This is a genomic window from Curtobacterium sp. 9128 (assembly GCF_007673775.1).
GTDB lineage: Bacteria > Actinomycetota > Actinomycetes > Actinomycetales > Microbacteriaceae > Curtobacterium.
The window spans coordinates 285,919-342,488 of record NZ_VEAF01000001.1; the positions used below are offsets into that span (position 1 = coordinate 285,919).

A 56,570-nucleotide genomic window follows, 5' to 3' on the forward strand; every position below is an offset into this window, starting at 1 on the left:
GGTCGTGGCGAGGACCGCTCCCGTCAGCGACCGAGTCCGGGGTGACCGAACAGCCCTGGGACCCCGCCCGTGTGCACGAAGACGACGCGGTCGTCCGGCGCGAAGTCCCCGCTGCGGTAGTGGTCCAGGAGCGCCGCAGCCGCACGGCCGGCGTACGTGACCTCCAGGACGATCCCCTCCGACCGGAGGAACTGCCGCACGGCGTCGAGGACCGACGGCTGCGGGTGCTCGTACCCGGACCCGACCTGGACGCGATCCAGCCGCAGCTCGACGCCTTCGTCGCCGAGCAGGTGTCGGAGCACCGCCTCCGGGTCGTCCACCGCCCCGGTGTCGACCGCGAGTACCCGCTCCGGCCCGAGCGCCCGGACGAGACCGGCTGCCGTCGCGCCTGACCCGGCCGCCACCGGATGCGCATGGAGACCCGGACGGCAGCTCACGGCGCCGCACCGATCTGCTCGATGTACTCGAGCACCGCGCCGTCCGGATGGCGTGCGATCACACGACGCCCGTTCGGGCCGGCCATCGGGCCGTCCAGGATCGTCCCGCCTGCTGCCCGCAGGGTCGACAGGACCGCGTCGACGTCCCGCACGATGATCGTCGCCGAACGGGCACGCACCGCGGCGTCCGCTCCTTCGAGCAGCAGGAACGGTCCGATCCACGCCAGGTGGACGGCCCCGAACGTGAAGGAGCGGACCTCGGACGTGCCCGCCAGCCTCTGGTACAGCGGCCGCGCGACCTCGATGCTCTCCACGGGGATGCGCGCGAGGACGGCGACGATGTTCCGGAACGGCTCGGCAGTGCTGGTCACCACTCCGGAGTACACGGACTGGAGGCTCGGTGCCGGACCCACACCGAGCCTCCAGGTGAGTCATCGCGCCGGTCCACGAGCGGTGGTCGCGCCGAGCGCGACGGCCGCGGTCGCTGCGAGGACCGCCAGGACGACCGGACCGTCGTCCGCGACGGAGGAGAGCAGTCCGCCCGCTCCCGTCCCGATCGCGGCACCGCCGACGCCAGCGGTGACGACGAACCCGTACGTGCTGGCGAGGAACGACGACGGGACCACGTCGTCGAGGACCGTGGAGAGGACGATCGCCGCCGGGCTGGACACCATCCCGATCCCGAACACGACGACGGTCAGCAGCACCGGGTCGGCGGTGAACCCGAGCACCGCGTCACCGATCGCGATCAACGTCAGGGCCACGAGGAGACGCCGCCGCGGCGACCTCGGCGATCGGACCGCGCCGACGACCAGCGCGCCCACGGCTTCACCGACCGCCAGCGCACCGAGCACCGCTCCGGACACACCGACCACGCCGGCGTGCCGCAGCGTCGTCGGGACGATGACCGTCAGCGAACCGGACGCAACGCCGAGCGCCGCCGCGATCGCGACGACACGGACGAACGCCGGGACGTCCAGTCGACCGACGCGTCCGGGGTGCGCCCCCTCGACCACGACCGGCAGGCGCATCGACGCGACGAGCAGCACGCCTGCTGCGGCGAGGAGACCCGCTGCCACGACGAGCGCGACGGGGCGCAGGTCGGACACCGCGATCGCACCCGCTGCGACCGGCCCCGTCGCCAGTCCGGCCTGGAACGCGACCGACAGCAACGCGTAGGCGCCCGGCCGGTCCGCCGGCCGTCGGAACGCCACCGGGACGGCGGCACGGACCGCCGCGGCACCGGCCGGGAACGTCAACCCCGCTCCTGTGAGCAGGGCCACCCTCACGCCACCAGCGGGGACGACCGCAACCGCGGCGAGGAGGGTGCAGCTCGCCACCGTGCTCGCGAGCAGGACGAGGCGCGTCGGGAACCGCGCGATGAGCAGCCCCTGCGACGGGACACCGAGCGCGTTCCCGATCCCGAAGGCGGCGGCGAGGACGGCCCCGTCAGCGAGCCGACGGCCCGGCGACCCCAGGACCAGTGTCAGCGGGACCATCCCGAGCACGACGGCGGAGACGGCGACGGCGACGATGCCGACGGAGAAGGACGGATCGCCGAGGAGACGGCGGTAGCCGACGGCCATGAGGGCTCCACGAGGGGAGCCCACCCACCCGGGAGCCACACTCCCCATCGAGCCGACGGGATCGCCGCTCGGGTCGATCGTACGATCACGGCGACGCGCTGTCGATGCCGATCTCTGCCGCTGAGCGCCCCGGTTCACCGGGGCCGGCGGCACTCAGCGAGACGACGAATCGAGCCAGTGTGCGGGCACCCCGAGGTGGCGCGGCACCGCGGTCACCGCGTCGCCGCGGGCCGCGTTCACCTGTCCCTGCGTGAGGAACACCGCCCGACCGAGGTCGGCGGACTCGAGCCGCGCATCGCGGAGGTCCGCGCCGAGGAGGTCGACGCCGGACAGGTCGCTCCCCCGCAGGTCCGCGCCGATCAGCGACGCTCCGCGGAGCTCGGCACCGCAGAGTCGCCGTGCCGACAGGTCCCGCCCGGCCAGGTCGGCACCGGGTCGGAGATCGACGTCGACCGGAGCGCCGTAGCCGCCGCGGACCTCGGCGCTGACGTCGACGAGCAGAGCCCGGACCTCGGCGTGGAGCGCCCGCACGTCGAGCTCGAGGATCTCGTCCGCGGAACGCCCGAGTCCGTCGACGATGCGGCGTTCCAGGCGCGCGGCGCTCGCCGCGGAGTCCGGGTCGAACGTCCGCTCGCGCGCCTCGACGAGGTACCAGCGGAACTCGTGCAGCTGCTTCGTCACGTCGAACACCGCGAACATCCCGGATCGGGTCGCGGGACGTGCGCGCCAACTGACGCCTGTGAACACCTCCTGCGCGACGAACTGTCCGGCACCGAAGCAGTCGAAGACCGTGCACCCCCGGTACCCGCGTCCGCGGAGGCTGGCGTGGATCGTGCAGGAGAAGTCGTCGTCGAGGTTCGGGCAGGGTGTGCCGGCGGCTTTGTCGACCGGGAAGTCGGCCGAGCGCTCGAAGCCGAGCGCGGTACAGCAGAGGGCGAAGCAGTCACGGCACGCGGGGCGGAGTGCGTGGCGAGGGTCGGCCGGGCACGAGGGTTCGGTCAGGGACGAGGGTTCGTTCGGGGAGGTCATGACGTTGGGGGCTTCCTGCTGGGGTCGACGAGGGACGCAGGTCGGGGAACTCCGCGGGAGTTCCCGGACGCGGGCAGGACAGATCGTCGCCGATCGTCGGAGGCGGCGCGGAGGTGGTCCGAGGTGCCCTGCGTCACAGAGCGGGAAGGCGTGTCACTGTCCCTCAGGCTCGCTCGTCACGAACTCGTGCAGCACCTCGAGACGCATCCCTCCGTCCCGCGGCCGGTACGCGACGAGCGCCAGTCGTCCGGGCGCGAGCACACCGAGGTGCCGTGACCTGCCATGCTCGTGGATCGATGGACATCGCAGATTCACCGATCGACGACGCGGCGGGTTCGACCCGCGACGACGCGGCGGGTTCGGCCCGTGACGACAGCGTCGACGTCGTACGACGTCGACCACGTCGTTCCGAGTCCGCGGCCTCCCCAGGTGAGCTCACCGATCGCACCCGACGCCGCCCCGACGTCACGACCGTCGACGTCATCGGCGGCCCCGAGGCGATCACCGTTCCCCTCCGCGAGGCCGACCCCGCGTGGCCGGAGCGCTACCGCGAGCACGAGGCGCGCATCCGCGGCGTCCTGCCGGAGCCGCGGGTCGGCGTCGAGCACATCGGGTCCACCGCCGTGCCGGGCCTGGCGGCGAAGCCGATCATCGACGTCCTGGTCACGGTCGACGACGTCACGGCCGAGGAGGAGTACCTCGACCAGCTCCTCGCCGCCGGCTACGGGCTCCGCGTCCGCGAGCCCGGACACCGGCTCGTGCGGACTCCGGAGCGGGACGTCCACGTGCACGTCTACGAGCACGACGCCCCGGCCGTCGACGCGTACCGGGTGCTGCGGGACCACCTCCGCACCGACGAGGACGACCGGGTGCTGTACGAGGAGACCAAGCGGGCCCTCCTCGCGCAGCAGTGGGACGACATGAACGACTACGCCGACGCCAAGACCGAGGTCATCACGGCCATCCTGGCCAGGGCACGCGCCGCTCAGGACCGCTGAGGTCGACCCGCAACGACCGTGTCGATGTCGTACGACAGCGATCACGTCGTTCCGGGTCGGGACACGCGGGGAACCGGGGGGCGGCACGCAGCACACGCCGCGCCGCTCACCCGAACGAGCGCAACGCCCCCGCGTAGGCGTCCGCGTCGGCCCGGGTGGCCTCCGTCACCAGCAGCGCGTGCGCCCCGACGCGTCGGGTGAAGGACCCGCGGCACGGGATCTCGATGATCGTCGTCAGACCGGCCCGCCACGCCGGCACCAGCTGCTCGAGCCGCTCCCACTCGGGGTTGCTGCGCAACACACGGGAGGACGTCCGATCGTCGAACCGCGCCGAGGTCCAGGTCTGGTGGCGCTCGGTGAAGGCCTCGTCACCGAACTCCTCGGACCACCACGGCCCCGAGACCTGCTCGAGCAGCTCCTCCCGCTCGGCCTGCGGGATGGTCGGGTCGCCCAGGCGTTCGAACACCTCCGGCCCCGGGCGGGACCCGACCGTCGTGAGGCTCGCGTGCCACATCCGCGGCCACGCTGCCGTCCACGCCGACCGGTCGACGTCGTTCCTCCCCGCCTCGAGCGATGGGGTGTCGACGAGCAGTGGCGGCAGGTCGTCACCGATCGGCTCGAGGGCCCAGGCCTCGCGGACCCAGAGCAGTTCGAGCAGCGTCTGCGCGTCGTTCTCGACGACGATCCGCATGTCGTGCGGCCACGGGTTCCCCGGGTCCGGTGTGGTCGAGATCATCAGTCCCCCTCAGATGGTGCTCTCAGCGAACCACCCCGGCGGACACCACACAAGACTCGCCGACCATCTGTGGTCGCGACCACGCGACGGACGGGAGGCGGTGCTCACGCTGGCACCGTGCCTCCCGTCCGTCGGCCGGCGGCCTCACTCGGTGGTGGACACCCAGTCGATGAGGAGGTGGCCGGACGACCCCCAGTTGCCGACCTGGAACATGTACCGGTGCGGCGTGGTCGGGACGTCGTGGGTCTCGGTGTCGAGGACCTTGCCGTCGACGCTGTAGGTGACCGACTGGCCGGGCACCCAGTCCACCGTGTACGTGTGCCAGTCACGCCACGAGACGCCGGAGCCGATCTGCACGCGCGAGGCCTCGTCGCCGGGGGTCATCGAGTGCTGGAACGCGGACGGGCTGTCCTCGAAGTTGCCCTCGGGGAAGTCGATCTCCCCGTCGGACCAGGTGCCCGACGTCGGCCAGAGCATGAAGGCCGCACCGTTGCCGTCGCCGCCGGTGGCCTTCGCGCGGACGGAGAACGATCCTCCGACGTGGCCCCATGCGTTCGTCGCGGACCCGAAGGTCCCCGCGGTGCCGTCGCCACCGAGGGCGACGTCCATCACGCCGTCGTGCACGGAGACCGTCCGGCTCGGGGCGTAGATCCCCGAGGTCCCGTCCGGGTAGGGCTGCCAGGCGTCGGGGTAGGCGGCGGCGACGAGGCCGGTCGGCACCGCGGTGGCGAAGTCCTCGACGAACGAGGCGTCGGGGATCGCGCCGGCCGCTGCTGGGTCGTCGGACGGAGCCTGGTCGTCGGACGGCGCTCCGGCGTCCGGGTCCGTCGGCGTGGCGTCGTCGCTCGGGGTCGGGGTGGGCGTCGGGGTGACGTGGTGCCGGTGCCCGTACCCGTCCCACCACGAGCGGGCGGAGGCGGCGGTCGGCATGCCGAGCACGAGGGCGGCGGCGGTGGCGGCCGCGAGGACCGCCTTGGTCGGGGTCGTCGAGCGGGCGGGCCGGTCGAGCTGGCGGGCGAGTCGGTTCGTCTGGCGCCGGAACGATGTCGGGCGCGGGGTTCGGGTGGCGATGACGGGCTCCTCGGGTGGGGCTCGGGGTCGGGTGACGGCGCGGACAGGGTGCTGCGCCACGCACATCATGCATCATCTGTGCCCCGTTCGGGGGGCATCGTGGTGAACTCCGCCGCCGAGTGCGGTGATCGGACGCGCCGAGGACAGCCGTCCTGCCGGAGGGAACCCGGTCCCGGTGGTCGTCACGTGCCTCCCGGAACCACTCCGGGAGGCACGTGCCGACCTCCTCAGACCACCCGGAACGGCGCGACGAGCAGGCGCTCCACGCGCGAGGTCGGTCCGACCAGCAGCTCGAACTCCCCCGGCTCGACCAGCCGGACACCGTCGGCGTCGACGATCGAGCACGCCGACACCGGCAGCTCGAGACGGACGGTCACCGACTGCCCCGGGCGCACCTCCACCTGCCGGTGGCCCTTGAGCTCCTGGTCCGCCCAGCTCACACTCGTGACGACGTCTCGCACGTAGACCTGCACCGTCTCGAGGCTCGGACGGTCCCCGGTGTTGCGGAGCGTGACCTCGGCCACGACCGTGTCGTCGACGCCGACTTCGGTGCGTTCCAGGTGCAGGTCCGAGTACGCGACCGTCGTGTACGACAGCCCGTCGCCGAACACCCACGCCGGCGTCTGCACGAGGTCGGCGTACCGGTCACCGTGCTGCCCGCGGATCTGGTTGTAGTACGTCGGCTGCTGTCCGACGTGCCGTGCGAACGAGATGGGGAGCCGTCCGGAGGGTTCGATCCGCCCGGCGAGGAGCTCCGCGATCGCCTGGCCGCCCGCCATGCCGGGGTTCGCGGCCCAGATCACCGCCGCCGCCTCGCTGACGGAGGCCGGCAGGACCAGCGGCTTCGAGGCGAGCAGCACCACGACGACGGGCTTCCCGGTGGCGATCACGGCGTCGAGCAGGGCGTTCTGCGCGCCGATCAGTTCGAGCGTCGCGGTCGACCGACCCTCGCCGACGAGTTCGATGCGGTCCCCGACCACGGCGACGACGACGTCCGACGCCTCGGCCACGGCGACGGCCTCGCCGAGGAGCTCCGGGTCCGGTGCACTCGGGACCACGATGCGGGGCCGGGGCTGCCCGTCCGGGAAGTGCTGTCCGCGGGGGTCGTCCTCGAGCGTGAGGACGTCGGCACCCCTGGCGTGCTGCACGGACCAGCCGTCGATCGCGCCGAGACCGTCGAGGACCGTGGTGATCATCTCGCGCGGCTGACCGTCCAGCCACCCGGCCTGCCCGGAACCGCCGGCCCAGTCGCCGAGCTGCGTCTGTGCGTCGTCGGCGAGCGGCCCGACGAGCGCGATGCGGAGCGGCGTCCGTTCGTCGACCGCCCGCTCGTCGAGCGGCAGGTGCACGTCGACCGCCCGCTCGTCGAGCGGCAGGTGCTCGTCGTCCGCAGCTCGCGCGCCGAGCGGCAGCGTGCCGTCGTTCTCGAGCAGCACGAGCGACCGGCGCGCGATCTCGAGGTTGAGCACCGCGTGCTCCGCGGTGCCGATCACAACGTCGAGGTCCGCGACGGGGAGCCGCGGGTCCTCGAAGAGCCCGAGGTCGAACTTCAGGGTCAGGATCCGTCGGACGGCGTCGTCGAACGCGTCCTCCGTCAGGAGTCCCTGCGCGACCGCCTCGAGCGCTCCCTCGAAGAACTGCGGCGTCGTCATCACCATGTCGTTGCCGGCGCGCACGGCAGCAGCAGCCGCGTGCACGTGGTCAGGCTGGACCCGCTGCTCCCACACCATCCGGCCGACGTTGTCCCAGTCGGTGATGAGCGTGCCGGTGTAGCCCCACTCCCCGCGGAGCACGTCGCTGAGCAGCCAGTCGTTGACGGTGATCGGGACACCGTCGGTGCTCTGGTAACCGAGCATGAACGTCCGGCACCCCTCGCGCGCGACCCGTTCGAAGGGTGGCAGGAACCAGCTGCGGAGCTTCCGGCGGGAGATGTCGGCCTCGCTCGCGTCCCGACCGCCCTGCGTCTCCGAGTACCCGGCGAAGTGCTTCGCCGTCGCGAGGACCGCGGTCGGGTCGGACAGCCCGGCGCCCTGGTAGCCGCGGACCATCGCACTGGCCAGTTCCCCGAGGAGGTACGGGTCCTCCCCGAAGGTCTCGCTGATCCGGCCCCACCGCAGGTCCCTGGCGATGCAGAGCACCGGCGAGAACGTCCAGTGCACCCCGGTGGCGGCGACCTCCTCGGCCGTCGCCCTGGCGACCCGCGCCACCAGGTCGGGGTCCCAGCTCGCCGCCATCCCGAGCTGTGTCGGGTAGATCGTGGCGCCGGGCCAGAACGAGTGTCCGTGGATGCAGTCCTCGCCCACGAGCAGCGGGATCCGCAGCCGGGTCTCGGCGGTCAGGCGGTTCGCCTCGGTGATCCGGTCAGGCGAGGTGTGCAGGACGGAGCCGACGTGTCGCCGCAGCACGTGGTCGCGGAGGTCGTCGCGGGCGTCGAGCTGCAGCATCTGCCCGACCTTCTCCTCGACGCGCATCCGCCCGAGCAGGTCCTCGACCCGTGCCGCCGTCGACAGCGTCGCGTCCTGGTAGGGCAGGGTCCGGTCGGTCGACGTGAGCACGGTCGTCATGCGCCGTCGCCCTCCTCCGGCGACGCGGCTCCCGGGACCGACCGGACCTGCGTGACCGCGGCGTTGACGTTCATGCCCTTCTTCTTCATCAGGCGCGCGCGCTCACCGGCGGACCGGAGTCGCGGGTTGACGTACTCGTCGATGCCGAAGTTGATCAGTGACAGCGCCACGCCGAGCAGCGCGATGCAGAGGCCGGCGGGGACGTACCACCACCAGTAGTCGGGGAACGCGTTGTTCTGCTGCGCCCAGAACAGGATCGTGCCCCAGTTCAGGTTCGACACCGGGATGACACCGATGAACGCGAGCGTCGTCAGGCCGAGCACCGCGGCGGTCATGGTGCCGACGAAGCTCGACGCGATGATCGCCATGAGGTTCGGGAGCATCTCGACCAGGATGATCCGGTGCAGCGGCTCGCCGTTCGCCCGGGCCGCCTGGATGAAGTCGCGGTTCCGCAGGGACATCGTCTGCGCGCGGAGCACCCTGGCCCCCCATGCCCACCCGGTGAAGCCGAGCACGGCGGCGATGATCCAGAGCGGCGGGTCCTGGAACTGCGACGCGACGATGATCATCAGCGGCAGACCCGGGATGACGAGGAACACGTTCGACAGCGCCGACAGCGACTCGCTCTTCCACCCGCGCAGGTAGCCGGCGGTGACGCCGACCGCGATGGCGACGACGGTCGCCATGATCGTGGCGAGGAACCCGACGACGAGCACCCCGCGGGTGCCGTAGACGAGCTGGCTGAAGACGTCCTGCCCGATGTGCGTGGTGCCCAGGAGGTGCTGGAACGACGGCGGCTGCAGCGTCTCGCTGAGGTTCTGCGCGTTCGGGTCGGTCGGCGCGATGAGCGGTGCGAACACGGCGACCAGGATGAACACCCCGAGGATGACGAGTCCGGTCGCGGACTTCGGGTTGCTGAACATCGCCATGGAGGCTCGGAGTTGCGACCAGAACGTCGGCTCGCCGCGCGACGTGGTGCGGCTGTCCGGGCCGTCGGTCAGGACGGCCGCCGTCTCCGGCGCGCCGGCGCCCACGGGGTGGACGATGACCGTGGTCTTCTCGGCTGGCGTGGTCATGATCAGGCCTCCGTCTGGCGGGTGCGGGGATCGAGGATGGCGTAGGCGATGTCGGCGATGACGTTCGCGATGAGGACGGCGAGCACCAGCACGAGGAAGATCCCCTGCATGAGCGCGTAGTCCTTGGCGTTCGTGGCGTTGAGCAGCAGCAGGCCGATCCCCGGGTACGAGAAGACCATCTCCATGACGAGCGTGCCGCCGACGATGAACCCGATGGCGAGCGCGAAGCTCTGGATCTGCGGGAGCACCGCGTTGCGGGCGGCGTACTTCCAGAGCACCCGACGGTTCGGCATGCCCTTCGCCTGGGCGACGGTGATGTAGTCCTCGTCGAGCACTGTGAGCATCATGTTGCGCATGCCCAGCACCCAGCCGCCGAGCGAGACGATCACGATGGTGATCACGGGCAGCACCGCGTGCGAGACGACGTTGCTGATGAAGGGGCCGTTCCAACCCGGCTCCACGCCGATCTCGTAGGCGTGTCCGGCGGGGAACCAGCCGAGCGCCGTCGAGAACACCGCGATGAAGATGAGTCCGAGCCAGAAGTACGGGACCGTGCCCAGGAAGGTCGTCATCGGGACGAACGCGTCGAGGCGGCTCCCCCGGCGCCAGCCGATCACCGCGCCGAGGGCGGTGCCGATGAGGAACGAGATGATCGTCGCCACCCCGACCAGGCCGAGCGTCCACGGCAGCGCGGAGGCGATGGCCTCGCCGACCGGCGCCAGGCCGGTGGAGATGGAGATGCCGAGGTTGCCGTGCGCCAGCATGTTCCAGTAGTTGAGGTACTGCTCCCAGAGCGGCACCGACTTGTCGAGGCCGAAGAGCGCGCGGAGGGCCTGCTCGGCCTCCGGCGTGATCTGCCCGCGGCTCCGCGCCATGAACGCCTGCACCGCATCGCCCTTGAGCATGCGGGGCAGGAAGAAGTTCAGCGTGATCGCGGCCCACAGCGTGAAGAGGTAGAACACCACGCGGCCGCCGATGAAGCGCCACGGGATGCGGCTCCGGGGTCCGTCCGCGGTGGCTGCGGTGGTCCCGACGAGCGTCGGGTCGACCGGGGTCTGGTCGACGGGTGTCTGGACGTCGGCGCTCATCGCGCACCTCCTGGGTTCTGCGCGGCGAGCTCGGCGAAGTGCTTCTCCGGGTCCGGCGAGGCGGAGCGCAGTTCGCGCGTGTAGGGGTCCTGCGGGTGCAGGATGACGTCGTCCGCGGTGCCGCGTTCGACGACGCGGCCCTGGTTGAGCACCATGATCTCGTCGCTGAAGTGCCGTGCCGTGGCGAGGTCGTGCGTGATGTAGAGGACGCCGAGGCCCTCCTCACGCTGCAGCTCCGAGAGCAGACCGAGGACGCCGAGACGGATCGACACGTCGAGCATCGACACGGGTTCGTCCGCGACGAGGATCGACGGCCGCGACGCCAGCGCCCTGGCGATCGCGACGCGCTGCCGCTGCCCGCCGGAGAGCTCGTGCGGGCGACGGTCGATCACGGCGTCGGCGTCGAGGCGCACGCGCTCGAGGAGCCGGCGCACCTCGGCGTCGACCTCCTTCGCCGGCACGACGTGGTCCAGGCGCAGCGGCCGCTCGACGTGGTGTCGGATCGAGTGGTACGGGTTCAGCGAGGCGAACGGGTCCTGGAACACCATGCGCAGTTGCTGCCGGTACTTCCGCAGGCCCTTGCCGAACGTCGGGATCGGCTTGCCGTCGAGGAGCACGGTGCCGCTGCTCGGTCGTTCGAGCTGGGTGAGGATCTTGGCGATCGTGGACTTGCCGCTGCCGGACTGCCCGACGAGGCCGATCGTCTGGTGCGAGGACAGCGTGAAGCTGACGTCGTCGAGGGCCTTCAACTGGCCGGATCCCCGGACGTTGTAGACCTTCGTGACGTCCTGGAACTCGAGGGTCGTCATCGCGCGACCACCCCTTTCTCTCCGGTGAGGCGTGGGAACGAGGCGAGGAGCCGCTGTGTGTACTCGTGCTGCGGGCGGTTCCAGATCTGCTCGGCCGTGGCGAGTTCGACGATCTCCCCCGCACGCATGATCGCGATCCGGTCGCTGATCTCGAGCAGCAGCGGGAGGTCGTGCGTGATGAACACGACGGAGAAGCCGAACTCGTGGCGGAGCTGCGAGATCTGCCGCAGGATCTCGCGCTGCACGAGCACGTCGAGTGCGGTCGTCGGCTCGTCCATCACCATGAGCTGGGGCCGGAGCGCCAGGGCCATCGCGATCATCACGCGCTGCCGCATGCCCCCGGAGAGCTCGTGCGGGTACGAGCGACGCCGCTGGCCGCCGACCTTGACGATCTCGAGCAGTTCGACCGCGGCCCGGCGTCGCTCCGCGCGGCCGAGGTCGGGCCGGTGCACCTCGAAGACGTCCTCGAGCTGGGACCCGATCGTGGCGACCGGGTTGAGCGCGTTCATCGCGCCCTGGAACACCATCGAGATCTTGTCCCAGCGGAACCGGCGCATGCGCTCGGCGTCGAGCGCGTTGAGGTCGACGTCGGTGCCGTCCCGGTCGTGGAACGTGACGCTGCCGCTGGTGATGACGGCCGGCGGGCGGAGCAGGCGCTGGACGCCGTAGGCGAGCGTCGTCTTGCCGCAGCCGCTCTCACCGGCGAGCCCGACGATCTCGCCACGGCCGATGTCGAGCGTGACGTTCGTCACCGCCTGCACGGGCGGGTCGACGTCGTACACGACCGAGAAGTCGCGCACGGAGAGCAGGGTGTCTGTCATGGGTGATGTCGCTTTCGTGCTGGACCTGGAGGGGCGGCGCCGAGGACCTCGGCGCCGCCCCGAGTGGACGTGACGGTTACTTCACGGGCTTCAGGTTCATCAGCACCTGCACCGCCCAGGGCTGCGTCGGGTCCGCCGTCGCGTACTGGTTGTCCTCGCCGGGCCACCCGGTGAACTTCCGGGTGTTGTACTCACCGAGCTGCGGGTGCGTCCCGATCGGGATCGCCGGGACCTCGTCGACGAAGATCGTCTGGATCTGGTCGAGCAGCGACTTCCGGGTCGCGTCGTCCGACGCCGCGGCGTACTCCTGCAGGAGCTTGGTCGCCTCCGGGTTGTCGTACCGACCGAAGTTGTCGGCGACCTGCCCGTCGTTGGCCTGGTCGAGGTAGGCGCCGTTCATGGTGTCGTCGTAGATGTGCCACGGGTTCGAGCCGGAGCCCGTCCAGTGCAGCGCGGCGTCGAAGTTGCCCGTCGCGATGTTCGAGGTCCAGGTGTCCGCGTCCGGCGTCGCGACCTTGACGTCCGCGCCGAGGGTCTTCTTCACCTGCGTGGCGATGAGCTGGATGCCCGTGACGTAGTCGTTCCATCCCTGCGGGTTCGAGAGCGTGAACGACACCGCCTTGCCGGACGGGTCCATCAGGGCGCCGTCCTTCCAGGTGTACCCGGCGTCCTCGAGCACCTTCTTGGCGCCCGCGACGTCGATGGAGAACTCCTGGTCCTTGTACTTGTCGGCGATGTACTGGTCACCGGTCGGCTGCGGGATGCCGGTCACGTTCTTCAGCTCGGGGCCGGCGTTGCTCCGTGCCTTCTCGGCCTGCGCCTTGCGGTCCACGACCATGTTGACGGCTTTGCGGAAGGCGACGTCGTTGAACGGCGCCTTGGTGGTGTTCACCGTGATCATGTCCGGGCTGAGGATGTTCGCCGGCCAGAAGACGTTGTGCTTCTCGTCCTTGTCGACGTAGTTCTTCTCGAAGTCCGTGATGAAGATCTGCGCCCAGTCGGTCTGACCGTTCTGGAGGCTGCGGAGCAGACCGGTGTTGTCGTTGAACTCGAGGTACTTCAGCTGGTCGACCGGGACCTTGCCGCCCCAGTAGTCGGTGCGCGACTTCAGCACGACGCCCTGCGACGAGAAGGTCGAGATCGTGTACGGACCGGTCCCGACGGCGTCCTTGACGGCGTTCTTCGTCGGGTCCTTGATGTCCTTCCACTGGTGCTCCGGCACGATGCCGACCTGCAGCACGTCACCCTGCTTGACGAACTTCGACTCGCTGAAGCTCAGGACGACGTTCCCGCCCTCCTTCTTGACCTCGGAGAGCTTCATGCCGGCGAGGTCGAGCGCCGGGTTGTCCTTGATGAGCTCGTACGTGTAGACGATGTCGTCGGCCGTGAAGGCCTTGCCGTCGCTCCACTTCACCCCGGAGCGCGGCGTGACCGTGAGCTGGGTGTAGTCCTGGTTCCACTGCACCTTCGACGCGAGCCACGGCGTGGTCTCGTTCTTGCCGACGGGGTTGACCATCGCGAGGGGTTCGTAGATCATCCGGTCGTACCCGAGCGACATCCCGGAGCCGGTGCTGATGAACGGGTTGTTGATCTGCGTGGCGAGGACGGCGGCTCCGTCCGGCTTGGCGATCGTCAGGGACGACTCGCCTGAGCCGCTCGAGCCGCCCTGGCCGTTGCCGGCGCAGCCGGTCAGCACGAGCGCACTCATCGCCACGACGGCACCCGCAGTGATCAGGTGTTTCTTGAGCATCATTGCTTCCTTCTCGGGAACGACGTTGTTTCCGCAACCTGCCGAACAGGTGACTTCGCCAGACCGTAGCCGACTTACTGACCAGAAAGCAAGCCTCAACTTACTCACGAGAAAGCACATCGTTCAAGGGTGGTATCTTCAGGCAGATCGAGCAGGAGACCGGAGCACGATGACGACGGCGAACAGCATCAGCCCGCGTCCCGAGACCGAACGCCGACGGCAGGACATCCTCGCCGCGGCGGTCGAGACCTTCGGCGCGAAGGGGTCGACGAACGGCACCCTCGCCGACATCGCCGAGCAGGTCGGCATGACCAGGGCCGGGGTCCTGCACCACTTCGGCTCGAAGGAGGCCCTCCTCCGCGCCGTCCTGGAGTACCGGGACCGCGACGACGTGGCACACCTCGACGGTCAGCAGATGCCAGGCGGGCCGGCGATGTTCGCGCACCTGGTGGCGACGAGCCTGCAGAACAGCCTCCGGCCCGGGATCGTGCAGGTCTACACGGTGCTCTCAGCGGAGTCGGTCACCGACGACCACCCGGCGCGGGCGTACTTCGAGCGGCGGTACCGCACGCTCCGTTCCGACATCGCCGCGGCGTTCCGCGAGCTCTGCGCGCAGGAGCACGTGACGGACGAGCGGAGGATCGACACCGGCGCCGCGTCGATCCTCGCCGTGATGGACGGCCTGCAGCTGCAGTGGCTCCTCGACCCCGGAGCGGTCGACCTCGCTGCAGCGAGCGAGTTCGCGATCCAGGCCGTCGTGCACGCGGTCCTGCACCCGACAGTGCCGGTCGCCTCCTACGCCGAGGGCGTCTGAGGCGGAACGCTCCGGACGGACCTCAGTAGACGACCCAGCACCACGTCACGGCAGCAGCAACGAGCGCTCCGACGGTGACCGTGGAGAAGGTGACGGCTGCGGCGCGTTCGCTCATCGTCACCCGGATGGGCAGCAGCATGCCGAGTCCCGCGGCCAGCGGCACGAAGAGCGGGAGCCAGTAGCGGCCTTGCACGCCGTTCGCGTCCGCCGCGCCGACCGTCGAGAACGTCAGGTACAGGGTCGTGATGATGGCGATGACCGACACCGCAGCCACGGCCACGTGCACCAGGCCGGCGACGGGCGCGCGCCCGTCGCCCCGCAGGGCGGCGAGCACGAGCACCACGATGAGCGCCACCGCGACCGGCTGCGGGACGAACACCGAGTTCGTGCCGAGCATCGTGATCGACCCCTCCACCCATGACGACCCGTACTGCACGAAGGTCCGACCGATCACCCCGACGAGGTGGAACGGGTCGGCGATGATCCCCTGCAGCTGCAGATGGCGGTCGACGCTCGGCCAGTCGGGCACCTGCGTGCGGATGGCGTCGGCGATGTCCGATGCACCGGCCGACAGTGCGGCGCCGATGCCCGCGACGACGACGAACGCGACCGCCTCGACGGCGAGTGCCCACCACCGCCGGAGTCCGAGCGCGACCCCCGGGACGGTGAAGAGCAGTGGGAGCAGGAGGATGTAGGTCGGTTTCGCCGCGACGACCCCGAGGGCTGCGACCACGGTCAACGCCAGCAGGGGCCACCCGGCGCGAGCGGTCCGGTTCCGGAGCGCCAGCACCCCGGCGACGAACAGCAGCGCCGTCCCGTTCGACAGCGTGTCAGCGGTGATGATCGACGCCTGGAAGACGCTCTGCGGCAGGAGGGCGACGATGGCCACCAGCCAGCGCCACCGGCTCCCGCGGAGGACGAAAGCGGCGGCGGAGACCAGCAGCACGTACACCAGTCCGGACATCGCCTTGCCGAGCAGCACGATCCCGGCGACGTCGAGGCCGAGCACCGTCCCGATGCGCATGCCGAGGGCGGCGGGTGCGTAGGCGACGAAGCTCGACGCACCTGCGTTCGTGAAGTCCTCCAGCTTCGTCGGACTCCCGGCGGTGAGGTGGACCGCACCGTAGCGCTCCAGGTCCGGACCCAGAGCGACGTCGTGTCGCTGCCAGTACTGACCGCTGGTCCGTCCGGCGTTCGAGGCGTCCGTGCCCTCCAGCTCGTAGTCCGCCAGCGCCGTCGGGATCTGACCCCCGTACTGCAGCTTCGGCGTGATCGTGTCCACCTCGAGCTGCCCGCGCGACACCTGCCACGCCCGGAACGTGTGGTGCATCTCGTCGAGCCCGAAGCCCGCCGGGACGACGGCGACGAAGACCCCGACGAACACCGTCGCGATGAGCGAGAACACCAGCGGGAAGGACACCAGCGCCCGGACCACCCGGTTCGGCCGCCGCGTCACGACCGACCGGCGGTCGCGCTCGATCCGGCCGTCGACCTGATCGCGCTCGACTCGGTCGTCCGTCGCCGGGTCCGTCTCGGCGGCTGCATCCGTCCGGGGCTGAACGTGAGTCCCTGTTTCGTCCACCGGAACACTCTACGGGTCGGGACGGCTCCGACCGCTGACACGGCACGCCTGGCGCGTGACCGTCGTCTCAGGAGCCGTCGCGGAGGTCGTGGAGCGTCGCTCCGTCGTACCGGATCGTGTCGAAGACCGCCGTGCAGCCCTCGCCCAGCGGGGACTGCGCCAGGAACCCGACGGACCACGGCGACGGCGTGACGGGCAGCCGGAACGTCCGGACGAAGTCCCACTGCGACCCGTCGTCCGACGAGTGGAACGCGATGGACGGGCCGGATCGTGCCACCCGCAGGAACACCGCGGGTGCGCTCAGCAGAGGGCCGTTGCAGTCGTCAGAGAACCGGTCGGTGACGACGCTGACGACCATGGCGGCGCCCTGCGGCGAGTACTCGTTGCAGAGCTTCGCCCAGTGGTCCTGATCGGACCAGAGCGCCAGCGCTCCTGCGTCGAAGGTCGTCCGCACGCCGGGGACGTGGACCCGCGCCGAGAAGACGAAGTCCCCGTCGGGGACGGCGAGCGCCAGGGCGCGGGCGGCGTGCTGCTGTTCGCCACCCGCGGCGTCGTTCGTCCAGTCGACCCCGGCTTCCGACTCGAGCGTCACCGAGCCCCGCTCCGCGTCGGACCTCGCGCGGCCCGGGCCGTTCACCCACGCGAGCGTCGGCAGGCCGGGGACGTCGACGGAGATCTGCGGCGTGCTCATGCCGTCGACGGTACCGACACGGGGCCGACTGAACCGAAGGCCCCGCCGACCCCGACCTCGTCCGCCACGACGGCGGGATCGTCAGCGCTTCAGGTTCGTCAGCTCCTGCAGCACCTCGTCCGAGGTGGTGATGATGCGGGCGTTGGCCTGGAAGCCGCGCTGCGCGACGATGAGGTTCGTGAACTCCTGCGACAGGTCGACGTTCGACATCTCGAGCGTCCCCGACGCCAGCGAGCCGACGCCGGCCGAACCCGGCGCGCCGATCGCGGCCTGGCCGGAGTTCGCGGTGGCGCGGTAGCCGGAGGCGCCGGTCTTCTCGAGGCCGGCCGGGTTCGCGAACGTGGCGAGGGCGATGCGTCCGATGGCGAGGGACGACCCGTTCGAGAACGAGCCGACGACGGTGCCGTCCTTCGAGATGGTGTACCCCTGCAGCGCCCCGGCCTCGTGCCCGTTCTGCGAGGAGATCGATGCGGTGTTGAGGCCGGCGAACCCGGAGAGTTGGGTCATGTCGACGGTGATGTCACCGACCGCCAGGGTGGCGCCGCTGGTGATCTTGCCGTCGGTGCCGAAGGTGATCGCGCCGGTCGCCGCCGTGCCCTGACCGTTCGACGCGGAGACGGACCAGCCGTCCTGCGTGCGCTTGTACGCGAGGGTGAGCGTGTGCTTCGTGCCGTTCTGGTCGTACACGGTGGCGTCCCGGTTGAGGACCTCGTTGACCGGGGTCTCGGACGGCAGGTTGCCGGTCACCGTCGCCGAGGACGTCGCCGTCGCGGGTGCTGCCGCGTCGAGCGGGAGGACGATGTCGGTCAGACCGCCGCCGTCGTTGACGACGCCGTTCGTCGCCGAGTACCCCTGCACGATCTTGCCGTCGGGGCTCACGAGTCGGCCGTCGGCGTCGAAGTCGAACGCCCCGGCACGGCTGTACACCGTGTCGTTGCCGAGCCGCGTGACGAAGAAGCCGTCACCCGAGATCATCAGGTCCGTCGCCTTGCCGGTGGCCTGCGCGGAGCCCTGGGCGAAGTTCGTGGACACGCCGGCGACCTGCACGCCGAGGCCGATCTGCGCGGGGTTCGTGCCGCCGATGCCGGTCTGCGGCCCGCCGGCGCCCTGCGTCATCTGCGACAGGGTGTCCTGGAACACCGTGGACGAGGCCTTGAAGCCGACGGTGTTGACGTTGGCGATGTTGTTGCCGGTGACGTCGAGCATCTCCTGGTGGGAGCGGAGCCCGGAGATCCCGGAGTAGAGCGAGCGGAGCATGGTGTGTTCCTTCCAGAACGAGGGACGAGGTGGAGCAATGAGGAGGTCAGGCGGTCTTGATCCCGGAGATCACGTCGAGATCGACCTCCTTCCCGTTGACGGTCACGGTCGGCACGCTGTTCGCGTACGACACGGCACTCGCGGCACCGGTGACCGATGCACCGGAGGCGGCGTCCGTGTAGGTGACCTGCTTGCCGACGAGGTTCGCCGCGGCGATGCGCATCTGCAACGAGAAGTTCTCGTTCCCCGTGGTGGTCTGGTTCGTGATCTGCTCCATCATCGCGAGCTGCGTCTGCTGGCTGATCATCTGGTTCGTGTCCATCGGCGAGGACGGGTCCTGGTTCTGCAGCTGCGTCACGAGCAGCTTCATGAACACCTCGGAGTCCATCGTCTGGGACTTCTTGGTGGCGGCGTTCGCGGCGAGGGCGGCGGCCTGCGCGGCCGTGTCCACGCTGCCCGTGATCGAGTCGATCGGCATCGGTGCTTCTTTCTCGTGGGGCTGGTCAGGCGAGGACGTCGAGTCCCGCGCTGCGGACGGAGGTGGAGGCGGGCGCGGCGGGTCTGACGGGGGCGGGTCGAGCCTCCAGGCCGTCGCCGCGTGCCGGACGGTCGCCGCCGCGCCCGTCGCGACCCGGGGAGGACCCCGCGTCGCGTTCCGGGTGGTTCTGGGACGACAGGTCGAGGGTGGTCGCCACGCCGGACGTGGCGGCGTCACGACGCAGGTCCGGCAGGACCTGCCGGACCGCGTCGCGCCCGGCGTCCGAGGCCGCGAACAGCTCGACGTGCATGCCGTGCGCGGTGACGTGCGCGCGGACCGTGACCGGGCCGAGCGTGTCGGGCACGACCTGGACCGTGACGACGTGGTCGCCGGGCCCGGCCTGCGCGAGGGTGAAGACGGGGCGTGCGAGCTGCTGGGCGAGGGGGGCCGGCGGGGTGGCGGGCGCGGTGGTCGGCGTGGACGCCGCCGCGACCGCGGGTGCGGTCGGTGCGGCGGGGAGCGCGAACGTCGCGTCGGTCCGGACGACCGCACCGGCCGGGAGGCTCGGCTCGGCCTGGGCGCGTGCGCTCGCGTCGCGCTGCGGGTCCACCGGCGCCGCCACCGAGGTCGTCGTGGTCGCCGCGGATACCGGAGTCGCCGCCGGTGCCGAGATCGCCGCCGGTACCGAGGCCGCCACCGGAACCGCCGCCGGTGCCGGGGTCGCCGCCGGTGCCGGGGTCGTTGCGGGGGCCGCGGGGGCCGCGGCGCCGGGCGCGGGGCTCGCCGTTCCACCCGGCATGCCCGTGGCGGGCGCGGTGGCCGCCTGGGCGACGTTCCGCGCCGGGCGACCGCCCACGGGTCCCGCTGTCCGCGCGGTGTCGGTCTGCGCGAGGTCCCGTGCGGCGGACGCGGCGGGAGCGCCAGGTGCGGCGGGCGGGCCGGCGGTCGCGCCGGCGGCTGCGTCCGCGACGTTCCGCGCCGGCCGACTGTCCACGGGCTCTGCGGTCCGCGGGGTGTCGGTCAGCCCGAGAACCTGCGGAGCCGCGCCCTCGGCGCTGGCCGCGCCGGACGCGGCGGCGGCGTTCAGCGCCACGCGACTGTCCACGGGTCCTGCGACCCGCGCGGTGTCGGCCAGCGCGACGCCCGGCACGGGTGTCGCGACCGTGAGCGCGCCGGAGGGCACGGTCGGCGCCGCGGTGGCGTCGTCCGGCCGTGCCGCCGCGTCGGACCGACGGTCGTCGACCGCCGACGCTCCGGTGCTGCCAGGAGCCCCGTCTGCGCCGACACCTGGACCGGTGGCCGCAGCAGCGGCACCCGCATCCGCGTCGGCACCCGGTCCGGCAGCGGGACCGGAGCCGGCGCGTGCAGGCCCGCGGGGCGGGACGTCGGACGCGGCGGACATCGCGGCGTCGAAGCCGGCGGCCGACCGACCCGACGCCGTCGACGACCGAGCGGACGCTGACGCCGGCGCGGAGGGCGGGCTCGTGGGCATCGTCACGGTCATGCTGCGGCGCTCCCGGACTGCATCATCGCCATCAGGGCAGCGGTCTGCAGGTCGGTCCCGCTCGTGCTCCTGGTGGCGGCGACCGACTGGGCCGCCTTGGTCGCCGCGGCGTCCTGCGCGGACGGGACGATCCGGCGGATGGTGGCGATGTCGGAGTCCTTGTACCAGTTGTCCACGATCCGGACGTCCTTGCCCGGGCGCGGGGCGTGCAGGACCTTGCCGTCGCCGACGTAGATGACGACGTGTCCCTCGCCCTTCGGGATGATGAGGTCCCCCGGCTGCGCCTGGGCCAGCGACGGCACCGCGACGCCCATCTTCGCCTGGTCGGGCACGACCCGCGGCATCGTGACCCCGAGGTCCTTGAACACGGTCTGCACGAGGCCCGAGCAGTCCATGCCGGACCGTGTCGTGCCGCCGAACACGTAGGGCACGCCGAGGTACTTCTTCGCGTCCGCGACGACGTCGTCCCCGGTGGCACCGCTGCCGGTCGCGACGGTGCCCTTCCCGGCGTCGACCGAGGTGGTCGGGGCACCCGGCGCGACGGCTCCGGTCGCGCCGGCGCCGGACGTACCGGTGCCGGACGTACCGGCGCCGGACGCACCGGCGAGGGCGGACGCGAACGCCGCGGACGAGTCCGCCGTCGACGCCGAGGACGTCGACCCGGCGGTGTCGCCACCGGCGAGTGCGTCGATCTGGGAGCGGATCGCGGAGATCCGGCTCAGGACGGCGTCGAGGCTCATCGGGGGTCCTCCGTGCTGCGGCGGCGCGCCGCGATCTCGTCGAGGGCGGTCTGTTCGGCGCGCAGGTCCTCGGCCGCCACGCGCTCGGAGTGCTGGGTCTCGAGCTTCTCCAGGCCGAGCGCGGACCGCCGCGCCTCGGTGTACGCGGCCTGCGCGGCGTCGGCATCGGCGCGCCGGTGCTGCACCACGGCGTCGAGCTCCTGGAGCATCCCGCGGGTCGCAGCCCGCGCGGCGGCGACGGCACTGAGGGTCGCGGCGTCGTCGACCGACATCGCGCTCTCGGTGTCGTCGAGGGTGCGGCGGGCGGCGACCCGGGCGTCGGCGGCGTCCCGCACCCGGTCGTTCGCGGCCGCGAGGACCGCCGCTGCCTGGTCCTGCTCGGCGTGCCGGAGTCGCAGGAGTCCGGCGAGGGGGAACCGTCTGGCCATCAGACACCTCCGAGCTGCTGCACGAGCGCGTCGAGGCGGTCCCAGGACGACGCCGCGCTGGCACGCTCGTCCATGCCCTGGCGGAGGAACGCGTCGATCGCGCCCTGGTGGTCCACCGCGGAGTCCACCAGGGGGTTCGAGCCGCGCTGGTACGCGCCCACGTCGAGCAGGTCCTGCGCGGCACGCCGTGCGGCCATCACCGAGCGCAGCGTCGTCGCGGCGGCGCGTTGCCCCGGCGTGGTGACCTTCGACGCGACACGGGAGATCGACCCGAGGGCGTCGACGGACGGGAAGTGCCCGGTCACGGCGAGCTTCCGGTCGAGCACCACGTGCCCGTCGAGGATGCTCCTGGCGGCGTCGGCGATCGGCTCGTTGTGGTCGTCGCCGTCGACGAGCACGGTGTAGATACCGGTGATGCTGCCGGCGCGGTCCGTCCCGGCGCGTTCGAGCAGCCCCGCGAGCACGGAGAACGTCGACGGCGGGTAGCCCCGGGTGGCCGGCGGCTCCCCCACGGACAGGCCGATCTCGCGCTGCGCCATCGCGACGCGGGTGAGCGAGTCCATCATCAGCACGACGTCCTGCCCGGCGTCCCGGAACGACTCCGCGATGCGGGTCGCGACGAACGCGGCACGGAGACGCATGAGTGCGGGTTCGTCGGACGTCGACACGACCACGATCGACCGGGCGAGCCCCTCGGGCCCCAGGTCGTCCTCCAGGAACTCCCGGACCTCGCGCCCGCGCTCCCCGACGAGTGCGATGACGTTCACGGCGGCGTCGCTCCCCCGCGCGACCATCGACAGCAGTGACGACTTGCCGACACCGGAGCCGGCGAACAGGCCCATGCGCTGTCCACGGCCGACGGTCGTCAGGGTGTCGAGCACGCGGACGCCGAGCTGCATCGGCGCCTGGATGCGGGCGCGCGCCATGGCGTTCGGCGTCGGGTGGTCGAGGTCCACCCAGGCGTCGACGTCGAGCGGCCCGCGGTCGTCGATCGGGCGGCCGAGCCCGTCGAGCACCCGACCGAACAGCCCGACACCGGTGGGGACGAGCACGGGTCGCCCCGTCGGCCGGGCCGCGGTACCCGCCGTGATGCCGGTGAGTCGTCCGAGCGGCATGCAGCGCACGCCGGCGGCGTCGGTCGCGACGACCTCGACCGCGGTGGGCCGGTCGCCGTCGTCGCCGACGAGCACGACCTCCCCCACCCGGGCGTCGAGCCCGGCGACGGTGAGGCCGAGGCCGACCGCGCTCGTCACCACGCCGACCCGCTGCGGGGCGGCGAGGGCCACGGCGGCGTCGAGCGTCCGCGGGCGGAGCAGCGTCGTCGTCATGCGGTCACCCCGAGCGCGTCCGCCGCACGGGCGAGTGCCGCACCGATCCGGGCGTCGAGCATGCCGTCGGGCAGGTCCACGACGGCGTCGCCGTCCGCGAGCGACGCGTCCGCCCGGACCGGCACCGGCAGGTCGACGCCCGCGACGGCCGCGGCGTCCGCGGGGCTCAGCCGGACCGCGATCGCGACCGTGTGGTCGACGGAGGCGAGCGCCCGTCGGACGGTCGCCTCCGCACCGGGGACGAACCGTGCCTCCCGTCCGGCATCGGCACCGTCTACCGGACGGGAGGCCCGGATCCCGTACCCGACGGCGGCCTCGGCGAGTTCCATGGCCGCCGCGACGACGCTCTGTTCCGCGGATTCCAGGACCGGTACGGTGCGCGCGACGAGCGCGTCCGTCATGGCACCGAGCACGGCGATCCGTCTGGCGGTCTCGGCCTCGAGCTGCGCGACCCGGTGGGCGTGGGTCGCCGCGAGCTCGGCGCGGAGCGCGTCCGTCTCCGCCTGGGCGGCACGGAGCCCCGCGGCGTACCCGGCGGCGTGGCCGCGGACCTCGGCACTGGCGGCGCGTTCGCGGAGCCCGGCATCGGCGACGACGGGGAACGCCAACGGCGCGAAGGCGGCGTCACTCAACGAGCTCGTCCTCCTCCGCGCGGTGGACGGTGATGACGCCCTGCGCCTCGAGCTCGCGGACCGACCGGACCACCTCGGCACGCGCCTCCTCGACCTGCGACACGCGCACCGGGCCCATCGCCTGCAGCTCGTCGTCGAGGAGCTGCCGGTTGCGCTCGGAGACGTTCGCGCGGATGGTCTCGACGACCGGGCCAGCGGCGCCCTTCATCGCGGTCGCGAGCACCTTCGAGTCGATCCCGCGCAGCACCTGCTGGATGTCGCGGGCCTCGAGCTTGACGATGTCCTCGAACGTGAGCATCCGGGAGCGGATGTCCTCGGCGAGTTCCGGGTCGCGCGCCTCGAGACCGTCGAGCACGGCCTTCTCGGTGGCGACGTCCGAGCGGTTGATGATGTCGACGAGGGGCTGGATGCCGCCGACGACCTCGACGCTCTCGCGCGGCGAGACGACGGCGCCGGCGCGCTGGCGGAGCACACCGGCGACGATGCCGACGGCCTCCGGTGTCGCCGAGCCCATCGTGGCGAACGCCTGCGCGACGTCCGTGCGGGCACGCTCGTCCACGCCGGCGAGCACGGCGCTCGCCTGGCCGGGCTTGAGGTGCGCGAGGACGAGCGCGATGGTCTGCGGCAGCTCGCCCTCGAGCAGCGTGATGATCTGCCCGGGTTCGGCGTCGTCGAGGAACTCGAACGACTGGCCCGCGAGGTTCGAGGCCAGGCGGTCCATCACGCCCGCGGCGCGCTCGGCACCGAACGACGCCTCGAGCAGCCCGAGGGCGGTCTCCTTGCCGCCACGGCGCTGGGAGCGGCCGGTGCGGGTCATCCGGTGGAACTCGGTGATGGTCTGGTCGACCACCGCGTCGTCCACCCGGCGCATCCGGACGATCTCGGCGGAGATCTCCTCGGCCTCGAGCTCGGAGAACTGCTTCATCACCTCGGCGGCGCGCTCGGTCTCCATCTGCAGCAGGATGAGCGCGACCTTCTGTGCGCCGCTCAGGGCCCGGTCGCTCGGTGCAGCGGCGGCGTTCACACCGTCGTCCGGTCGTCGAGGAGCCCGCGGAGGAGCTCGGCCGTGCGCTTCGGGTCACGCTCCGCGAGGGCCGCGATGTCCTGGCGACGACGCTCGGCGGTGACCTCGTCGGTGGTGAGCACCTCGGTCGGCGCGTCGTCGACCGGCAGCGCGGGCAGCGCGACGGTCGGGGCGTCCCCCGCGCCGAGTTCGCTGCGCTGATCGGCGGCGTCGACGGCGAGCGGCAGCTCGAACGCGCTGCCGAAGGCGTCGAGCTCGCCGACGTCGACCGCCTCGCGCTCCTGGCGACGGCCGCGGCGGAGGAGCACCACGACGAGGGCGATGAGCGCCAGGGCGATGCCGATGACGATGCCGGCCGTCCGGATCGCCGACCACATCGCCTCCTGCTGGTCGGCCTGCTGCTGCGCCTTGAGGGCCTTCGCGGCCTCGTCGGCGGTGCTGGTGTCGAAGTCCATCATCGCGACCTTGACCTGGTCGCCTCGGACGGTGTCGGCACCGGCCGCCGCTGCGACGAGGTCGTTGATGCTCTGCAGGTTCGCGTTCTGCACCGACGCCGCCTTGCTGTTGAGCGCGACCGACACGGTCTGCCGCTGGACCCCGCCGGCCGGCATCTGCGTGGTCTCCGTGGTGTGGTCGACGGCGTTGTTCTTCGTCGCCGACTCGTTCGTGTACCCACCGGTGCCGGTGCCGCTCGTCGCGGTGCCGTTCGGGACGGCGATGTTGTCCGGGCCGAGGACACCGGTCGCGCCGTTCGCCCCGGCCGCGCCGGCGCCGTACTGCTCGGTCGTCGACGACTCGTTGAGCGCCACGGGGCCGGTGGTCGGCGTCGCGTAGGACTCCGACGTGCGGGTGCCGGTGTCCTGGTTCATGGTCGCGGAGACCACGACGCTCGCGTTCCCGGCGCCGAGCGTGGTGTCGAGCAGGTCCTGGATCTTCTTCGACGTGGTCGCGTCGTAGTCGGCGGCCTGGTCGGCGCCGGAGCCGGTCGCACCGGTGCCGACGGCCGAGAGGGTCTGGCCCTTCTGGTCGACGACGGACACGTCGGTGGGCTGCATGCCCTCGACCGCGGCGCTCGTCAGGTGCACGATCGCCTGGACCTGGTCGGTGGTGAGCTGCTGGCCGTTCTTCGTGGCGATGAACACCGACGCCGTCGGGTCCTTCTCCTCGGAGACGAACACCGACTTCTCCGGGATGGCGAGCTGCACGGTGGCGGTCTGCACGCCGTCCATCGCGGAGATCGTCTTCGCGAGCTCGCCCTCGATCGCCCGCTTGTAGGTGACGTCCTGCTGGAACTCCGAGCTCGTCACGCCCATCTTGTCGAGCAGCGAGTAGCCGCCCTCGTTCGACGACGGCAGACCGTTCGACGCCGCCTTGAGCCGCTCGGTGTAGACGGCGGACTGCGGCACGAGGATCGTCGCGCCGCCGTCGGTGAGCTGGAACGGCACGCCGTCCGTGGTCAGCTGGTCGGTGACGCTGCTGGCGTCCGCCGCGGCGAGCCCGGTGAACAGCGGGGCGTAGGACGGCTTCCCGAGCCAGGACGCGAGCGCGACCCCGCCGAGGACGAGGGCGGCGACGCCGAGGATCGCGATGGTGCGCTGGGCGGCGGAGAAGCCCTTGACGTAGGCGCCGAGGCGTCCGAACACGTTCTGCAGTGCGGCGGGCATCAGGCCTGCATCCGCATGATCTCGTTGAACGCGTCGACGCCCTTGTTGCGCACCGCGGCGACGAGTTCGAGCGTGACCTGGGCGCGGGTGGACGCGATGGTGGCGTCGTGGATGTCGTCGAGGTTGCCGGTGACGGCCTTGAGCGCGAGGGTCTTCGACGTGCTCTGCAGCTCCTGCAGCCCGTCGACGGCGTTGCCGAGGCTCGAGGCGAAGGAGCCGTCGACGCCGGTGGTCGGCTCGGCGGTGGTGGCGGGCGTCGTGGCCTGGTTCGTGCCGAACACCCCGGAGAGGGCGTTCGTGGTCACGCCGTTGACGGCGTCGATGGGCATCAGTTCTTCCCGATCTGCAGTGCCGCCTCGTAGGCGGTCTTGGCGCGGTCGACCACGGCGGCGTTCGCCTGGTAGCCGCGCTGGGCCATGATGAGGTCCGCCATCTGGGTGCCGAGGTCGATGTCCGGCATGCGGACGTAGCCCTCGGCGTTCGCGAGCGGGTTGTCCGGGTCGTAGGTGACGCGGCCGGCGGCGCTGCCGAACGCGGCGCCCTTCACGTAGGCACCGGACACGCCGTTGCCCTCCTGCACCTCGACGTAGCGCGCCTGGAACGCGCTGTCGTCCATCGACCGGACGGTGTTGACGTTGGCGATGTTGTCCGAGATCGCGTCGAGCCACTTCCGGTGCACGGTGAGGCCGGTGCTCGCGATGCCGATCGCGTCGAAGGTCGTCACGAGTTCGTCCGCATCGCCGCACGGACGCTGGTGAGCTCGGAGTTCATCGCCTGCGTCGCGAACTGGTAGCGCAGCACGGTGTCGACGTTCGAGAGCGTCTCCTCGTCGAGGTCGACGTTGTTGCCGTTCGTGTTCGTCGGCTCGAGGCTGCGCGCGACTGTCGGCGTCGTGTGGCCGTTCCCCTCGACCACGGACTGCGCGAGCGCGTCCTCGAACTGCACCTTCTCGGCGTGGTAGTTCGTGGTGTTGATGTTCGCGATGTTGTTCGCGATCACGCGCTGACGCATCGAGAGTCCGTCGAGCGCGCTCTGCAGCGCTGCCGACGTCACGGAGTCGAACACGGAAGGGTCCCCTCGGCTGGACGACGTCGCGTGTGGGCGAGGTCGTCGTGCGGTGGTGGCCGATCCGTGGCCGGTGGTCGAGCGATCCGTGCTCCCCAGCGCCTATCGGAGCGCCGGTCGGTGCCGGTTAGCGGTCGCCCCGAACGGGGGGCTCAGGCGGAGGCGTCGAGGTACACCGAGCGCTGCGGTTCGCGGGTCGCGTCGACGGCGCGGAGCGCACCGAGGTGCTCCAGCGTGCCGCGGCGCTCCTGTTCGAGGACCGCGATGCGGTCCCGCTGCGCGGCGAGCAGCCGGGAGGCCCGCCCCACCAGGTCCCGCGGCACCGGGCCCAGCTCGGCCGGTTCGCGCCACGGGGCCGGGTCGTCCGTGGCCGTCGCCTGCTCCAGGGTGGTGAGCACGGCCTCCCATGCGGCGTGCTGCTCGTCAGGCGACACCGAGCGCGCCGCCCGTCGTGTGCCCGACCGGCGCCGGCGTCGCCGGCAGCGCCGCTGCCGCCTCGTGCCAGGCCTGGCGGAGCGGTTCGAGGATGCGGATGCAGTCGCGCGTGGCCTGCACGTCGCGGTGCACGTTCGCGGTGATGAGCGACGTCGACGCGTAGTTGTAGACCGCGAGGAGGCCCTCGCCGCCGTCCCACGCGTCGATGCGCAGCGTGGCGGAGAGCTCGCCGACGATCGCCTGGGCGTGCAGGAGCTGCTCGCGGGCGGTGTCCCAGTCGGCGGTGCCCTGGGCGGCCTCGGCGCGGTGCAGGTCGAGCAGCAGCCGGTCGTAGAGCATCGTGACGAGCTGCGCGGGCGTCGCGGAGAGGACGGCCTCGCTGGTGTACTGCGCTCGACGGCGCACGGTGGACTTGTCGTACATGGTGTCTCCTCGCTCAGCTCGACGTCGACAGCGAGGAGAGCTGGCCGCTGAGCCAACTCGACTGGGACTTCAGGGAGCTGAGGCTGGTCTCGAGCGCCGTGTACTGCGCCTGCAGCGTCGCACGACGCATGCTGAGGCGGTCCGTCCAGGCGTCGATCTGGTCGTTGAGGTCCTTGACCACGGACTGCTGCCCGGTGATCGAGGTGGTGATGGAGCCGGTGTACTTGTCACTGGCGGCGTTCGCGGCGTCGGCGACGTTCTGGGCGATCCCGGACAGGACCGCCTGCGTCCCGGCGGGGTCGGCTGCCAGGGCCTTCTGGAACACGTCCTGGTCGAAGTCGAACGTGCCGTCCTTCTGGATGACGACGCCGATGGTCGAGGGCGATCTGCCGTTCACCGGGGTCGACATCGCACTGCTCACCCGCTGCATCGCGGAGCGGGTGGTCGCGTCCCCGAGGAGCACGCCGGCCGTGGTGGTCGTCGTCCCGTTCGTGGGGCTCGTCGTGCTCGTCACCCCGGTGTTCTGGGAGTAGTACGACGAGATCGCGGTGAAGGCGTCGACGAGGCCGGAGGCGACCGACTGCGCCTTGGATGCGTCCCGGCCGATCGTCACCGTGACGGGGTCCGTCGAGGTCGTGCTGACGTTCACCGACACCCCGGGGAGCAGGTCGGCGAAGCTGTTCGTCGCACTCGTGACCGTCTGCGCCGCAGCGGTCCCGGCGTACAGCGTCACCGCGGCGTCGGCGGCCTGGCGGACCACGGCGGCGCCGGGCTGCGTGAAGACGTCCGTCGCCGAGCCGGCTGCGACGTCGGCGGCGCTCCCCCGGTACAGGGAGAAGCCGTTCGCCGCGCCCGTCGCGTTCGACGACACCTGGAGGCGGTAGAGCTTCGTGCCGTCGGCCGCGGTGCCGGACGCGACCTTCGTCGCCGTGACGCCGGCGGCGGCCTTGTTGATCGCCGACACCGTGTCGTCGAGCGACCCGGACGCCGGAGCGAGTTCGACCTTCGTCCCGTCCGGCTTGACGAGCGTCAGGGGCGACGCCTGGTCGGACCACGTCGCCATCGCGGCGGTGACGCCCACCTTCGCGGCGGCCGTGGCGTCGACGGTGAACGACACTGAACCGGTTGCCGCGCCGGTGCCCGTGCTCGCCGTGACCGAGGACGACGAGCTCGTCGCGGTGAACAGCGACAGGGACGTCGGTGCCGCGGCCGCGGTGGCCTTCGTCGCCAGGCTCTGGAACAGGCCGTTGATCGTCTGCAGGGACGAGATGAACGAGTTGGTCGAGGTGACCTTCGTCTTGAGCAGGGTCTGCGGGACCTGCTCGATGGTCATCAGCGAGTTGATCAGGTCGGTCGTGTTGAGGCCGCTGACGAGGCCGTCGATCCCGAGGCTGGACATCGCCGATGCTCCCTGCTGTCTGCTGGTGGACGTGGAGGGGGTGCTCCGCCTCCGCCGACACCCGAACGGTCAGCGGAGGCGGAGCGTGCTGCGACTAGCGGAGCAGCGAGAGGACGCCCTGCGTGCTCTGGTTCGCCTGCGCGAGCATCGAGGTGCCGGCCTGGCTGAGGATGTTGTCGCGCGTGTACTTGACCATCTCCTCTGCCATGTCGACGTCGGTGATGCGGGACTGCGCAGCGGTCAGGTTCTCCTTGGCCACGTTCGTCACGTTGATGGCGTGGTCGAAGCGGTTCTGGATGGCACCGAGGTTCGAACGAGCCGACGACACGTTCTTGATCTGCGCGTCGATCGCCCGGATGGCCGCCTGAGCGTCCGCCGCGGTGTCGAAGTTCAGACCGACCTTCGTGTCGGCGTCCGCGGCCTTGCCCGAGACGACGGTCGTCGGGTTGGTGGCTGCGTTGTCCGAATCGAGCGGACTCTTCGTGGCAACGGTGCCGCCGTCGTTCGCGCGAACGACGAAGCCGGTGGCGGCGCCGTTCGCGTCACGGACGGTCGATGCCGTGTAGCTGCCGGAGAACTTCGCGTCGCCGTTCAGCGCCGTGACGTACTCATCGATGCTGGCGAAGTCGTCGTAGCCGGTGGCCGGAGCCGCCTTCGCCGCACCGTGCAGCGTGCCCGTCGTCACAGAGGTCGTGACCTGAGCACCGTCGTCGCCCGTCTTGGTGGACGAGAACGACAGCGGCTGGTTCGAGAGCGCCTTGACGTCGGACACCGTGAACTGCGCACCGCCGGTGGCTGCACCGGTGGCGAGCGCGGTCGCGATCTTCTGGACGTTCGCACCCGACAGGTCGACCGAGATCTGGCTGTCGCTGTCGCCGTTCGCCCCGACCTGGAACTGCAGGGTCTTCGAGCTGTTGAGCAGCGAGGTGCCGTTGAAGTTGGTCGACGACGCGATGCGACCGAGCTCCTGCTGGAGCTGGTTGACCTCGGTGGTGATCGCGGTGCGCGAGTCGGCGTTGTTCGAGTCGTTGCCGGCCTGCACGGCGAGGTCGCGCATGCGCTGGAGGATCGAGTGGGTCTCGGTGAGACCACCTTCAGCGGTCTGCACGACGGAGATGCCGTCCTGCGCGTTGCGGGCGGCGACCGTGAGGCCACCGACCTGGGACTTCAGTCCCTCGGAGATCGACAGACCGGCAGCGTCGTCGGCAGCACGGTTGATGCGGAGGCCGCTCGAGAGCTTCTCGAGGGACTTCGACAGGTCGTTCTGCGTCGCGTTGAGGTTCCGGTACGTGTTGAGTGCCGAGAGGTTGGTGTTGATGGACATACCCATGGTGAATTCCTCCGTGAAGTCTGGGTCTTCGCCGGCCCGTCCGTGGGCTGGCATGGTGTCCTCTCGGCCGGTCGGCCGGAGGCGTTAGGAGAACCGCCCGGATTCCTCCGGGTGGTCCCCGCGTCTCAACTCGCGGCCACCTGGTGACCGGCGGTGGCGTCGTGGACGGCGCGGGCGACACCGACCGCGGCGTTCGCGGCGACCTTGGCCAGGTACGCGCTCCGCCGTGCCGCCGTCGTCCGGGACGCCGGCTCCGGAGCCGGGCCGCCGTCGCCGTAGTGCGTGGCGAGGCCGTCGCGGAGGAGCCGCATGGCCTCGGAGCGCTGCTGAGACACGGCCGAGTGGGTGATGCCGAGTTCGGCGGCGACGTCGGTGACCGTCCGGTCGCCGAAGTAGACCGCCTCGACGATGAACCGCATCCGCTCGGGCAGCGCCTCGACCGCGGCGCGGAGGTAGCGGCGACGCTCGGCCTCGACGAGGTCCTCGCCGGGGAGCGGCAGGTCGGCGGCGACGGTGTCGTGGACGGTCTCGTCGATCGGCGTGACGACCCGACCCGCGTCGTGCATCGCGTCCGCCGCGGTCTGCCGGTCCACGCCCATCGCGTCGGCGATCTCCTGCACGGTGACGGTGCGGCCGAGGCGGGAGGACAGCGCCTCCTGCGTCGCGAGGGCCTCGCGGATCCGCTTCCGGGTGCCACGGCTCGCCCAGTCGGCGCTCCGCATGTCGTCGGCGATGGCGCCGGTCACGCGGGTCCTGGCGTAGGCGCCGAACGGCACGCCGAGGGTGGGGTCGAACGCGTCGGCGGCGGCCACGAGGGCGAGTGCGCCGACGGCGGCGAGGTCGTCGCGGTCGAGGTGGGTGGCGCGGGACCGGACGTCCGCGACGATGTACCCGACGAGCGGGAGGTGCTCGACGACCATCGCGTTGCGTTCGGTGCGGTCCATGCTGATCCCCTGGTCGTCTCGACTGGTGTGACCCGTCCGTGGGCATGGCGGACACCGGCCGCGTCGAGGCCGGTGGTACGCCGAAGAGTCGCCCGGGTCCCTCCGGGCGTCGCACCCGCGCCCGGGATCTGTCCCCCGAGGAGTGCGCTTCGAATGTATCGGCTGGCAAACGGCTGAACAGCCCCTCACCCGTCCCCAGTGCGGGGGTGTGGCGGCGTTTCCGGGTCGGCACTTCGGAGGACAGGAGCGCAGGAACGGGCGGTGGTGTCCCCCGGACTGGAGGCGCGGCGCGCCACGGCCGCCCGGCGCACGTCCGTGGTGGCCCGGCTCGCGCCACCGGTGGCTTACGCCCAGCGGCACCCGACCGATAGTCCCCGGTGTCCGCAGGATGAACGACATCGGGAGGAGATGATGAGCGTGAACGACCTGTCCGCCGTGCTCTGGCGCGAACGAGAACTGCTCGAACTGCTCACCTTCAAGCTCGAGGAGGAGCAGCTGCTGCTCGCCGCCGGGCGCTCCCGCTGGGTCTCGCACGCCAACCGCGAGGTCGAGCAGGTCCTCGAACGGCTCCGCTCCACGGGCCTCGAGCGCAGCGCGCAGAGCGCCGCCGTGGCCGAGGAGTGGGGTGTGGACGCCGACGCACCCCTGCGTGACGTCGTCGCGGCCGCGCCGAGCGGGCCGTGGGGCGAGATCCTCGCGTCGCACCTCCGCGCGATGGTCGAGCTGACCACGCAGATCGGTGCGCTGCGGGACGAGAACGACCGCTTCCTCCGCACGGCCGCCCAGGCCACCGAGGAGACGCTCGCCGGTACCGTCGGCGACGCCGCGACCTACGACGCGACCGGGTCCTCCGGGCACGGCTCCGGCGAAGCCCGCCTGTTCGACGGGAACCTGTAGACGATGGTCAGCACCTTCGGGTCCCTCGCCACCGCGTCCTCCGGCCTCGCCGCAGCCCGCGCGGGCATCGACGTCGCCGGGCAGAACATCGCGAACGCCGGCACCACGGGCTACACGCGGCAGCGCGTGACGCAGTCGGCGGTGCCCGCGGCGCAGACCGGCTTCATGCGCGGGACGGCCGCACTCGCGGGGCAGGGCGTCTCCGTGGACGGGATCGCTCGTCTCGGGTCCCTCACGCTGGACGCCGGCGTCCGCGCGGCGGCGGGGTCCTCCGCGTACGCCACGGCCAGGGGCACCGGGCTCGACCAGCTCGAAGCGGGTCTCCACGAGCCGGGGAGCGACGGCCTCGCGACGAAGCTCGACGGGCTCTGGTCGGCATGGAGCGACCTGGCGACCCACACCGACGACCCCGGCGCCGCAACGGCCCTCCTCGGCGCCGCCCGGACCGTCGCGGCCACGCTCGCGAGCGGCTCGGAGGCCGTCGACGCGCAGTGGTCGAGCGTCCGGAGCACCGTCGCCGGGCAGGTCGCGCAGCTCAACGACGCCGCCGAGCAGGTCGCGAGCCTGAACGGCCGCATCCGCTCCGCCCTCGCCGGTGGTGCCAGCGCGAACGAGCTCATGGATCAGCGCGACCAGCTCACCGAACAGATCGCCTCGCTGGCCGGCGGCACCACCCGCACCAACGCCGACGGCACCGTGGACGTCCTGATCGGCGGCAACCCGCTCGTGCAGGGCACCGATGCCCGGAGCGTCGCCCTCGGCGGTGCGACGAAGATCGGCGACGCCGGCGCCGTCACGCTCTCGTGGACCTCCGGCTCCGGCTCGGCCGTGGCACTCGACGGTGGCTCGATCGCGGGCAACGTCTCCCTGCTCGCGCCGGCGCGCGCCGACGGCACCGGGGGTGCGCTCGCGCAGGCGTCCGCGGCCTACGACGCCGTCGCGACGTCGCTGGCGACCCAGGTGAACGCGCTGCACCGCACGGGCACGACCCCGGGCGGGGCGACAGGCACGGACTTCTTCGGTCTCACGGCCGGCGTGCCGGCCGCGCAGGGGCTCACCGTCCTCCCGACCGACGGCGACGGCATCGCGACGCGGAACGCGGCGGGCCAGTACGACGGTTCCCTCGCCGACGCGATCGGGGAGCTGGGGAAGGCCGTGGACGCTCCCGACCGGACCTGGGCGACCTTCGTGGCGGGAGTGGGCACGGCCTCCCGGTCGGCGACGTCCGAGGCGACGCTCACCGGTCTCGCCCTGACCAACGCACGCACGCAGCAGCAGGCGGGTGCCGGGGTCGACCTCGACGAGGAGAACGTGGCCCTGCTCACCTACCAGCACGCGTACCAGGGTGCCGCGCGCGTGCTGACGGCCGTCGACGAGATGCTCGACACCCTCATCAACCGCGTCGGCCTCGTCGGGAGGAGCTGATCGTGATCACCCGTGTCACCACCCAGATGTCCATGGCTGCGGCCACCGGTCGGCTGCAGGCCGGCGCGGCGAAGCTCGCACAGCTCACCGAGCAGGCCACCACGCTCAAGGCGATCGGCAAGCCCTCGGACGACCCGGTCGGGACGGCGTCCTCGATGCAGGTCCGCAAGGACCAGGCCGCGAACGCGCAGTACACGCGGAACGCCGACGACGCCGCCGGGTGGCTCGCCACCACCGACAGCGCACTCGGGGGCGTCTACGACGTGCTCGCGAAGGTGCGGGACCTGACCGTGCAGGCCGCGAACAGCGGCACGATGAGCGACGCCGACCGGGACGCGTTCGTCACGCAGTTCCGCGCGCTCTCCGCCGACCTGCAGGCGAGTGCGAACACGCAGTACGGCTCGCGGTCGGTCTTCGCCGGCGCGTCCCCCGCCGCGACCGCGTACGACCCCACGACCGGCTGGGCGCCGTCGTCGGCCCCCGTCGACCGGCGCATCGGGGACGGCAGCACCGTGCGTGTCGACACGCCAGGTGCGTCGGTGTTCGGATCGGGGTCGACCTCGGTCTTCGCCATGATCGACTCGATCGTCGGCGACCTGCAGAACGGCGTCAACGTGAACTCCCGCCTGAACGACGTCGACGCGCACATCGCCACCGTGCGCGGTGCGCAGGCCGATGTCGGTGTCCGACACGCGGCCGCGATTGCAGCGCAGTCGTCGTTGAAGTCGTCCTCGGTCGACCTCGAGACCCGACGCTCCTCGATCGAGGACAAGGACCTCGCGGGCGCCGTCCTCGACCTGCAGGTGCAGCAGACCAACTACCAGGCAGCCCTCGCCGTCACCGCGAAGGTCCTGCAGCCGACCCTGATGGACTACCTCCGATGATCGACCTGACCTTCGCCGTCGCCCCGTTCGGCCTCGAACCCCTCGTCGCGTTCACGCTGACGCCCGTCGCGGGAGCAGACGGCCTGTTCACCCTCGTCGGGGTCGGCACCACCGCGTCCGGCGTGACCGCGCCGAAGATGTTCCTCCTCGACGCCGCGGTGCACCTGCCCGACTACGCGCCGTCCCTGTCCGACGAGCAGGCGGCGACGATCGGACTGACCGCCCCGGAGGACGCGATGCTCCTCGTCGTGGCCACGCCCGGAGCGTCCGGCACGACCGTGAACCTGCTCGCGCCGGTGGTCGTGAACGCGCGGACGTCGGTCGGGGCGCAGTTCATCCTCGAGCAGCAGGACCTGCCGTTGCGCGCGGAGCTCGCGGCGCGGTAGGGGGCGCCGTCTTCTCACCCGCGGGGAGTCGACTCGTCCGTCCGGCCGGCCGGCCGGACGCCCGCCCGGAGCCGACTCGGAACGACAGCGTCGCTGTCGTACGACGTCGACCTTGTCGCACGATGCGCGCGCATGGGCCTTGCACGCGTCATGACGACAGCGTTGCTGTCGTACGACGTCGACGTTGTCGCGCCACACGTGCACGCCTCCCCTCCACAGGCCTGGAGGCTCGGCCAACGCCCCACAGATCGCCTCCTGCCCGCCTGATGGGGGCGTACCGAGCGGCATCGTGTCGGGCATGCACGATCACGTCATGGGGATCCCCCTCATCCGCACCGCGGACCACGCCAGCGCCGAACGTCGCGCCCTGCAGCGGCGCGCGCGACGCGGCGAGCTGACCGTCGTCCGACCGGGGGTCTTCGTCGAGCAGCACGACGTCGAAGACCTCTGGCCGGAGATGCGGCACCTGCTGCTCCTCCGCGCGACCGCCTCCTCCGTCCGGCGCCCGCGCGCCATCTCACACGCGTCTGCCGCGGCCGTGCACGGCCTCCCCTTCGTGACGCCACCGCCGCAGAAGGTGCAGGTGATCGATCCACGCCGGACCCATGCGGAGACCACATCGCTGCTCCAGGTGCACGTCGCTCCACCGGGGTCCAGCAGACCCCGCCGCTTCGCCGACACACCGCCGACGACCCCGGTCGACTTCTGCGGCGCGGCCGTCACCTCGCTGGTGCAGACCCTCGTGGACGTCGCTGCCGTCGCCTGCGCGGTGGCCTCCATCCCGATGCTCGACGCGGCGCTGTCGGAACGCCGCGTGTTCGCCGAGATGCTCGTGGACGAGGCCGAGGCGTCCCCTCGCCGAGCACCCGCGCGGGTCCAGGCGGCGATCGCGATGGCGTCGTCGCTGTCCGGCTCGCCGGCGGAGTCGATCGCGCGGGTGCGTTTCCGGCAGCTCGGGGCACCGGACCCCGTCCAGCAGCACGAGTTCGTACGGCCGGGTGACCGTCGCGCCGTCGTCGACTTCTGGTTCCCCGGTCAGGGGGTCGTCGTCGAGGTGGACGGGCGAGCGAAGTACCGCGACCCCGCCATGCTCGCGGGTGCGTCCTCGGCCGAGGCGCTCTGGCAGGAGAAACGGCGGGAGGACTTCATTCGCTCGTTCCCCGAGGTGCGGTTGGTCATCCGGCTCAGCTGGCAGGACCTCATGGACCCGGAGGTGATCCGTGTCGCGCTCATCCGCGCCGGTGTCCCGCTGCGCTAGTGCTCGACGAGCCGCCGACCAGTCGACGCATCACGACGAGGTCGTCGGCGCGTTTGGGTGGTACGAGCGCTGCCGTTCGACCACGGCCGGCCCGGTGCCGATCGCGACGACCTCTCCGACCTCGAGCCGCACCCCGTGCGCCCGGCCGGCCCCCTTGACCACGGCACCGCGGCGATCGGGGTCCGGCTCGGCAGCGGACCCACCGCCGGCGAGCACCACGTCGCGCACCGACACCGCCCCGAGGACCTGCGACCCGTCACCCAGGAACGCGGGGCCCTCGACCTGGGCTCCACCGCGGAGTCGGACGTGGGAGCCCACGACGACGTCACCGTCGGCCTGTCCCGTGACGGTCACACCGCCGGGGCCGAGCTCCGCCAGCGAACCGATCCGGATCGAGGCTCCGTCCGCGACGACGCTGACCGCTCCGGGCCCGATGCGCGCGCCGGCTTCGACCGTGATGCTGCCGTGCCCGCGGACCTCGAGCACGGTGCCCGGGTACAGCACGACGCCGTCGCCGAGGACGACACCGCGCCCGACGAGCACGGATGTCGGGTCGAGCACGCGGACCCGAGGGGCCAGCTCCGCGGTCTCGTCGACCGTCAGGAAGCCTGCTGCCCGACGGGCGTCGTCGAGCGCGGCATCCGGAGGAGCGGGGCGGGTCACCCAGCGAGCCTCCCACATGCCCGGCGTAGCGTGGCGGCATGGCCCCGAAGCAGAAGCACCCGTCGGACCAGGCGATCGTCCCGTTCCCCCAGGCGCCGGTCGACCAGACGACCACCGCCGAGGTCGCGAAGCGGCCCGACGTGAAACTCCCGACCACCGCGAAGGGCTGGGAGCGGTGGCTCGACCGACTGCTCGACGTGCAGCGCCCCGCCGTGGTCGCGCACGTCAACACGGTCCGGCGTCGGCACCCCGATGCCTCCCCGGCCGAGGTCATCCAGATCCTCGAACGGCACTACCTGACGGCGGTGACGTCGGGTGGCGCAGCCGTCGGTGCGAGCGCGGTGATCCCCGGCATCGGCATGGTCGCGAGCTTCGGCCTGACCGGCGTGGAGACGATGGGCTTCCTGGAGACCACCGCACTGTTCGCGCAGTCCGTGACGGAGGTGCACGGCATCGCGATCGAGGACCCCGACCGTTCCCGCACCCTCGTGATGGCGATGATCCTCGGCACGCCGGGCACCCAACTCATCAAGCAGCTCGCCGGACAGGCTGCCGGTGGCCAGGCGCGCACGGCGTTCTGGGGCGAGATGGTGGCCTCGTCGATGCCGAAGCAGGTCGTCAGCGGGATGGGCGGTCAGCTCCGCGACATGTTCATCAAGCGGTTCGTCGCTCGCCAGAGCACCTCGATGCTGGGACGCGCCCTGCCGTTCGGCATCGGGGCAGCGGTCGGTGGCCTCGGCAACCACGCGCTCGGTCGTCGCGTCATCCAGGCGTCGCGGACGGCGTTCGGCCTGCCGCCGGAGCAGTTCCCGGTCGTGCTGCAGCGGCAGGAGTCGCGACAGCCACGGCTGTCCCGCCGCCGCCGCCGAGCCATCGAGCAGGCGGAGGCCACGGACCGACGGAGCGACACCGCGCTCTGACCCGGACCACCGCCGGGCCGATGGCGCGCGGCGGGGCGGTCACGCGCCTCCAGTCCGTCGTCCGGAAACGATCAAGGCCGGCCGACGAACGGCGCGGAACCGACGATCATCGCGGGACCGACGGCCCCTCCTCAGCGCGCCCGGACCGGCGTGGTGACGACCTGGCCCGCGTGCGCGAACCCGCCGCCGAAGCCGAACAGCAGCGCCGGCACGCCCTCGGGCAGCTCGCCGCGGGCCCACGCCTTCGACAGGCCGAGCGGCACGCTCGCTGCCGATGTGTTGCCGGACTCGACGACGTCGCGCACGACGAACTTGGAGCCGCCGTCGAGCGCTGCGACGAGCGGCTCGATGATGCGCAGGTTCGCCTGGTGGAACGCGAAGACCTCGATGTCCTCCATGCGGAGTCCGGCCTGCTCCACCACACGGCGCGCGTGGCCCTCGGCCTCGGTGATGGCCCAGCGGTAGATCGAGCGGCCCTCCTGCGAGAAGCGCTCGGGTTCGCCCTCGACGAGCACGGCACGCTGCAGGTGCGGCACGCTCCCCCACGACACGGGCCCGATCTCGGGAGTCTCGGACACACCGAGGACGGCCGCGCCCGCGCCGTCGCCGACGAGGACGCACGTCGAGCGGTCAGTCCAGTCGACGATGCCGGAGAGCATCTCGGAACCGATCACGACGGCGGTGTCGGCCGAGCCGGTGCGGATCGCCTGGTCCGCCAGAGCCATGCCGTACTCGAACCCGCTGCACGCCGTGTTGATGTCGATCGGTGCCGGGCCGTTCGCCATCCCGAGTGCCGCGGCCACCCGCCCTGCCGTGTACGGCGCACGGTCGCGGTGCGTGGTCGAGGCGACGATGACCAGGTCGACGTCGGTCGGGGCCACGCCGGCGTCCGCCAGCGCTGCACGGGCTGCCTCGGTCGCCATCGACGTGACCGTGTCGTCCGGGCCCGCGATGTGCCGGGTCGAGATGCCCGTGCGCGTGACGATCCACTCGTCGTTCGTGTCGACCATCGTCGACAGCTCGTCGTTCGTCAGGACACGGTCGGGCTGGTGGTGGCCGAACCCGAGGATCCGGCTGCCACGCAGGGGTGCGGGGGTGATCATCTCCCGCACGTTACCCGGTCGTGCCGTCGCCGCATGCGCCGTGCGGCATGTGCCCCTGTGCACCGGGACAGCGTTCGGCAGGTACTCCCAGGGCCTCTCACCTCGGGGCGGCGGCGGCGTAGACCAGTCGCCATGGACTACACACATCTCGGACGGACAGGGTTGTCGGTGTCACGGGCAGTGCTCGGCACGATGAACTTCGGACCGGAGACCAGCGAGGGCGACTCCCACGCGATCATGGACCGGGCGCACGAGCTCGGCGTGAACTTCTTCGACACTGCCAACGGCTACGGCGGCTCGGTCGGCAAGGGTGCCACCGAGGAGATCATCGGCCGCTGGTTCGCCAAGGGCGGCGGCCGTCGCGAGAAGACCGTGCTCGCCACCAAGGTGTACGGCGAGATGATCGAGTGGCCGAACGGCGGCAAGCTCTCGGCGCTCAACATCCGCCAGTCGCTCGACGCGTCGCTGCGCCGCCTGCAGACCGACCACATCGACCTGTACCAGATGCACCACGTCGACCGGGACACGCCCTGGGACGAGATCTGGCAGGCCATGGAGCTCGCCGTTGCGCAGGGCAAGGTGCTCTACGTCGGCTCGTCGAACTTCGCCGGCTGGCACATCGCCCAGGCGCAGGAGGCGGCGAAGCACCGCAACTTCCTCGGCCTGGTCAGCGAGCAGTCGATCTACAACCTCGTGGTGCGTGACGTCGAACGCGAGGTCCTCCCGGCAGCGCGGCACTACGGCCTCGGCCTCATCCCGTGGTCGCCGCTGCAGGGCGGCCTCCTCGGCGGCATCATCGAGAAGACCGAGCAGGGCTCGCGTCGGCTCAGCGGTCGGAGCGCCGAGTACGTCGAGGGCCACCGCGACCAGCTGACCGCCTACGAGGCGTTCGCGAAGGAGCTCGGGCACACGCCGGGCGAGCTCGCGCTCGCGTGGCTGCTGCACCAGCCGGGCGTCACGGCACCGATCACCGGGCCGCGCACCATGGAGCAGTGGGAGTCTGCGGTCCGTGCGACCGACATCCGTCTCGACGACGCGGCGTTGTCGCGCCTCGACGAACTGTTCCCGGGCCACAAGACCTCGCCGGAGGACTTCGCCTGGTGAGCTGAGCCACACCCTGGAGGCTCGGAGCGCGTCGGTCGCGCACCGAGCCTCCGTCGTGTGGTCACCGCAGCGCGTCGATCTCCGCGTCTGACAACCCGATCGACCGCAGGTAGTCCTCGACGCTGCCCCATCGCTGCTCCACGTGCGCGATCACGGTCCGCATGGTCTCCGGGACGCACCGCTGCGCGACGGCGGTCGCCGCAGGCTCGGCGCTCACGGCGCGCTCGCGGGAGAACCGCTCCGCGAGGCCCTCCGCACTCGCCGCGTAGTCCTCGCCGATGCGCTCCGTCGACGCACCCCACAGCCGGGCGAGCAGCGCGCTGACCACTCCGGTACGGTCCTTCCCCGCCGAACAGCACACCAGCACGTCGCCGTCGGAGCCGGCCACGGCACGGAGCGCGTCGGCGATGCCCGAGGCGTGCCGCGTCAGCCAGTCGGTGTACTGCTCCTCGAGCTCGACCGCCTCCGCTCCGGACTCCGCCGTCGAGGGGTCGAACAGCGGCACGCCGAGGTACCGGCCGGAGTTGCGGAGCGGGTGTGGGACGTGGTCGACCTCGTCGTCGCGGCGGAGGTCGACCACGGTGACGTCGGCCGGGTACGCGCTCGCCGGGACGTCCGGTTCGGTGTTGCTCCGGAACACCGTCCGGCGCCGGCCGGCCTGGAAGTCCGCGCCCCCGACCTCGCGGAGGTTGGTCAGTGTCGACGTCGTCGTCATCTCCCCAGGGTGCCACGTGCCGTTCGCGCACGCGGGTGTGGGTCGCGGCTCGATGCCGGTCGACTCCGAACGACAGCGTCGACGTCGCACGACGACGACGGTGTCGCTCGTTGCGGCCGCGCACATCCTCACTCGGTCGCGACGACAGTGTCGATGTCGTACGACAGCGACGATGTCGTTCCGAGTCAGCACCCGCCCGCACCCGCACGACACCCCGCACACGACGAAGGCCCCCGCGCCGAGCGCGGGGGCCTCCGGACGAGCGGTCGGCGCTAGCGCACCGAGACCGGGGTCTCGTCGCGCTCCTCGTAGAGGACGTAGCCCTCCTCGCCGTGGACGGCGGTGTCGATGCCGGCGACCTCGTCCTCCGTCTTCACACGGAAGCCCATCGTCTTCTCGATGATGAACCCGATGATGAAGGCGAGCACGAACGAGTACGCACCGACGGCGCCGGCGGCCGCGGCCTGCTTGCCGAGCTGGGCGAACGAGCCCGAGTAGATCAGACCGGTGGTGTTGGCGAAGAAGCCGAGGTAGAGCGTCCCGAAGATGCCGCCGACGAGGTGCACACCCACGACGTCGAGCGAGTCGTCGAAGCCGAGCTTGTACTTCCAGTCGATCGCGAAGCAGCACACGATGCCCGCGAGGAACCCGAGCAGGATGCCCCAGCCCGGGGTGAGCGCCGCACACGCCGGGGTGATCGCGACCAGACCGGTCACCGCTCCGGATGCAGCGCCGACCGAGGTGGCCTTGCCGTCCTTGAGCTTCTCGACGAGCAGCCACCCGAGGATGGCGGCGGCCGGGGCGGCAAGGGTGTTCACCCAGGCGATCGCGGCGATGCCGTCGGCAGCACCCTCGGAGCCGGCGTTGAACCCGAACCAGCCGAACCAGAGGATCGCGGCACCGAGCAGGACGAACGGCGGGTTGTGCGGCTTGTGCGCGCCCTTGGCGAACCCGACGCGCTTGCCGAGGACGATCGCGAGCGCCAGTCCGGCGGCACCGGCGTTGATGTGGACCGCGGTCCCACCGGCGAAGTCGATGACGCCCCACGTCGCAGCCCAACCAGAGGTGAGGTTGAACACCCAGGACGCGACCGGGAAGTACACGACCGTGACCCAGACGCCGGCGAAGACCATCCACGCGCCGAACTTGGCACGGTCGGCGATCGCGCCGGAGATCAGGGCGACGGTGATGATCGCGAAGGTCGCCTGGAAGCCGACGAAGGCCATCGAGGGGTACGCCGCGTGGATCGTCGAGGCCTTGGCCTCCTCGAACGCCTGACCGAGGCCGATCTGGTTCCAGTCGATGCTGAAGAACCCGACGACGCCGGAGACCGCGGTGCCGGCACCGTGGTTGGCGAACGAGATCGCGTAGCCGTAGACGACCCAGAGGACGCTCACCAGCGCGATCGCCCCGAAGGACATCATCATCATGCTGATGACGGACTTGGCCTTCACCAGTCCGCCGTAGAAGAACGCCAGGCCGGGTGTCATGAACAACACCAGGGCTGCCATCACCAACACGAAGGTCGTGTTGCCTTGATCAAGCATGTCTCACCTCTCGATTGCAGTGCGGTCACCACGTCGGCGGTGCTCGCTGTGCATCGGGGTACCGACGTGGCCGCCTCGGGTGTGACCGAGTCTGGCGAGGTGAGGTTTCGCGAGGGAGCACGAAGTGTTTCGCGGGTGTAACGCCAGCGGCCGCTGTGTAAACGTCGTGTTACCGGACGCTCGCGACCCCCTGGACGGGGGCCAGGAGTTCCCCCGACCGGCCGGACGGTCGCCGACACGCGTCGTGCATCCCGGACGGGAGGCGCGGTGCGGGCCGGTCCCGAGCCTCCTGTCCGGCAGTGGGCTCAGTCCACTGCCCGGGTGAGGGCGACCACGCGGCTCGCCGCACGCAGGTACTTCTTGCGGTACCCGCCCTCGAGCATCGAGGCGGGGTAGACGGCGTCGAGCGGCGTACCGGACGCGACGATCCGCACCTGCGCGTCGTACAGCCGGTCGACGAGCGCGACCCAGCGCAGCGCGTCGGTCTGGTCCGTGAACGCGCCGACGTCGGTGAGCCCGACCGCGTCGAGCCCGTCCACCAGCGCGACGTACTTCGACGGGTGTACGGACGCCAGGTGCGCCACGACCGCCCGGAAGTCGTCGAGGGTCACCGAGCCGGACGGCAGCGCCGCGGCCACGTCCGGGACGACGGCGGCCGACTCGTCGACGGCGCGCCGACGGAAGTCGAGGCCGTCGATGCGCATCGTCTCGAACCGGTCCGACATCGCCTGGATCTCGCGGAGGAAGTCCTGCGCGGCGAACCGGCCCTCGCCGAGGGCTCCCGGCGGGGTGTTCGACGTGGCGGCGAACCGGGTGCCGGACTCCGTCAGCTCCTTGATCAGCCGCGTCATCACCATCGTGTCACCCGGGTCGTCGAGCTCGAACTCGTCGATGCAGACGAGCGAGGTCCCGCGGAGCAGCTCGACCGTGCCCTGGAACCCGAGCGCCCCGACCAGGGCGGTGTACTCGATGAAGGTGCCGAACACCTTGCGGCCGGTCTCCGCGTGGTAGGCCGCCGCGAGCAGGTGCGTCTTGCCCACGCCGAACCCGCCGTCGAGGTACACGCCGGACTTCGTCGTGCCGTCCACCGCAGCGGAGCGACGACGCCCGAACAGCCCGCGCTTGACCGGTTCCGGGCGACTGGCGACGAACGCCTCGACGGCGTCGCGGACGGCCGCCTGGGACGGGTAGTCCGCGTCCGGGCGGTACGACGCGAACGACGCGTCGCGGAACTGCGGCGGAGGCACCAGCGCCGCGGCCATCTGCTGGGGGGTCACCTGCGGGTCGCGGTCGACGAGGTGCTGGGGCATGCAGTGCCTTCCGGGAAGCGTGTCGTGCGGTGTCACGTTGCATGGGGAGAGCGGTACGTCCGCGTACCGTTGCTCCCGACGCCGAGCACCGATCCTAGTCCGGCGCCACCGCACCCAGGAGGTATCCACGATGACCGCACCGGTCGACCCGTCCGCAGAGTTCCGCGCCTACGCCCACCCCGAGCGACTCGTGTCGACGGCCTGGCTCCAGGAGCAGCTGGACGCCGCGCAGGCCGATCCGTCGTCGCGGGCGGACCTCGTCGTCGTGGAGTCCGACGAGGACGTCCTGCTCTACGAGACCGGACACGTCCCCGGTGCCGTGAAGATCGACTGGCACACCGACCTCAACGACCCCGTGCAACGCGACTACATCGACGGCGAGGCGTTCGCGCGACTCGTCGGCGGCAAGGGCATCGGCCGCGACACCACCGTGGTGGTCTACGGCGACAAGAACAACTGGTGGGCCGCCTACGCCCTCTGGGTCTTCACGCTGTTCGGCCACGAGGACGTCCGCCTGCTCGACGGCGGTCGGGCGAAGTGGATCGCCGAGGACCGTGCGCTGACCACCGAGCGTCCGGACGTCACCGCCGTCGAGTACCCCGTCGTCGAGCGCGACGACACCGTGGTCCGCGCCTTCAAGGAGGACGTCCTCGACCACCTCGGCAAGCCGCTCATCGACGTCCGGAGCGCCCCCGAGTACAGCGGTGAGCGCACCACCGCGCCCGAGTACCCGGAGGAGGGCGCCCTGCGCGCCGGGCACATCCCGACCGCCGTGAACATCCCCTGGGCCACGGCGGCCGCTCCCGACGGCACGTTCAAGCGGCGCGACGACCTCGAGGCCGTGTACCGCGACGGCGCAGGGATCGCCGACACCGACGACGTGATCGCCTACTGCCGGATCGGCGAGCGGTCGAGCCACACCTGGTTCGTGCTCCGCTACCTCCTCGGCCACGAGAACGTGCGCAACTACGACGGCTCCTGGACCGAGTGGGGCAGCGCCGTCCGCGTCCCGATCGCGCAGGGTGCCGAGCCGGGGAGCCTGCCGACCCGATGAGCACCGCACTCCCGCAGCCCCTCGCCGAAATCCGCGACGACTTCCTCGAGCTCTCGCAGCAGGACCGCCTGCAGCTGCTCCTCGAGTTCTCCGACGAGCTCCCCGCGCTGCCCGAGCGCCTGCAGGGGCACGAGGACGAACTCGAACGCGTCGAGGAGTGCCAGTCCCCCGTCTTCATCACCGTGACCGTCGGGGCCGACGGGGACGCTCCGGACGTGGTCCGGATGCACGCGACCGCCCCGCGCGAGGCCCCGACGACCCGCGGCTTCGCCTCGATCCTCGCGCAGGGGCTCTCCGGCCTCACCGCAGCCGAGGTCCTCGGGGTCCCGGCGGACTACCCGCTGACGCTCGGCCTCACCGAGGCGGTGAGCCCGCTCCGGATCCGCGGCATGGTCGGCATGCTCGGACGGGTCCAGCGACAGGTGCGGGCGGTGACCGCCGCCGCCTGAGCCGACGGTGGGACCGACGGACGGGAGGCTCGGCACCAGCTGGTGCCGAGCCTCCCGTCCGTCGGCTGCTCCCGTCTACCGGGCGCTGGTCGCGTCCCTCGGCTGCACCACCTCGGTGAGCCAGGCGAGGATGCTCGCGTCGAACCAGTCGGCGTCGTGGTTCCAGAGCTTGGTGTGCCGCGCGACGTGGGCGACCTCGAGCCGCACCAGGTCCGGGCGGGCCGCCGCGAGGGCGTGGGACGCGGCGGACGGGACGAAGCCGTCGTCGTCGCTGTGCAGCAGCAGGATCGGCACGGTGAGCTCGTCGGCACGCGCGACCATGTCGAGTTCGCGGAGGTCGACGGGCTGCTCGAGGCCGGCGAGCCGGTGGAGCACCGGCGTGCGGAGCACCCGCTGGGCCACCTTCCGGACCACCCGCGGCAGCCGCATCGCCTGGCTCTGGGACTTGAGCACCGCGTTCCAGTCGACCACGGCGGACTCGAGCACCACGCCGTCGACCAGGCGCGCGTACCGCGACCGCACCAGTGCCTGCAGGACGACCGCGCCGCCCATCGACCAGCCCATCAGCACCACGCTCGTCGCGCCCTGACCGTCGAGCCAGCGGAGCGCGGCGTCGATGTCCTCCCACTCGGTGCTGCCGAGCCCGTACCGACCGTCGCTGCTCTTCGGGGCGACGCCGTCGTTCCGCCACGAGGCCAGGAGCACCGAGTAGCCAGCGGCGCGGAACACCGGGACGGCACGGATGGTCTCGGCGCGGGTGACGCCGCGACCGTGCACGAGCACCGCCCACGGTGCGGCCGGGTCGTCGGCGCGGACCACCCATGCGGGTGCCGGGCCGTTCGGCGTCGGGACGTCGATGTCCTCCACGGGGACGTCGAGCTCGCCTGGTGTCAGGTAGAACCAGCCGCCCCATCGGCCGCGGCGGGCACTCGTCGGGTCGCCGGCGTCGACGGCGATGATGCGTCGCGTGACGGTGGTCGGCGTCGTGCCGAGGACCTCGCCGACCCGCAGGTGACCGGTCCCGCCACCGAACCAGAGGCTGTACCGCCCCTGCAGCTCGGTGTCCGGCGTCCGCTCCAGTGTGACCGTGCCGCGGTCCGGGTCGACCGCGTGGATCGGGAGGCGTTCGGCGCGCTTGCGGTCCGGCGTGACGACCATCCTGGCGACCGCGGCGACGAAGCCGCCGACGACCGCGGTGCCGATAGCAGCGGCGGCGATGCCGGCTCCGAGGGCGACCAGACCGGCCGATCGTGCGGTGTCCTGCACCGGGTCTTCGGCGGGTCGCGCGGAACGGGACATGGCGGGGAGCCTAGTCTGCATCCGTGTCCGAAACCCGAGAGCCCGAGGCCTTCGCGCAGCTCCGCGCGTACGTGTCGGCGGGCGGCACCCGGGCCGAGACGACGGTCACCGAGATCCCGTCGCCGAGCCGGATGGCCCCGTTCTCGATCGCCCTCGCGGCGGACGTCTCCGGGGTGGCACACGGGGTCGACTCCGACCTCGGCACCGGGCGCTTCATCGCCCTGTACGACCCCGCAGAACCCGAGGGGTGGCACGGCCCGTTCCGGATCGTCAGCTTCGCCCAGGCACCGCTCGAGCCGGAGATCGGCGTGGACGAGTTCGTCGCCGACGTGACGTGGAGCTGGCTCGTGGACGCCCTCGAGGCGCACGGTGCGCGCTACGGCCACGCCTCGGGAACAGCAACCAAGATCATCTCCCGCGGCTACGGCGAGCTCGCGGCGCAGGGCGACGGCGCGCAGCTCGAACTCCGCGCCTCGTGGACGCCGCAGGTCGTCGACGTCGACGGCGACGAGCTCGTCGCCCACGTCGAGGCGTGGGAGGAGATCGTCGCCATGCTCGCAGGGCTCCCGCCGTCGTCGGACGGCGTGACGCTCCTCGGCCCCAGGAGGCTCGCGAAGTGACTGACCCCGTCCCCACCGTCGACCCGGCATCGAGTGCCGGCCCGGCTGCCGCCGCGCCGTCCTTCGAGGAAGGGCACGATGCCGTCAAGGTGATCGAGTCGCGCGAGGACTACCTCGCCGCCGTCGCCGCGATCGCCGCAGGGCACGGTCCCGTGGCCGTCGACGCCGAACGCGCGAGCGGCTACAAGTACTCGCAGCGGGCGTACCTCATCCAGGTCTTCCGCCGCGGCGCCGGCGCGTTCCTCTTCGACCCCATCGCGATCGGCACCTTCCCGGAGCTCCAGGACGCCATCGTCGGCGAGGAGTGGCTCTTCCACGCCGCATCGCAGGACCTCCCCTGCCTGCGCGAGGTCGGCCTCGAGCCGGAGCGCATCTTCGACACCGAGCTCGGTGCACGCATCGCCGGGTTCCCCCGCGTCGGGCTGGGCGCCGTCGTCGAGCAGCTCCTCGGCATCACCCTCGCCAAGGCGCACTCCGCGGCCGACTGGTCGACGCGACCCCTGCCCCAGTCGTGGCTGGTCTACGCCGCCCTCGACGTCGAACTGCTCCCCGACCTCCGAGACGCCCTCGCGGCACGACTCGACGACGCGGGCAAGACCGAGATCGCGCGCCAGGAGTTCGACGCGGTGCTGCACCGTGCTCCGAAGCCGCCGCGCGCCGAACCCTGGCGGCGCCTCTCGGGGATGCACGCCCTCCGCGGCCAGCGCGCGCTCGCGATCGCCCGTTCCCTGTGGGAGGCGCGCGACGCCTTCGCCCGCGAGACCGACGTCTCACCCGGTCGCACGATCCCGGACGCCGCGATCGTCGCGGCGGCGGCAGCGGCACCCGAGACGCGCAAGGACCTCGCCGCGCTGAAGGCCTTCACCGGCCGGGCCAGCCGTTCCGAGCTCGACCGCTGGTGGGCAGCGGTCGAGGCCGGACGGACGACCGACGACCTGCCCCGGATGCGTGGCACCGGCGAGCCCACGCTCCCGCCACCGCGCGCGTGGGCGGAGCGGAACCCCGAGGCCGACCGCCGCTACAAGGCCGCCAGGGCCGCCGTCACCGCGCGGGCCGAGGAGCTCGACCTGCCCCTCGAGAACCTGCTCACGCCGGACACCCTCCGTGCCGTCGCGTGGGAGCCGCCGACGCCGGTCGACGAGGAGACGGTCGCCGCCGCACTGCTCGCACTCGACGCCCGCCCCTGGCAGGTCGACGAGACCGCGGCCCGCATCGCCGACGCCTTTGTCGCAGCCGGACAGCCGTCTCCGACCGAGGGTCCGGCCGGGTCGTAGGAACCGACCAACCGAGGTGCGCGCCCCCAGCAGCGGGGCATAGCGTCGGGAAGGACGTCGGGGTGCGCCCCGACCAGGGCCGGACGACCCGATCGTCCTGCCCCGTCGATGTGGACCGCCACATCGTCGTGGATCTCCAGGAGGCCAGCTTTGCCAAAGGCATCAGACGTCGTCTTCGTCGACGGCGTACGGACACCGTTCGGACGCGCCGGGGAGAAGGGGGTGTTCTGGCGGACCCGCGCCGACGACCTCGCCGTGCACGCGATGCGCGGCCTCCTCGACCGGAACGCGTCCCTCGACCTCGCAGCCGTCGACGACGTCGCCGTGGCGGCCACCACGCAGCAGGGCGACCAGGGACTCACCCTCGGCCGCACCGTGGGCATGCTCGCCGGCCTGCCGAAGACCGTCCCCGGCTACGCGATCGACCGCATGTGTGCCGGCGCGATGACGAGCGTCACCACCCTCGCCGGCGCGATCGCCTTCGGGGCGGCGGACATCGCCATCGCCGGTGGCGTCGAGCACATGGGTCGCCACCCGATGGGCTTCAACTCCGACCCGAACCCCCGGTTCATCGCCGAGCGGATGGTGAACGCCGACGCGCTCGTCATGGGCAAGACCGCCGAGCGGCTGCACGACCGGTTCCCCGCCATCACGAAGGACCGCACCGACGCGTTCGCCGTGCAGTCGCAGCAGCGGTACGCCGCCGCGTGGGCGGCGGGCAAGCTGCAGCCGGACCTGGTCCCCGTCGAGGTGAACACCGGCGAGGGATGGGACATCGTCTCGAGCGACGAGCCGCCCCGTCCCGGTACCACGCTGGAGGCGCTAGCCGCCCTGAAGACGCCGTTCCGGCCCCACGGACGCATCACCGCCGGCAACGCAGCAGGACTCAACGACGGTGCCACCATGAGCCTCATCGCGTCGGACAGCGGTGCGAAGCAGTTCGGGCTGACGCCGAAGATGCGCATGGTCTCGTTCGCCTTCGCGGGCGTCGACCCCGAGGTGATGGGCATCGGCCCCGTCCCGGCGACGGACAAGGCCCTCGCGAAGGCCGGTCTGACGATCGACGACATCGGCCTCTTCGAGATCAACGAGGCGTTCGCCGTGCAGGTCCTCGCCTTCCTCGACAACTACGGCATCCCGCAGGACTCCACGAACGTCAACGCGTGGGGCGGCGCTATCGCCGTCGGGCACCCGCTGGCGTCGAGTGGCGTCCGGTTGATGAACCAGCTCGCGGCACAGTTCGCCGAGCGGCCCGACGTCCGGTACGGCATCACCACCATGTGCATCGGGCTCGGCCAGGGCGGGACCGTCATCTGGGAGAACCCCTCGTTCAGCAAGTCCGCGGCACGGAAGGCGGCCTGACCATGACCATCGCCGACAACGACCAGCTGACCGCTCTGAGTGTGGACGAGGTCGTCACCCACTCGTACGTCAAGCACGTCGCGCTGCCCTCCGGCGGCACGCTCGCGCTCATCACGCTCGACAACGGCAAGGACTTCAAGCGCCCCTCGACGCTCGGTCCGCGCACCCTGCGGGAGCTCTCGGACGTGCTCGACGCCCTCCGCGCTTCGGCGGCGAAGGGCGACGTCCAGGCCGTCGCCGTCACGGGCAAGGAGTACTGCTTCGCCGCCGGGGCCGACCTTTCCCAGGCGTCGTCCGTGCCCTCGCGCGAGGTCGCCCATGACCTGGCGGCCCTCGGCCACGCCACCCTCCGCAAGTTCTCCGACCTCGGCGTGCCGTCGTTCGCGTTCGTGAACGGCATCGCCCTCGGCGGCGGCCTCGAGGTCGCACTGCACTGTACCTACCGGGTCTTCTCGTCCGCGGCGCAGGGCATCGGGCTGCCGGAGGTCTTCCTCGGCATCATCCCCGGCTGGGGCGGCGCGACACTGCTCCCCCGGCTCATCGGGCCGGAGAAGGCGCTCCGGGTCATCGTCGAGAACCCGCTGAAGAACAACCGGCTCCTCGACGGGCCCGCCGCGGTGGAGCTCGGCATCGGCGACGCCCTCATCCCGTCGGTGACGTTCCTGCCGTCGGCGGTCGCCTGGGCGGACCGTGTGGTCTCGGGCGCGACGAAGGTCGAGCGGAAGAACGAACCGGGGCTGCTCGAGAAGGCGTCGTGGGGAACCGTCGTCAAGGTCGCCCGCTCGCAGGTCGCGTCGAAGATCGGCACGGTGCCGAAGTCGCCGTTCCGTGCGCTCGACCTGGTCGCCGCCGCGAAGTCCGGATCACTCGACGAGCGCTTCGCCGGTGAGGACGACGCCCTGGCCGACCTCATCTCCGGCGACCAGTTCGCCGCGTCGATGTACGCGTTCGACCTCGTGCAGAAGCGCGCGAAGAAGCCCGTCGGAGCCCCGACCGACGTCGAACCGAAGAAGATCACGAAGGTCGGCGTCCTCGGTGCCGGGCTCATGGCGTCGCAGTTCGCCCTGCTGTTCGCCCGTCGCCTCGGCGTCCCCGTCGTGATCACCGACGTCGACCAGAGCCGCGTCGACGCCGGGGTCGAACGCATCCGTGCCTCGGTCCAGGAACTCCTGGCGAAGGGCCGGGTCTCCCCCGACGACGCCAACCGCATCGCGGCGCTCGTCAGCGGCTCGGTGTCGTACGACGCGTTCGCCGACGCCGACTGGGTCATCGAGGCCGTGTTCGAGGAGATGCGCGTCAAGCAGGACGTCTTCCGCAAGATCGAGCAGGTCGTCGCCCCCGACGCGATCCTCGCCACGAACACGTCGTCGCTCTCCGTCGACGAGATGGCGTCGGTCCTGACGAACCCGGAGCGTCTCGTCGGCTTCCACTTCTTCAACCCGGTCGCGGTGATGCCGCTGCTCGAGGTGGTCCGTGCGACGAAGACCTCGGACGAGGCCGTCGCCACCGCCCTCGCCGTGGCGAAGACGCTGAAGAAGACGGCGATCATCACGGCCGACCAGCCCGGCTTCGTCGTCAACCGGGTGCTCGCCCGGGTGCTCGGCGAGGCCATGCGCGGTGTCGAGGAGGGCACGCCGTTCGACGTCGTCGCCGCGGGTGCGCAGCCGCTCGGCCTGCCGATGTCGCCGTTCGAACTGCTCGAGCTCGTCGGGCTGCCGGTCGGCGCGCACGTGCTCGACTCGCACCACGCCGCATGGCCGGAGCGCTTCTACCCCGGCGACGGTCTGAAGCGGATCGCCGACCACGGGCACATCCTGACCCGCGACAAGAAGGGCGCCGTGACCGGGTACGACCCGGCAGCGGTCAAGCTCGTCGCACCCGCGAAGAAGGACGCGAAGCCGGTCGACGCCGCCGAGATGCAGCGCCGGTTCGAGGACGCCCTGGCCGACGAGGTGCACCGCATGCTCGAGGACGGTGTCGTGCAGCACGTCGAGGAGATCGACCTCGGGCTCATCCTCGGCGCCGGCTACCCGTTCCAGGCCGGTGGCATCAGCCCGTACCTCGACCGCGCGGGCGCTTCCGAGCGTGTCTTCGGCGGGACGTTCCACGACCCGCTGGTCGTCGGGCCCGCCTCGCGCTAGTCGCCTCGGCGCCCCGTAACGAACATCGCACCCCGTCTCCACGGGGTGCGATGTTCGTCCGAGGGTGCGATCCGAACGGACGACCGGACCTCCGCTAGCGCTCGGCGGTCTCCCGGTCGCGGGCCGGCTTCGCCTGCGGCAGCTTCGTGCCGACCACCTGGTCGATGACGTCGCGGGCGATCGCCTGCGCCGTCAGCCCGGCGTCCTGCAGGATCTGCGAGCGGCTGGCGTGGTCGATGAACGCGTCCGGCAGGCCGAGCTCCGTCACGCCGGTGTCGACCCCGGCGGCACGGAGGTCCTGCCGCAGGCGGGTACCGACCCCACCGACGCGGACGCCGTCCTCGATGGTGACGACGAGCCGGTGCCGGCGGGAGAGCTCGATGAGCGACCCCGGGATCGGCACGACCCAGCGCGGGTCGACGACGGTCACGCCGATGCCCTGCGCCTCGAGCAGTGCCGCGGCGTCGAGCGCGACCGGCACCATCGAGCCCACCGCCACGAGCAGGACGTCCTCGCCCGAGGAGTCCGCCGCGTGCAGCAGGTCGACGCCGTCGTCGAACCGCGACAGCGCGGGGATGTCCGGCCCGACCTGTCCCTTCGACCACCGGAGCACCGTCGGGGCGTCGTCGATCGCGACGGCCTCGCCGAGCTCTTCGCGCAGCGTCACGGCGTCCCTGGGCGCCGCGATCCGGATCCCCGGGACCACCTGGAGCATCGCCAGGTCCCACATGCCGTGGTGCGACGGACCGTCCGGCCCGGTCACTCCGGCGCGGTCGAGCACGAAGGTCACGCCGGCACGGTGCAGGGCCACGTCCATGAGCACCTGGTCGAACGCGCGGTTGAGGAACGTCGCGTAGAGCGCCACGACCGGGTGCAGTCCCCCGTAGGCGAGCCCGGCGGCGCTGGTGACGGCGTGCTGCTCCGCGATGCCGACGTCGAACACGCGCTCGGGGTGCCGCTGCTGGAACAGGTGCAGCCCGGTTGGTCGGAGCATCGCCGCGGTGATCGCCACGATGCGCGGGTCCGCGTCGCCGAGGTCCGCGAGCGAGGACGCGAACACCGACGTCCACGACGGCCCCGACGCGGTGTCGAGCGACTCGCCCGTCTCCGGGTCGATGTGGCCGACCGCGTGGAACTGGTCGGCCTGGTCGCGGAGCGCCGGCTCGAAGCCGTGCCCCTTCTCGGTGATCGCGTGCACGATGACCGGTGCGCCGTACTCCTTGGCCTGCCGGAGCGCGCTCTCCATGGCCTGCTGGTCGTGCCCGTTGACCGGCCCGATGTACTTGACGTCGAGGTTCGAGTAGAGCGCCTCGTTGTTCGTCAGGCGGGACAGGAAGCCGTGCAGCCCTCCGCGCATGCCCCGGTAGACCGCGCGCCCGGGAGCACCGAAACGTGCCGCGGCCGCCTGGGTCTTCTCGAACAGGGCGCGGTACTCCCGACGCGTGCGGACGGAGTTGAGGTAGCGGGCCATCCCGCCGATCGTCGGGGCGTACGAGCGCCCGTTGTCGTTGACGACGATGACCAGGCGCCGGTCGTTGTCGTCGGAGATGTTGTTGAGCGCCTCCCACGTCATGCCGCCCGTGAGCGCGCCGTCGCCGACGACGGCCACGACGGTCCGGTCGTGCTGGCCGGTCTGCCGGAAGGCGCGGGAGATCCCGTCCGCCCAGGACAGCGACGAGGACGCGTGCGAGGACTCCACGATGTCGTGCTCCGACTCGCTCCGCTGCGGGTAGCCGGCGATGCCGCCGCGCTCACGGAGGTGCGAGAAGTCCTGTCGGCCGGTGACGAGCTTGTGCACGTACGACTGGTGTCCGGTGTCGAACACGAACGGGTCGTTCGGGGAGTCGAACACGCGGTGCATCGCGAGGGTCAGCTCGACGACGCCGAGGTTCGGACCGAGGTGTCCACCGGTCTTCGCGACCTCGGCGACCAGGAACCGCCGGATCTCGGCGGCGAGGTCGGTCATCTGGGCGTCACTGAGACGCTTCAGGTCGCGCGGCGACGTGATGCTGGCGAGCAGACTCACGGGCGCTCCTTTCGTCGTGCTATCGGCCCACTCTATGCGGGTGACCCGACAACGGACGGAAGGCGCGGTGCCAGCTGGCACCGCGCCTCCTGTCCGGTCCGGATCGCGTCAGACGAGCGAACGGAGCACGTACTGCAGGATGCCGCCGTTGCGGTAGTAGTCGGCCTCACCGGGGGTGTCGATGCGGACGACCGCGTCGAACTCGACGGGCTGCTTGCCCTCGGGCGAGTGCTCGCTCGGCGTCGCCGTGACGTGCACGGTCTTCGGGGTGCGGCCCTCGTTCAGCTCGGTCAGCCCGGAGATCGCGATGACCTCGGTGCCGTCCAGGCCGAGCGACTCGATGGACTCGCCATCGGGGAACTGCAGCGGGACGACGCCCATGCCGATGAGGTTCGAGCGGTGGATGCGCTCGAAGCTCTCGGTGATGACGGCCTTGACCCCGAGCAGGTTCGTGCCCTTCGCCGCCCAGTCGCGCGACGAGCCGGAGCCGTACTCCTTGCCGCCCAGGACGACGAGCGGGATGCCCTGCTCCTGGTAGTGCTGCGACGCGTCGTAGATGAACGACTGCTCGCCGTTCGGCGTGGTGAAGTCGCGGGTGTACCCGCCCTCAACGCCGTCGAGCAGCTGGTTGCGCAGCCGGATGTTCGCGAACGTGCCGCGGATCATCACCTCGTGGTTGCCGCGACGCGACCCGTAGGAGTTGAAGTCCTTCCGGTCGACGCCGTGCTCGGCGAGGTACTTGCCGGCCGGGCTGTCCGCCTTGATCGAGCCTGCGGGCGAGATGTGGTCCGTCGTGACCGAGTCACCGAGCTTCGCGAGGACGCGGGCACCGGAGATGTCGGACACCGCGTCGGGCGTCATCGTCATGCCGTCGAAGTACGGGGGCTTCCGCACGTAGGTCGACCGGGCGTCCCACTCGAAGGTGTCGCCCGTCGGGGTCGGCAGGTTCTTCCAGCGGTCGTCGCCCTCGAACACGGAGCCGTACTCGTGGGTGAACATCTCGGTGTCGATGGAGGCGTCGATGACCTGCTGCACCTCGGCCGTGTCGGGCCAGATGTCGGCCAGGAACACGTCGTTGCCGGCCTGGTCCTGCCCGAGGGCGTCGCGCTCGAAGTCGAAGTGCATCGACCCGGCGAGGGCGTAGGCGATGACCAGCGGCGGGGAGGCCAGGTAGTTCATCTTGACGTCCGGGTTGATGCGGCCCTCGAAGTTGCGGTTGCCGGAGAGCACCGCGGTGACGGCCAGGTCGTTGTCCTGCACGGCCTGCGAGATCTCCTCGGGCAGCGGGCCCGAGTTGCCGATGCAGGTGGTGCAACCGTAGCCAACCGTGTAGAAGCCGAGCTGCTCGAGGTAGGTGGTCAGGCCCGCCTTCTCGTAGTAGTCGGTGACGACCTTCGACCCCGGCGCGAGGGTGGTCTTCACCCAGGGCTTCGCGGTCAGGCCCTTGTTCGCGGCGTTCCGCGCGAGGATGCCGGCGGCCATCATCACCGAGGGGTTCGACGTGTTCGTGCACGAGGTGATCGCGGCGATCGCGACCGCACCGTGGTCGATGGTGAAGGGCGTGCCGTCGCCCACCGTGACGGGCGTCGGCTTCGAGACCGATCCCGGGGCGCTCGAGGCGTGGACCGGTACCTCGGAGGCCGGGGCGTCCTGCAGGTCGTCGACGGCGTGCTCGTCACCGGGGGCCGCGGCGACCGGGTCGGACGCGGGGAACGTGTCCGCGACGGCCTTGTCCTCTTCGGTGTGGTCGATGCTCGCGTAGTTCGCCAGGTCGACCTCGAACTGGTCCTTCGCCTTCGACAGCTCGATGCGGTCCTGCGGACGCTTCGGCCCGGAGATCGAGGGGACGACCGTGGAGAGGTCGAGCTCCATGTACTCCGAGTACGCCGGCTCGACCGAGGCGTCGTGCCACAAGCCCTGCGTCTTGGCGTAGGCCTCGACGAGGGCGATCTGCGCCTCGTCACGGCCGGTCAGGCGGAGGTAGTCGAGCGTGACGTCGTCGACCGGGAAGATCGCCGCCGTGGAACCGAACTCGGGGCTCATGTTGCCGATGGTCGCGCGGTTCGCGAGCGGGACGGCACTGACGCCCTCGCCGTAGAACTCGACGAACTTGCCCACGACGCCGTGCTTGCGGAGCTCCTGGGTGATGGTGAGGACCACGTCGGTCGCGGTCACGCCGGCGGGGATCGCACCGGAGAGCTTGAAGCCGACGACCTTCGGGATGAGCATCGACACCGGCTGGCCGAGCATCGCCGCCTCGGCCTCGATGCCGCCGACGCCCCAGCCGAGCACGCCGAGCCCGTTCACCATCGTGGTGTGCGAGTCCGTGCCGACGAGGGTGTCCGGGTAGGCGTACAGCTCGCCGTCGAACTCGCGCGTGTAGGTCACCTTCGCCAGGTACTCGATGTTGACCTGGTGGACGATGCCGGT

Annotated in this window: 55 protein-coding genes (2 of these 55 only partly in view); 16 read left to right on the plus strand and 39 right to left on the minus strand. The window is 71.5% G+C overall.

Annotation, left to right across the window (positions count from 1 at the left end; genetic code table 11):
* Positions 1–45 carry the end of a DUF664 domain-containing protein gene (locus tag FS641_RS01345; protein WP_144758762.1) on the plus strand. It extends 537 nt beyond the left edge of the window, so 45 of the gene's 582 nt are visible here — the last part of the coding sequence; the start codon falls outside the window, past its left edge; its stop codon occupies positions 43–45.
* On the opposite strand, the gene FS641_RS01350 is transcribed toward FS641_RS01345, so the two are convergent.
* The 4 genes from FS641_RS01350 to FS641_RS01365 form a co-directional block, all read right to left on the minus strand.
* Complete coding sequence (locus tag FS641_RS01350; protein ID WP_186317519.1) at positions 24–404, minus strand: pyridoxal-phosphate dependent enzyme; 381 nt, start codon at positions 402–404, stop codon at positions 24–26. The two genes, FS641_RS01345 and FS641_RS01350, sit on opposite strands and share 22 nt — an antisense overlap.
* Before the next feature lie 29 nt (positions 405–433).
* Positions 434–808: a VOC family protein gene (locus FS641_RS01355; protein WP_144758769.1), complete on the minus strand. Its 375-nt coding sequence runs from the start codon at positions 806–808 to the stop codon at positions 434–436.
* A 60-nt stretch (positions 809–868) separates the two neighbouring features.
* The gene (locus FS641_RS01360; protein WP_186317520.1) at positions 869–2,023 is read right to left on the minus strand and encodes an MFS transporter; all 1,155 of its coding nucleotides are present in this window, start codon (positions 2,021–2,023) and stop codon (positions 869–871) included.
* A 153-nt stretch (positions 2,024–2,176) separates the two neighbouring features.
* The gene (locus FS641_RS01365; protein ID WP_144758775.1) at positions 2,177–3,052 is read right to left on the minus strand and encodes a pentapeptide repeat-containing protein; all 876 of its coding nucleotides are present in this window, start codon (positions 3,050–3,052) and stop codon (positions 2,177–2,179) included.
* Positions 3,053–3,348: 296 nt separating this feature from the next.
* Here FS641_RS01365 and FS641_RS01370 point away from each other — a divergent pair, with 296 nt between their 5' ends.
* Entirely contained in the window at positions 3,349–4,050 is a 702-nt protein-coding gene (locus FS641_RS01370; protein WP_144758778.1) for a GrpB family protein, read from the plus strand.
* A 106-nt stretch (positions 4,051–4,156) separates the two neighbouring features.
* On the opposite strand, the gene FS641_RS01375 is transcribed toward FS641_RS01370, so the two are convergent.
* From FS641_RS01375 to FS641_RS01410, 8 genes are all read right to left on the minus strand, one after another.
* A complete protein-coding gene (locus FS641_RS01375; RefSeq protein ID WP_260855581.1) occupies positions 4,157–4,786 on the minus strand; it encodes a hypothetical protein in 630 nt (209 codons plus the stop codon).
* A gap of 144 nt (positions 4,787–4,930) precedes the next feature.
* Positions 4,931–5,917 (minus strand): glycoside hydrolase family 16 protein, encoded by a 987-nt coding sequence (locus tag FS641_RS01380; protein ID WP_260855582.1) that lies wholly within the window; start codon positions 5,915–5,917, stop codon positions 4,931–4,933.
* Between the two features lie 167 nt (positions 5,918–6,084).
* Positions 6,085–8,421: a glycoside hydrolase family 3 N-terminal domain-containing protein gene (locus tag FS641_RS01385; protein ID WP_144758781.1), complete on the minus strand. Its 2,337-nt coding sequence runs from the start codon at positions 8,419–8,421 to the stop codon at positions 6,085–6,087.
* On the minus strand, positions 8,418–9,497 hold the full coding sequence (locus FS641_RS01390; protein WP_144758784.1) for an ABC transporter permease: 1,080 nt from the start codon (positions 9,495–9,497) through the stop codon (positions 8,418–8,420). The genes FS641_RS01385 and FS641_RS01390 overlap by 4 nt, the downstream gene beginning before the upstream one ends.
* 2 nt (positions 9,498–9,499) lie before the next feature.
* The gene (locus FS641_RS01395; protein WP_144758788.1) at positions 9,500–10,585 is read right to left on the minus strand and encodes an ABC transporter permease; all 1,086 of its coding nucleotides are present in this window, start codon (positions 10,583–10,585) and stop codon (positions 9,500–9,502) included.
* Complete coding sequence (locus tag FS641_RS01400; protein ID WP_144758791.1) at positions 10,582–11,394, minus strand: ABC transporter ATP-binding protein; 813 nt, start codon at positions 11,392–11,394, stop codon at positions 10,582–10,584. The genes FS641_RS01395 and FS641_RS01400 overlap by 4 nt, the downstream gene beginning before the upstream one ends.
* A complete protein-coding gene (locus tag FS641_RS01405; protein ID WP_144758794.1) occupies positions 11,391–12,215 on the minus strand; it encodes an ABC transporter ATP-binding protein in 825 nt (274 codons plus the stop codon). The genes FS641_RS01400 and FS641_RS01405 overlap by 4 nt, the downstream gene beginning before the upstream one ends.
* Before the next feature lie 76 nt (positions 12,216–12,291).
* The gene (locus FS641_RS01410; protein ID WP_260855583.1) at positions 12,292–13,965 is read right to left on the minus strand and encodes an ABC transporter substrate-binding protein; all 1,674 of its coding nucleotides are present in this window, start codon (positions 13,963–13,965) and stop codon (positions 12,292–12,294) included.
* Positions 13,966–14,134: 169 nt separating this feature from the next.
* On the opposite strand from FS641_RS01410, the gene FS641_RS01415 reads away from it, so the two are divergent.
* Positions 14,135–14,779, plus strand: a complete 645-nt coding sequence (locus FS641_RS01415; RefSeq protein ID WP_144758800.1) for a TetR/AcrR family transcriptional regulator — start codon at positions 14,135–14,137, stop codon at positions 14,777–14,779.
* Between the two features lie 22 nt (positions 14,780–14,801).
* On the opposite strand, the gene FS641_RS01420 is transcribed toward FS641_RS01415, so the two are convergent.
* The 19 genes from FS641_RS01420 to FS641_RS01510 all read right to left on the minus strand — a co-directional run bounded on the left by FS641_RS01420 (position 14,802) and on the right by FS641_RS01510 (position 31,703).
* Positions 14,802–16,361, minus strand: a complete 1,560-nt coding sequence (locus tag FS641_RS01420) for a DUF2142 domain-containing protein (RefSeq protein WP_144758803.1) — start codon at positions 16,359–16,361, stop codon at positions 14,802–14,804.
* A 67-nt stretch (positions 16,362–16,428) separates the two neighbouring features.
* Positions 16,429–17,052 (minus strand): DUF1349 domain-containing protein, encoded by a 624-nt coding sequence (locus FS641_RS01425; protein WP_144758806.1) that lies wholly within the window; start codon positions 17,050–17,052, stop codon positions 16,429–16,431.
* 81 nt (positions 17,053–17,133) lie between these two features.
* Positions 17,134–18,309 carry a flagellar hook protein FlgE gene (locus FS641_RS01430; RefSeq protein WP_144758809.1) on the minus strand — a complete coding sequence of 392 codons (1,176 nt, stop codon included), beginning with the start codon at positions 18,307–18,309 and terminating at the stop codon, positions 17,134–17,136.
* A gap of 46 nt (positions 18,310–18,355) precedes the next feature.
* Positions 18,356–18,787, minus strand: coding sequence for a flagellar hook assembly protein FlgD (locus tag FS641_RS01435; protein WP_144758812.1), 432 nt, complete (start codon positions 18,785–18,787; stop codon positions 18,356–18,358).
* Positions 18,788–18,812: 25 nt separating this feature from the next.
* Positions 18,813–20,291 (minus strand): flagellar hook-length control protein FliK, encoded by a 1,479-nt coding sequence (locus FS641_RS01440; protein ID WP_144758815.1) that lies wholly within the window; start codon positions 20,289–20,291, stop codon positions 18,813–18,815.
* Positions 20,288–21,031: a C40 family peptidase gene (locus tag FS641_RS18520; RefSeq protein ID WP_144758818.1), complete on the minus strand. Its 744-nt coding sequence runs from the start codon at positions 21,029–21,031 to the stop codon at positions 20,288–20,290. Before FS641_RS18520 ends, FS641_RS01440 begins: the two co-directional genes overlap by 4 nt.
* Positions 21,028–21,459, minus strand: a complete 432-nt coding sequence (locus tag FS641_RS01450; protein WP_144758821.1) for a flagellar FliJ family protein — start codon at positions 21,457–21,459, stop codon at positions 21,028–21,030. The genes FS641_RS18520 and FS641_RS01450 overlap by 4 nt, the downstream gene beginning before the upstream one ends.
* Complete coding sequence (locus tag FS641_RS01455) at positions 21,459–22,787, minus strand: FliI/YscN family ATPase (protein ID WP_144758824.1); 1,329 nt, start codon at positions 22,785–22,787, stop codon at positions 21,459–21,461. Before FS641_RS01455 ends, FS641_RS01450 begins: the two co-directional genes overlap by 1 nt.
* Positions 22,784–23,419: a hypothetical protein gene (locus FS641_RS01460; protein WP_144758827.1), complete on the minus strand. Its 636-nt coding sequence runs from the start codon at positions 23,417–23,419 to the stop codon at positions 22,784–22,786. Before FS641_RS01460 ends, FS641_RS01455 begins: the two co-directional genes overlap by 4 nt.
* The gene (gene fliG, locus FS641_RS01465; RefSeq protein ID WP_144758830.1) at positions 23,412–24,443 is read right to left on the minus strand and encodes a flagellar motor switch protein FliG; all 1,032 of its coding nucleotides are present in this window, start codon (positions 24,441–24,443) and stop codon (positions 23,412–23,414) included. The genes FS641_RS01460 and fliG overlap by 8 nt, the downstream gene beginning before the upstream one ends.
* Complete coding sequence (fliF, locus tag FS641_RS01470) at positions 24,440–26,107, minus strand: flagellar basal-body MS-ring/collar protein FliF (protein WP_144758833.1); 1,668 nt, start codon at positions 26,105–26,107, stop codon at positions 24,440–24,442. Before fliF ends, fliG begins: the two co-directional genes overlap by 4 nt.
* Complete coding sequence (gene fliE / locus FS641_RS01475) at positions 26,107–26,436, minus strand: flagellar hook-basal body complex protein FliE (RefSeq protein WP_144758836.1); 330 nt, start codon at positions 26,434–26,436, stop codon at positions 26,107–26,109. The genes fliF and fliE overlap by 1 nt, the downstream gene beginning before the upstream one ends.
* Entirely contained in the window at positions 26,436–26,831 is a 396-nt protein-coding gene (locus FS641_RS01480; RefSeq protein ID WP_144758839.1) for a flagellar basal body rod protein FlgC, read from the minus strand. The genes fliE and FS641_RS01480 overlap by 1 nt, the downstream gene beginning before the upstream one ends.
* The gene (locus tag FS641_RS01485; RefSeq protein ID WP_144758842.1) at positions 26,828–27,172 is read right to left on the minus strand and encodes a flagellar basal body protein; all 345 of its coding nucleotides are present in this window, start codon (positions 27,170–27,172) and stop codon (positions 26,828–26,830) included. Before FS641_RS01485 ends, FS641_RS01480 begins: the two co-directional genes overlap by 4 nt.
* A 152-nt stretch (positions 27,173–27,324) precedes the next feature.
* Entirely contained in the window at positions 27,325–27,606 is a 282-nt protein-coding gene (locus tag FS641_RS01490; RefSeq protein ID WP_144758845.1) for a hypothetical protein, read from the minus strand.
* Positions 27,596–28,030, minus strand: coding sequence for a flagellar export chaperone FliS (gene fliS / locus FS641_RS01495; RefSeq protein ID WP_144758848.1), 435 nt, complete (start codon positions 28,028–28,030; stop codon positions 27,596–27,598). Before fliS ends, FS641_RS01490 begins: the two co-directional genes overlap by 11 nt.
* Before the next feature lie 13 nt (positions 28,031–28,043).
* Entirely contained in the window at positions 28,044–29,429 is a 1,386-nt protein-coding gene (fliD, locus tag FS641_RS01500; RefSeq protein WP_144758851.1) for a flagellar filament capping protein FliD, read from the minus strand.
* 94 nt (positions 29,430–29,523) lie between these two features.
* A complete protein-coding gene (locus FS641_RS01505) occupies positions 29,524–30,759 on the minus strand; it encodes a flagellin (protein WP_144758854.1) in 1,236 nt (411 codons plus the stop codon).
* Between the two features lie 125 nt (positions 30,760–30,884).
* Positions 30,885–31,703: a sigma-70 family RNA polymerase sigma factor gene (locus FS641_RS01510; protein WP_144758858.1), complete on the minus strand. Its 819-nt coding sequence runs from the start codon at positions 31,701–31,703 to the stop codon at positions 30,885–30,887.
* Between the two features lie 411 nt (positions 31,704–32,114).
* Between FS641_RS01510 and FS641_RS01515 the strand changes: the two genes are divergently transcribed.
* The 5 genes from FS641_RS01515 to FS641_RS01535 all read left to right on the plus strand — a co-directional run bounded on the left by FS641_RS01515 (position 32,115) and on the right by FS641_RS01535 (position 36,553).
* Complete coding sequence (locus FS641_RS01515; protein ID WP_144758861.1) at positions 32,115–32,600, plus strand: flagellar protein FlgN; 486 nt, start codon at positions 32,115–32,117, stop codon at positions 32,598–32,600.
* 3 nt (positions 32,601–32,603) lie between these two features.
* Complete coding sequence (flgK, locus tag FS641_RS01520) at positions 32,604–34,025, plus strand: flagellar hook-associated protein FlgK (protein ID WP_144758864.1); 1,422 nt, start codon at positions 32,604–32,606, stop codon at positions 34,023–34,025.
* Between the two features lie 2 nt (positions 34,026–34,027).
* Positions 34,028–34,909, plus strand: a complete 882-nt coding sequence (flgL, locus tag FS641_RS01525) for a flagellar hook-associated protein FlgL (protein WP_144758867.1) — start codon at positions 34,028–34,030, stop codon at positions 34,907–34,909.
* Positions 34,906–35,295 (plus strand): flagellar assembly protein FliW, encoded by a 390-nt coding sequence (fliW, locus tag FS641_RS01530; RefSeq protein ID WP_144758870.1) that lies wholly within the window; start codon positions 34,906–34,908, stop codon positions 35,293–35,295. Before flgL ends, fliW begins: the two co-directional genes overlap by 4 nt.
* A 313-nt stretch (positions 35,296–35,608) precedes the next feature.
* The gene (locus tag FS641_RS01535; RefSeq protein ID WP_144758873.1) at positions 35,609–36,553 is read left to right on the plus strand and encodes a hypothetical protein; all 945 of its coding nucleotides are present in this window, start codon (positions 35,609–35,611) and stop codon (positions 36,551–36,553) included.
* Between the two features lie 30 nt (positions 36,554–36,583).
* Here the strand turns inward: FS641_RS01535 and FS641_RS01540 are convergent, their stop codons facing one another.
* The gene (locus FS641_RS01540) at positions 36,584–37,216 is read right to left on the minus strand and encodes a hypothetical protein (RefSeq protein ID WP_144758876.1); all 633 of its coding nucleotides are present in this window, start codon (positions 37,214–37,216) and stop codon (positions 36,584–36,586) included.
* Positions 37,217–37,254: 38 nt separating this feature from the next.
* On the opposite strand from FS641_RS01540, the gene FS641_RS01545 reads away from it, so the two are divergent.
* Complete coding sequence (locus tag FS641_RS01545; RefSeq protein WP_186317521.1) at positions 37,255–38,136, plus strand: hypothetical protein; 882 nt, start codon at positions 37,255–37,257, stop codon at positions 38,134–38,136.
* Between the two features lie 131 nt (positions 38,137–38,267).
* Here FS641_RS01545 and FS641_RS01550 read toward each other — a convergent pair whose 3' ends face one another.
* Positions 38,268–39,239: a beta-ketoacyl-ACP synthase 3 gene (locus FS641_RS01550; protein ID WP_186317522.1), complete on the minus strand. Its 972-nt coding sequence runs from the start codon at positions 39,237–39,239 to the stop codon at positions 38,268–38,270.
* A 132-nt stretch (positions 39,240–39,371) separates the two neighbouring features.
* Here FS641_RS01550 and FS641_RS01555 point away from each other — a divergent pair, with 132 nt between their 5' ends.
* On the plus strand, positions 39,372–40,343 hold the full coding sequence (locus tag FS641_RS01555) for an aldo/keto reductase (RefSeq protein ID WP_144758879.1): 972 nt from the start codon (positions 39,372–39,374) through the stop codon (positions 40,341–40,343).
* Between the two features lie 61 nt (positions 40,344–40,404).
* Here the strand turns inward: FS641_RS01555 and FS641_RS01560 are convergent, their stop codons facing one another.
* The 3 genes from FS641_RS01560 to zapE form a co-directional block, all read right to left on the minus strand.
* Positions 40,405–41,058: a tyrosine-protein phosphatase gene (locus FS641_RS01560; RefSeq protein ID WP_186317523.1), complete on the minus strand. Its 654-nt coding sequence runs from the start codon at positions 41,056–41,058 to the stop codon at positions 40,405–40,407.
* A gap of 272 nt (positions 41,059–41,330) precedes the next feature.
* Positions 41,331–42,605 carry an ammonium transporter gene (locus tag FS641_RS01565; protein WP_144758885.1) on the minus strand — a complete coding sequence of 425 codons (1,275 nt, stop codon included), beginning with the start codon at positions 42,603–42,605 and terminating at the stop codon, positions 41,331–41,333.
* 305 nt (positions 42,606–42,910) lie between these two features.
* A complete protein-coding gene (zapE, locus tag FS641_RS01570; protein ID WP_144758888.1) occupies positions 42,911–43,915 on the minus strand; it encodes a cell division protein ZapE in 1,005 nt (334 codons plus the stop codon).
* Positions 43,916–44,045: 130 nt separating this feature from the next.
* Between zapE and FS641_RS01575 the strand changes: the two genes are divergently transcribed.
* Together FS641_RS01575 and FS641_RS01580 are read left to right on the plus strand one after the other, a co-directional pair.
* Positions 44,046–44,969: a sulfurtransferase gene (locus FS641_RS01575; RefSeq protein ID WP_144758891.1), complete on the plus strand. Its 924-nt coding sequence runs from the start codon at positions 44,046–44,048 to the stop codon at positions 44,967–44,969.
* On the plus strand, positions 44,966–45,418 hold the full coding sequence (locus FS641_RS01580) for a SufE family protein (protein WP_144758894.1): 453 nt from the start codon (positions 44,966–44,968) through the stop codon (positions 45,416–45,418). Before FS641_RS01575 ends, FS641_RS01580 begins: the two co-directional genes overlap by 4 nt.
* Before the next feature lie 75 nt (positions 45,419–45,493).
* Here the strand turns inward: FS641_RS01580 and FS641_RS01585 are convergent, their stop codons facing one another.
* On the minus strand, positions 45,494–46,717 hold the full coding sequence (locus FS641_RS01585; RefSeq protein WP_186317524.1) for an alpha/beta fold hydrolase: 1,224 nt from the start codon (positions 46,715–46,717) through the stop codon (positions 45,494–45,496).
* Positions 46,718–46,740: 23 nt separating this feature from the next.
* Here FS641_RS01585 and FS641_RS01590 point away from each other — a divergent pair, with 23 nt between their 5' ends.
* From FS641_RS01590 to FS641_RS01605, 4 genes are all read left to right on the plus strand, one after another.
* Positions 46,741–47,337: a DUF3000 domain-containing protein gene (locus FS641_RS01590; protein WP_144758900.1), complete on the plus strand. Its 597-nt coding sequence runs from the start codon at positions 46,741–46,743 to the stop codon at positions 47,335–47,337.
* An 89-nt stretch (positions 47,338–47,426) separates the two neighbouring features.
* Positions 47,427–48,611: an HRDC domain-containing protein gene (locus FS641_RS01595; RefSeq protein WP_260855654.1), complete on the plus strand. Its 1,185-nt coding sequence runs from the start codon at positions 47,427–47,429 to the stop codon at positions 48,609–48,611.
* 150 nt (positions 48,612–48,761) lie between these two features.
* Positions 48,762–49,973, plus strand: a complete 1,212-nt coding sequence (locus FS641_RS01600) for a thiolase family protein (protein ID WP_144758906.1) — start codon at positions 48,762–48,764, stop codon at positions 49,971–49,973.
* A 2-nt stretch (positions 49,974–49,975) separates the two neighbouring features.
* Positions 49,976–52,114, plus strand: a complete 2,139-nt coding sequence (locus FS641_RS01605; RefSeq protein ID WP_144758909.1) for a 3-hydroxyacyl-CoA dehydrogenase NAD-binding domain-containing protein — start codon at positions 49,976–49,978, stop codon at positions 52,112–52,114.
* A 94-nt stretch (positions 52,115–52,208) separates the two neighbouring features.
* Here the strand turns inward: FS641_RS01605 and dxs are convergent, their stop codons facing one another.
* On the minus strand, positions 52,209–54,140 hold the full coding sequence (gene dxs, locus FS641_RS01610; RefSeq protein WP_144758912.1) for a 1-deoxy-D-xylulose-5-phosphate synthase: 1,932 nt from the start codon (positions 54,138–54,140) through the stop codon (positions 52,209–52,211).
* A 108-nt stretch (positions 54,141–54,248) separates the two neighbouring features.
* On the minus strand, positions 54,249–56,570 hold the 3' portion of the coding sequence (locus FS641_RS01615) for an aconitate hydratase (RefSeq protein WP_144758915.1). Its footprint extends 516 nt past the window's final position; the window shows 2,322 of its 2,838 coding nt (coding positions 517–2,838); its start codon lies off the right edge, out of view — the gene reads right to left on this strand; it ends in the stop codon at positions 54,249–54,251.

Coding starts and splice junctions, on each gene's coding strand:
- FS641_RS01450 (WP_144758821.1), bottom strand. CDS start 21,459: ATGGCCAGACGGTTCCCCCTCGCCGGACTCCTGCGACTCCGGCACGCC.
- FS641_RS01360 (WP_186317520.1), bottom strand. CDS start 2,023: ATGGCCGTCGGCTACCGCCGTCTCCTCGGCGATCCGTCCTTCTCCGTC.
- FS641_RS01545 (WP_186317521.1), top strand. CDS start 37,255: ATGGCCCCGAAGCAGAAGCACCCGTCGGACCAGGCGATCGTCCCGTTC.
- FS641_RS01535 (WP_144758873.1), top strand. CDS start 35,609: ATGGGGATCCCCCTCATCCGCACCGCGGACCACGCCAGCGCCGAACGT.
- FS641_RS01560 (WP_186317523.1), bottom strand. CDS start 41,058: ATGACGACGACGTCGACACTGACCAACCTCCGCGAGGTCGGGGGCGCG.
- fliF (WP_144758833.1), bottom strand. CDS start 26,107: ATGCCCGCCGCACTGCAGAACGTGTTCGGACGCCTCGGCGCCTACGTC.
- FS641_RS01405 (WP_144758794.1), bottom strand. CDS start 12,215: ATGACAGACACCCTGCTCTCCGTGCGCGACTTCTCGGTCGTGTACGAC.
- FS641_RS01435 (WP_144758812.1), bottom strand. CDS start 18,787: ATGCCGATCGACTCGATCACGGGCAGCGTGGACACGGCCGCGCAGGCC.
- FS641_RS01390 (WP_144758784.1), bottom strand. CDS start 9,497: ATGACCACGCCAGCCGAGAAGACCACGGTCATCGTCCACCCCGTGGGC.
- FS641_RS01440 (WP_144758815.1), bottom strand. CDS start 20,291: ATGACCGTGACGATGCCCACGAGCCCGCCCTCCGCGCCGGCGTCAGCG.
- FS641_RS01455 (WP_144758824.1), bottom strand. CDS start 22,787: ATGACGACGACGCTGCTCCGCCCGCGGACGCTCGACGCCGCCGTGGCC.
- FS641_RS01550 (WP_186317522.1), bottom strand. CDS start 39,239: ATGATCACCCCCGCACCCCTGCGTGGCAGCCGGATCCTCGGGTTCGGC.
- fliW (WP_144758870.1), top strand. CDS start 34,906: ATGATCGACCTGACCTTCGCCGTCGCCCCGTTCGGCCTCGAACCCCTC.
- FS641_RS01365 (WP_144758775.1), bottom strand. CDS start 3,052: ATGACCTCCCCGAACGAACCCTCGTCCCTGACCGAACCCTCGTGCCCG.
- FS641_RS01575 (WP_144758891.1), top strand. CDS start 44,046: ATGACCGCACCGGTCGACCCGTCCGCAGAGTTCCGCGCCTACGCCCAC.
- FS641_RS01580 (WP_144758894.1), top strand. CDS start 44,966: ATGAGCACCGCACTCCCGCAGCCCCTCGCCGAAATCCGCGACGACTTC.
- FS641_RS01510 (WP_144758858.1), bottom strand. CDS start 31,703: ATGGACCGCACCGAACGCAACGCGATGGTCGTCGAGCACCTCCCGCTC.
- FS641_RS01375 (WP_260855581.1), bottom strand. CDS start 4,786: ATGATCTCGACCACACCGGACCCGGGGAACCCGTGGCCGCACGACATG.
- flgK (WP_144758864.1), top strand. CDS start 32,604: ATGGTCAGCACCTTCGGGTCCCTCGCCACCGCGTCCTCCGGCCTCGCC.
- FS641_RS01425 (WP_144758806.1), bottom strand. CDS start 17,052: ATGAGCACGCCGCAGATCTCCGTCGACGTCCCCGGCCTGCCGACGCTC.
- fliD (WP_144758851.1), bottom strand. CDS start 29,429: ATGTCCAGCCTCGGGATCGACGGCCTCGTCAGCGGCCTCAACACGACC.
- FS641_RS01410 (WP_260855583.1), bottom strand. CDS start 13,965: ATGCTCAAGAAACACCTGATCACTGCGGGTGCCGTCGTGGCGATGAGT.
- FS641_RS01505 (WP_144758854.1), bottom strand. CDS start 30,759: ATGGGTATGTCCATCAACACCAACCTCTCGGCACTCAACACGTACCGG.
- FS641_RS01395 (WP_144758788.1), bottom strand. CDS start 10,585: ATGAGCGCCGACGTCCAGACACCCGTCGACCAGACCCCGGTCGACCCG.
- FS641_RS01565 (WP_144758885.1), bottom strand. CDS start 42,605: ATGCTTGATCAAGGCAACACGACCTTCGTGTTGGTGATGGCAGCCCTG.
- FS641_RS01605 (WP_144758909.1), top strand. CDS start 49,976: ATGACCATCGCCGACAACGACCAGCTGACCGCTCTGAGTGTGGACGAG.
- FS641_RS01585 (WP_186317524.1), bottom strand. CDS start 46,717: ATGTCCCGTTCCGCGCGACCCGCCGAAGACCCGGTGCAGGACACCGCA.
- FS641_RS01515 (WP_144758861.1), top strand. CDS start 32,115: ATGAGCGTGAACGACCTGTCCGCCGTGCTCTGGCGCGAACGAGAACTG.
- FS641_RS18520 (WP_144758818.1), bottom strand. CDS start 21,031: ATGAGCCTCGACGCCGTCCTGAGCCGGATCTCCGCGATCCGCTCCCAG.
- FS641_RS01555 (WP_144758879.1), top strand. CDS start 39,372: ATGGACTACACACATCTCGGACGGACAGGGTTGTCGGTGTCACGGGCA.
- fliE (WP_144758836.1), bottom strand. CDS start 26,436: ATGCCCATCGACGCCGTCAACGGCGTGACCACGAACGCCCTCTCCGGG.
- fliS (WP_144758848.1), bottom strand. CDS start 28,030: ATGTACGACAAGTCCACCGTGCGCCGTCGAGCGCAGTACACCAGCGAG.
- FS641_RS01415 (WP_144758800.1), top strand. CDS start 14,135: ATGACGACGGCGAACAGCATCAGCCCGCGTCCCGAGACCGAACGCCGA.
- FS641_RS01400 (WP_144758791.1), bottom strand. CDS start 11,394: ATGACGACCCTCGAGTTCCAGGACGTCACGAAGGTCTACAACGTCCGG.
- FS641_RS01385 (WP_144758781.1), bottom strand. CDS start 8,421: ATGACGACCGTGCTCACGTCGACCGACCGGACCCTGCCCTACCAGGAC.
- FS641_RS01370 (WP_144758778.1), top strand. CDS start 3,349: ATGGACATCGCAGATTCACCGATCGACGACGCGGCGGGTTCGACCCGC.
- FS641_RS01430 (WP_144758809.1), bottom strand. CDS start 18,309: ATGCTCCGCTCGCTCTACTCCGGGATCTCCGGGCTCCGCTCCCACCAG.
- zapE (WP_144758888.1), bottom strand. CDS start 43,915: ATGCCCCAGCACCTCGTCGACCGCGACCCGCAGGTGACCCCCCAGCAG.